Source organism: Bifidobacterium felsineum, assembly GCF_002802915.1.
In the GTDB taxonomy this organism is placed as follows: domain Bacteria; phylum Actinomycetota; class Actinomycetes; order Actinomycetales; family Bifidobacteriaceae; genus Bifidobacterium; species Bifidobacterium felsineum.
The window spans coordinates 1-57,671 of sequence record NZ_PEBJ01000007.1 but is presented as its reverse complement, the minus strand read 5'-3'; the positions used below and the strand labels follow the sequence as shown (position 1 = coordinate 57,671).

Genomic DNA, 57,671 nt, shown 5'->3' with positions numbered 1-57,671 from the left:
TTGTTCGTGGATGCTGTAGTCTCCAATCCGCCATACTCCCAAAACTGGGAGCCGCCGGCACCGGGCGAAGATGTGCGCTTCGAGTATGGGCTTGCGCCCAAGTCCAAGGCTGATTACGCCTTCCTGCTGCATGACCTCTACCATTTGCGCGATGATGGCATGATGTGCATCGTTTTGCCGCACGGTGTGCTCTTCCGCGGCGGCGAAGAAGGTGCGATTCGTGAGAACCTTATTGAACACCACCATATCCAAGCCATCATCGGTCTGCCGGCAAACATCTTCTTCGGCACTGGCATCCCCACCATTGTGATGGTGCTGCGCAAGCATCGCGACGATGACCATGTGCTCATTGTGGATGCGTCCAAGGGCTTCGAGAAGGACGGCAAAAACAACAAGCTTCGCGCTTGCGATATTCGCCGCATTGTGGATGCGGTGACCGGTTCGAAAACAGTCGACAAGTTCAGCCGTCTCGTGAGTCTCGATGAGATTCGCGCGAACGATTACAACCTCAACATTCCGCGCTACGTGGATTCATCCGAACCGACTGAAAACTGGGATATCTATGCCACGATGTTCGGTGGCGTGCCGGTACAGGAAATCAACGCGCTCCACGATTTCTGGGATGTATTCCCGAGCCTCAAATCCCAGCTCTTTGACATGAAAGATGGTCATAGCGCTCGCGTGCATGCCGGCTCCGTGAAAGACACGGTATACGGCAATGCTGAAGTCAAAGCGTATGTTGAACGGTACAAGCAGCAATTCGCTGATTACCGTGACTTCCTCAACCAAGAGCTGATCAACAACTGCACGCAGGTGGATATTGCCAGTAAGCAGGAAGAACTCGCCAATGATTTGTTCCGTCGTCTGCATAATGTGCCGTTGGTGGATTCCTATGCCGCATATCAGGTGTTTGTTGACAGCTGGGAAACCATCTCCACCGATTTGGAAGTAATCCAGAGCGAAGGCCTAGATGCGGTCCGCAAAGTCGATGCCAACATGGTGCTCAAAAAGAAGAGCGGCAAAGACGTGGAAGTGCAGGAAGGCTGGAAAGGCCATGTGCTTCCATTTACTCTGGTACAAGAGAAGCTGTTGAGTGCGGACTTGGCTCAAATCGCTCGTCAAGAGCATCGCTTGACTGAGATTGGCCAGGAACTAAGCGATCTGCTGGAGAATGTTGACGAGGATGATAAAAGCTCGGATGCCATTACTGAAGACGGTGACGCATTCGTGCCTGCAGTGCTCAAGAAATCGGTAAAAGCTATCGGCAAGCATCCTGAAACCGATTTTGACCGTACATTAGTGGCGGCTCAGCACTTGTTTGATGAGGAAAAACAGATCAAGGGCGATATTAAGAAGTTGAATGTTGCGCTTGAAGATAAGACCAAGACCGTCATTGAAGGGCTTGATGCCGGTCAGGTTTCCGATTTGCTGAGCAGCAAATGGGTCGACCAACTGCAAAGCAAGCTCGAAGCACTGCCAACAGCCGTGTTGGACGAGTTGGTTGCCAAAGTCACTGCGCTAGATGAAAAGTATGCGACCACCTATGCCGACGTGTGCAGCCAGATTAAGACTGCCGAGAGCGAGCTGAGCTCCATGCTCGACCAGCTCGTTGGCGACGAGTTCGATATGGCCGGCATCGCTGAGCTCAAGAGCCTGCTGGGAGGTGAGTGAGATGACTGAATCTTCGAACAAACCTTCGATTCGTTTTGCTGGTTTTACTGACCCTTGGGAACAGCGTAAGTTGGGTGAACTCGTCATCATTGAGCGTGGCGGTTCTCCTCGTCCTATAGATGATTACATAACAGACGAGACGGGTGGACTTAACTGGGTCAAGATTGGTGATGCTCCGTCCCTTGGCCGATATATTACGCATACGGCCGAAAAGATAAAGCCATCGGGATTGAATAAAACTCGTCAGGTATATCCAGGAGATTTGGTTCTTTCCAATTCGATGAGTTTCGGCAAGCCCTACATAATGGCGATAGAAGGCTGCATTCATGATGGCTGGCTGCTTATTCGTGATGCATCGGAAAGATTTGATCCTAAGTATCTTTGTCATATGCTTGGTGCGCCGCAAATGCTGGAGCAGTATCGTATGCTTGCGTCTGGGAGTACGGTCAATAACCTCAATAAAGATCTTGTCGGCAATGCAATTGTTCTTGTACCGGGTAAACATGAGCAGAAGTTGATCGGAACGTGTCTTGATTCGCTCGATTCCCTCATCACCCTTCATCAGCGTAAGTATGACAAGCTCGTCGTGCTGAAGAAGTCGATGCTCGAACAGATGTTCCCTCAAGAGGGTGAGTCGGTTCCGAAGATTCGTTTTGCTGGTTTTACTGACCCTTGGGAACAGCGTAAGTTGGGTGAGATTGCTGTTCGCATTACTGATATGTCATCTGATAGTGATTTACCGCGAGTTGAATACGAAGACATAAGCGCGAACGTCGGAATCCTAAATAAAAATGTAAACCATCTTGGACATAACAAGTCTGGAATTGCATTTAAACCTGATGACATCTTGTATGGGAAGTTACGCCCGTATTTGCATAATTGGCTTTTTGCTGATTTTGCTGGAGTAGCGGTAGGGGATTTCTGGGTTTTAAGATCTACCGGCATTGATCCGACGTTCCTTTATCGAATCATCTGTGGCAAGCGTTTTGACTCTCTTGCAAATGTATCTGCTGGTTCTAAAATGCCGCGTGCTGATTGGTCTTTTGTCGGAAATTCCGAGTATGCAGTACCGAAGCAGATAAAAGAACAACAGACTATCGGCAGCTTTTTCTCGCGCCTCGATTCCCTCATCACCCTTCATCAGCGTAAGTTGGAATTGCTGAAAAACATCAAGAAATCACTGCTTGAACAGATGTTCGTCTGAGAGAAGACAATCATGAATACATTTGATGTGGCGAAGATTGCTTCATACCGGGAGAACAATCGGTTGGAGGCGAAAGCCGCGCGAGGTGGTTTGCCTCGTAGCATGTGGGAGACGTATTCAGCTTTTGCCAACACATATGGCGGCGTTATTCTGCTTGGCGTTGCGGAGCGCGAAGATAAAACCTTCGAGCCAGCGGGATTAAACCAATCCGAGGCCGAACATCTTCGCCAGGATTTCTGGAACACGGTAAGCAACCGCTCCAAAGTGAGTGCCGTGCTGCCTATCGAATCAGAAGTGGAACTCCTCGAATCAGATGGTGGAGTCATTCTAGCCATTCATGTGCCGCGTGCCCCTCGTGAAGAGCGCCCGGTATACATCAATAATGATCTTTATAACGGGACCTATCGCAGACGTGGTGAAGGTGACTATCGTTGCAGCCGGCAAGAGATTGTCTCTATGGTGCGTGATCAAACGCCGGATGGTGTGGACGGTAAAGTACTCGATGAGTTCTCTGCATCCGATCTCAATGCTGAGAGTATCCGCGCCTACCGCATGCGTTTTCAAACAGCGCATGCCCAGAGCGCATGGAATACCCTTGCGGTTGAACCATTTTTGCGAGCAGTAGGTGCTGCAGCGGTGAGCAGAGAAGATGGAAGACTTCATCCCACTCTTGCTGGCATGCTCATGTTCGGTAATGATTACGACATTCTGAGAGAATGCCCGAATTATTTTCTCGACTACCGTGAAGCGCTTGATACCTCAGTGCGTTGGACGGACCGTGTGCATTCCGGAGACGGGTTATGGTCCGGCAACGTTTTCGACTTCTTCTTCCAAGTGAGTCGCAAACTCACGTCAGTTCTCAAAGTGCCATTCGCGCTTGATGGCATTTTCCGAGTGGATGATACGCTCATGCATAAAGCCGTACGAGAAGCATTGGCGAACTGTCTATTCAACGCCGATTACTACGGTGTACGCGGCGTGGTAGTGCGTTGTGAGCCGACACGTCTTGTTTTTGAAAATCCGGGAGATATTCGAACCGGCGTCGAACAGATGCGATTAGGCGGTGTATCCGATCCGCGTAACGCTGGCGTTATGAGAATGTTCAGCCTCATTGATGTGGGAGAGCGCGCTGGTACTGGCGTTCCCGATGTGTTTAATACATGGGCCAAAGCTGGATTGCCAGAACCACAGATTGAAGAGTGCTTTGGCGACGCGGAGCGAACAATACTGTCATTAATGCTTGAACGTCAGCAAATATCGAATACCCAAGCTGATGACGGTATTGTCAGCGATATTGACAATAAATCTGACAATATTGACAATAAATCTGACAATAACGTCAGTGAAGCCGAGGCGCGTGGTTTAGGGGATAGCGAGCGAGATGTGCTTCGCTATGTTGCCACCCATCCGAATGCCACGCAAGAGGAAATTGGCGCCGCTGTAGGCATAGGCCGTACGGCAGTGGCCAATCACACCTCCTCACTGCAAAAACGTGGGTTGCTGAAACGCATTGGTTCCCGAAAAACCGGTCATTGGGAAGTTCTGGTGGGAGATCAACAATGATATTTGATGATGAATCCGTCTTTGAAGAGAATGTCATCACCGTGCTCAAACAGCATGGTTGGAAGGATGGCGTACTTAAGTACCCGACCGAGCATGATCTGCTGGAAAACTGGAAGAACATACTGTACCGCAACAATTGCGGTGTGGACCGATTGGGCCAGTACCCGCTCACCGATGGCGAAATGGCGCAAATCATCGAACAAATCGAAACATTGCGCACGCCACTGGCACTGAACTCATTCGTCAATGGTCGCACGGTCTCCATCACGCGAGACAACCAGGAAGACAAGGCTCATTTCGGCAAGGAAGTCAGCCTATATATCTACGACCGTCAGGAGATTGCAGGAGGCAAAAGCACCTATCAAATAGCACAGCAGCCAGTGTATGCGGCGAAGAACAGCATGGTGCATGCCCGCCGAGGCGATCTGGTGCTGCTGATCAACGGCATACCACTGATCCATATCGAATTGAAGAAAAGCGGCATACCGGTCAGCCAGGCCTCCAATCAAATCGAAAAGTATGCGCACGAAGGCGTATTCACTGGCTTATTCCGACTAGTGCAGGTTTTCGTGGCCATGAACCCGGACGATGCCGTGTACTTCGCCAATCCCGGAGTCGACAAATTCAACCCCACCTATTACTTCCATTGGGCCGACTGGAACAATGAGCCCATCTGCGGCGGCAATCATCCCGGCAATGACGAATGGAAGACCTTCTGCGCCAAACTGCTCTCCATACCAATGGCACATCAGTTGATTGGCTTCTACACGGTCGCCGATTCAGCAGACGGATGCCTGAAAGTTCTGCGCAGCTACCAGTACTATGCGGCTTCCGCCATCTCCGATGCCGTACGCAAATGTGATTGGGAAGTCCGCCCATCCGTTCCGGGCCGCCCGGGCGGTTACGTATGGCACACCACCGGTTCCGGCAAAACCATGACCAGCTTTAAATCGGCCCAACTTATCGCCGATTCCAAAGATGCCGACAAAGTCGTGTTCCTTATGGATCGTATCGAACTCGGCACACAGTCGCTTAAGGAATACCAATCCTTCGCAGACAGCAAAGACGATGTGCAAGGCACTGAAAACACTGGTGTATTGCGAGACAAACTCGCCAGCACTGATCCCAAAGATACGCTAATTGTCACCTCCATTCAGAAGATGAGCAACATCAAACTCGGTGAATACGGCGTTACCCAAGCCGAACTTGATCGCTTTGCTGCCAAACGAATCGTATTCATCGTGGATGAATGCCATCGCTCCACGTTCGGCGACATGTTGCAAGACATCCGCCGCGCATTCCCGAACGCACTGTTCTTCGGATTCACCGGCACACCGATTCTGGGCGAAAACAAGAAGAAGCATTCCACCACCGCAATGGTGTTCGGCGGATGCCTGCACCGCTATAGCATCGCTGACGGTATCCGCGACCATAATGTGCTCGGTTTCGACCCGTACATGGTCACCACCTACAAGGATTCTGACGTGCGTCTCGCCGTGGCGTTGCAGCAAGCCAAAGCTTCAAGCGTGGAAGATGCGCTCGGTGACTCTGCTAAGGCCAAGGTATACGAGCATTACATGGACAAGTCGCAGATTCCGATGGGCTCTGAGGTCGATGCTGATGGTAACCGTGGTGCCAGCATTGAAGGATTCCTCGGCCGTGAACAGTACGGTATCGGAACCGAACATGAAGGCATGGTAGTCAAGGACATTCTCGAACAATTCCCAGTGCTCAGCCACGGCAGGAAATTCCATGCGATGCTTGCCACCAGTTCTATACCGGAGGCTATCAGCTACTACCGGCTGTTCAAGGAGCAGGCACCTGAGATGCATGTAACCGCGCTGTTCGACCCTAACATCGACAACAATGCCGGTGCCACCATGAAAGGCGACGCGCTCGCCGAAATCATGACCGATTACAACGCCGCATACGGTAAGCATTTCGGCATCGTAGATTGGCCGGCAATGAAGAAGGACATTTCTTCGAGACTCTCACATAAAGCACCTTATGGCAGCATCGACTCGAACCGGGAGCAGCGTCTTGATCTGCTGATTGTGGTCGATCAAATGCTTACCGGCTTCGACTCCAAATGGGTGAACACGCTGTATCTGGATAAAGTCATCGAATACGAGAGCATTATTCAGGCGTTCAGCCGTACCAACCGACTATTTGGGCCGGATAAGCCATTCGGCACGATTCGCTACTACCGTAAGCCGCACACCATGCGCGAGAACATCAAAGCCGCGGTCAAGCTATATTCGGGGGACCGGCCGCTTGATTTGTTCGTGCAGAAGCTGCCAGAGAATGTTCGGGCGATGGATGAACGATTTGCGGACATCCAAGAGGTATTTACCTCTTCCGGTGTGAGCGATTTGGCCCAACTGCCGGAGTCCGTTGAAGCGAAACGTAAGTTCGCCAAGGAATTCGTGGAACTGAACAAGGCGTTGGAAGCAGCCAAAGTGCAGGGCTTCACTTGGGATCATCCAACATTCGAATGCGTCGATGAGGATGGCGTAGCTACCACCGTGCAGCCGGCGATTGATGAACGTTCTTACCTGATTCTTGCTCAGCGCTATAAGGAATTGTTCGACGATGATGATCCCGACGATCAGGGCAACGACAATACCGAAGCGCCGTATGACTTGGAAGGCTATCTCACTGAGATTGATACTGGCCTGATCGATACCGATTACATGAATGCCAACTTCGTGAAATGGTTGAAGGCGTTGCAAGAGCAAAGCCCCGAGTTGCAATCCGCATCCGAGGAACTGCATCGTTCCTTTGCTGCACTTTCGGTGGAGGAACAGCGCTTGGCCGAACTGTTCCTGCACGATGTGGAACGTGGCGATGTGACCGTTGAAGAAGGCATGTCGTTGCGCGATTACATCACCCGGTATGCGCGCAGGGAAAAAGACGAACAAATCGACAAGCTTGTTGACGCTGTGGGCGTTGATAAGTCCCTGTTGGAGGAATTGACCGCCAAACTGTTGAATGAGGCGAATATCAACGAGTTTGGAAGATTCGATGCGTTGAAAGCTTCCGTTGATGCGGTTCGGGCTCAAACATACTTCGAGAAACGCATGCATAAGCCCTTGGGCCGGTTCAGAGTGAACATTCTGGTCTCCAAATTGCTAAAGGACTTTATTCTCAAAGGCGGTTATGACATCGATTCGGATGAGACAGACGATGATGTAGCCGTGCGCTGATAGCCTTGCTTGCAGCTGATATGTAAGCTTTGCGGAGCTTCTCTGAGCTTATTAAGGAGTGATTCATGCCTGAAAACAATGAACATCTGGCACTGTGGGGTGGCCGTTTCACCTCAGGTCCGTCCCCAGAGCTGGCCCGACTGAGCAAGTCCACCCAGTTCGATTGGCGACTGGCCGACGACGACATCGCCGGTTCCCGTGCCCACGCCCGTGCGCTCGGCCGTGCAGGTCTCCTGACCGCCGACGAACTGCAGCGTATGGAAGACTCACTCGACACCTTGCAGCGTCACGTGGATGATGGCTCCTTCGCTCCGATCGAAGACGATGAAGACGAAGCCACTGCGCTTGAGCGTGGCCTGATCGATATCGCCGGCGACGAGCTTGGCGGCAAGCTTCGCGCCGGCCGTTCCCGCAACGACCAGATCGCCTGCCTGATCCGCATGTGGCTGCGCCGCCACTCCCGCGTGATCGCCGGGCTGCTGCTCGACCTTGTCAACGCGCTGATCGAACAGTCCGAAAAGGCCGGCCGCACAGTGATGCCGGGCCGCACCCACATGCAACACGCCCAGCCGGTGTTGCTGGCTCACCAGCTCATGGCCCACGCCTGGCCTCTGATGCGCGATGTGCAGCGCCTCATCGACTGGGACAAGCGCATCAACGCCTCCCCGTACGGTTCCGGCGCACTGGCCGGCAACACGCTCGGCCTCGACCCGGAAGCCGTGGCCCGTGAGCTCGGCTTTTCCCGCGTAACCGACAACTCCATCGACGGCACCGCCTCCCGCGACCTCGTGGCCGAGTTCGCCTTCGTCGCCGCCATGACCGGCGTGGACATCTCCCGCCTGTCCGAGGAAATCATCATCTGGAACACCCAGGAATTCGCATTCGTCAAGCTCGATGACGGCTACTCCACCGGCTCCTCCATCATGCCGCAGAAGAAGAACCCGGATATCGCCGAGCTCGCTCGTGGCAAGTCCGGCCGCCTCATCGGCGACCTGACCGGTTTGCTCGCCACACTGAAGGGCCTGCCGACCGCCTACGCCCGCGACCTGCAGGAAGACAAGGAAGCCGTCTTCGACCAGGTGGACACCCTCGAAGTGCTGCTGCCCGCCTTCACCGGCATGGTCAAGACCATGCACTTCGACGCCGAACGTCTGGAGGAAGAGGCTCCGACCGGCTTCGCACTGGCCACCGACATCGCCGAATGGCTGGTCAAGAACGGTGTGCCGTTCCGCCACGCCCACGAGCTTTCCGGCGCATGCGTCAAGATCGCCGAAGGCCGCGGCCAGGAACTTTGGGATCTGACCGATCAGGACTTCATCGACACCTTCGCCGCATTCCTGCCAGCCGAAAAGGCTCCGGGTGTGCGCGAAGTGCTCTCCAGCCACGGTTCCGTGGACTCCCGCAACGGCAAGGGCGGCACCGCCTACGGCCGTGTACGTGAGCAGATCGTGGACGCCAAGGCACAGGTCGAAGAGCTGAAGCTCTTCCCGGCCTCCACGTCCGACGGCTCCGCATACAAGGCACCCGGCACGTTCTAATCGTTTGATTATTTGCCAATAACAATCCGGCTCCTCGCAGACCAGCGGGGAGCCGTTTTGTATGCCTACTTGTCACATGCCGCACCTACACTGAGTAACCGTAACGAACGGGAGCCGCAAGGCTGAGAGGAAGCGCCAGCTTCGACCGGGGAACTTGACGCGGGTCATGCCGCCGTAAGGAATCGTTGATTCAAGATTTGTTGGGTTCTCCGCAGTTCGTGCATATAACTAAGCCGTGTGCGGCTTGTGGTGTAGCCAATGCGCCATCAGTCATGCACGGTCGCATGACTGGGTTCATGAATGGGCGCACCACTTAAGGTACGGTTCGTTTCGTGCGCCCTTTTTTAGTATTGGGAAGGGATGCGAATGCAGGTCAACGGAGAGCAGGTCAAGCTCGAAACGCCAGTCAGTGTGGCGGACTATCTGGAAGCCCACGGTTTCCGTGCCGAACGTGTGGCCATCGAACTCAACGGGGAGATTATCCCGCGCGAAAAGCGTGGCGATACCATGCTCGACGACCAGTGCGTCATGGAAATCGTTCAGTTCGTGCAGGGCGGCTGAGCGCCAGCGTCATACACAATGGCATCTTTGTTCCGCCAAGATGCTGTCAATTACATGTAACTACCCTCAGTCTCGCTCTCGCGAGACAGTTCCCCTGACAAGGGGAGCCAAGATGAGGCGAAAGGAAATCTCATCATGAACATCAATCCAGTTACCGAAGCATCCGTTGAGGCGACGCCGTTGCCGCCACAACCCAAGGTCGTCAACCCGGTAGGCACCGCAGCGCCGATGCTGCCAGTGGAAGACAAGCCGTTGAACCTCGGCGGCTACGAATTCCAGTCCCGATTCATTTTGGGCTCCGGTCGCTACGACCTGAACCTCATCAAGGCCACCGTGGAGCACGCCGGCACGCAAATCGTCACCATGGCACTGCGCCGCGCGCAGACCACTGAAAACAGTGTGCTCGATTACATTCCTGAGGGCATTACTTTGCTGCCGAACACTTCCGGCGCCCGCAACGCCGAAGAAGCCGTGCGCATCGCACGTCTGGCTCGCGAAGTCTGCCACACCGATTTCGTCAAAGTCGAAATCGAGCATGAGACCAAATACCTCTTGCCGGATAACGCCGAAACCATTCGAGCCACCGAAATGCTGGCCAAGGAAGGTTTCGTGGTCATGCCGTACATGTTCCCTGATCCAATCGCGGCACGTCAGCTTGAAGAAGCCGGTGCCGCGGCTGTGATGCCGCTGGGCTCGCTGATCGGCTCCAACATGGGTCTGCGCATGCGTGACTTCATTGAGATCATCATCGCCAACGCCCATGTTCCGGTCATCATCGACGCCGGCATTGGCCGTCCAAGCCAGGCTTGCGATGCGATGGAAATGGGCGCCGACGCCGTCATGGCCTACACCGCGGTGGCGTCTGCCGGCAACATTCCACTGATGGCCGAGGCATTCAAAAACGCCATCAACGCCGGCCGTGCGGCTTACCTCTCCGGTCTCGGCAAAGTGACCGAAGGCCAGGCCGTGCCCTCCAGCCCCACCACCGGATACCTGCACTGACATGGCATTAACTGACGAACAAGTGGAGCGCTATGCTCGCCATCTGATTTTGAAGGGTGTAGGCGTCAAAGGCCAGAAGCGTCTGCTGGCCTCCAGCGTGCTCATCGTCGGTGCCGGCGGTCTCGGCTCGCCAGCGGCACTCTACCTAGCTGCCGCCGGTGTAGGACGTATCGGTTTGGTCGACGGTGATGTAGTTGATTTGAGCAACCTGCAACGTCAGATCATTCATACCACCGAATCAGTCGGCACACCCAAAGTCGAATCGGCTGCGACATCCATTCGCGCGCTGAACCCGGATGTACAGATCGACACATACTACGAGCTTGTTGATGCCAGTAATATCAGTTCGCTTATCGAGCCATATGATCTGGTGATTGACGCGACAGATAATTTCGCGGCGAAATTCCTCATCAACGACGCTTGCGTGCTGGCGAACAAGCCATACATCCATGCGGGCGTAGTCGGATTCGCCGGTCAAGTCATGACTGTCGTGCCCGGCGAAGGACCATGCTATCGCTGCATTTTCCGCGATATGCCAGCGGCGGGGGAAATCCCGACCTGCAAGGAAGCCGGCGTACTCGGTTCGGTGGTAGGCATTATCGGCAGCATTGAAGCCACTGAAGCCGCCAAACTCATCGTCGGCGTGGGCGAGCCGCTAATTGGCCGCATGCTTACCGTCGATGCGCTGACGATGAACATCCGCCGCGTGCCGTTGCCCAAGCATGTGCCTGATTGCCCGGTCTGCGGCGATCATCCAACCATCACCGCCATCGATCCGGCCAACTACATCCAGCCGGCCTGCGCCATCTAGACGCATGTCTCGGCAAACGTACGCTGAGTAATCCTCAGCGTACGTTTGCCGAGACAAATAGAGGAATAGGGGGAACCGTATATGCCAATCGCGTTGCATAATCATCCGGAAGCAGACACCGAGGAACCGGCGTTCGGCCATATCACACCAGCCGAGTTCGCGGCACTTGATCCGGCAACGGTCACGTTACTGGATCTGCGAGAACCCGCGGATGTGGAAGCCCATCCGATTGAGGGCGCCATCAATGCGCCGCTCGATCCATTGGCCCACGTGCTCAAGAACGTGCCGAAAGACCGTAAAGTCATCGTGTACTGCGCCGAAGGCTGGTGGAGTGAGGAAGTCGCCGAAATCCTTGCCGATCGAGGCTATGAGGTGGCCAGCCTTGACGGTGGATTCCGTGCCTATCAACAGTATTTGGCGGCTCAAAGCGCGTAAGTCGAGCGCATGGTTCCGCTCATAATCATCCGAGCGAATGAGGCCGGGCGTTCTACGCTTGTCCTACAATCGGCAACGAAGATAAGTACTGGCCGAACAATTCCGAGGAGCCCGATACCGTGGGACGTCTGCTCACTCGTACGCAGATTCAACAACTGGTTGCCAAGCACGGCAGCGAAATCATCGAACATCACCATATGGAGATTGAGCGCTGCTGCTATCAGCACGGCAACGTCACCACCTTCGTGCATTCGATTCGCGTGGCATGCCTCGCTGTATGGATGGCCGATCGTGCGCACCTATGGCGTCATGTGCATATCAAATCCCTGATTCGTGCGGCACTGCTGCATGACTATTTCCTCTACGACTGGCATGACTGGGATAACGGCACCCACCGCTGGCATGGTTTCACCCACGGGCATGCCGCGCTGGTCAATGCGCTCAAGGACTTCAAACTCAACGCCATCGAACGAGACAGCATCGAAAAGCACATGTTCCCGATGACGCCGATTCCACCGCGCTATATCGAAGGCTATCTCGTCACCCTGGCGGATAAGATCTCCGCCACCCGCGAGACACTCTCGATGGGCCGATTCCATAAGAAGGCGCTACCGGCCAAGCCGCTGCGTGCCGAGCTGCAATCGAGCCGTCAGCGGCCGGAAATTACGCAGGGCAGGTAACCGCCAATGATGCTGTTTCTTGAATACCTGTTCCTCTGGTTCATTTTCTACAGTTTCGCCGGATGGGTCTATGAATCGATTCTGGTCTCCTGCCAACAGCATCGCTGGGTGAATCGCGGATTCCTGAATGGTCCGCTCTGCCCGATCTATGGCACGGGCGCAGTGGCCGGTGTAGTGATTCTCGGCCAGATTCATAATCCGGTCGTCTTGTTCTTTCTGGCGATGATTGGCGCTTCAGTACTTGAATACTTCACTTCATGGGCTATGGAGCAGTTGTTCCACGCGCGATGGTGGGATTACTCGCATTTCCGATTCAATCTCAATGGTCGCATCTGCCTGCTCGGTGCCGTGGTATTCGGCATCGGGGGAGTGCTGATCGTCGATGTGATCCAACCTCAGGTTGCGCGAGTGACCGACATGATTCCGCTGCAGATCATCCATGTGCTATTCATCGTGCTGATGGCGCTGACCATTGCCGACACCATCGTCACTGTGTGCGGCATCGTCAACTTCGAGCAGAGCCTCGAACAGTTCAAGATCGCCATGGCCAAGTACGGCGACGCCGTGCGAGAGAAAGTGGGCGACGCGGTATCCGGGGCCACCGATATGGCCAGCGGTATGGTCGGCGGTGCGGCTGCCGGACTTGCGGCCAAAGCCACCGACGCACTCAGCGGCGCTTCCGACAAATTCGGCGGTGTGCAGTCCGCAGTGGGCCAGAAGGTCGGCGAGTCCTGGCAGAACGGCAGGGAGATGTCTTCCGAATTCATGCTTCGTATCAAGGATGCAGCCGATTCGGTGTTCAACCGTCAGCAGCGCCGTATGATCGCATCCTTCCCAAGACTGAAGACCACCTCCAACAACGATACGTTGCAACAGCTGCGTGAGACTCTTGAAAAGCTGTACCGTCGGGGCCGATGAACGCGAAAACCCGCTTAGGCGGTACTGTCGGTGTGTTCTGCGAGACTTATAGACGCTTGAAAACAGAATTAAGCATCGTTCATCAGACAATTCGATAGGGAGAAGCTACACGCTATGGCTCACGTCACCGACTTCAAGGAAGCGGGTTTCAACACCCTGCTTGAGGAACTGGAATGGCGCGGGTTGATTTCCCAGTCCACGGACCGGGATCGACTCGCAGCGGCATTGAACGGCGAGCCGATCACCTATTACTGTGGCTTCGACCCGACCGCCGCATCGCTGCACATCGGCAACCTTGTTCAGCTTATCAATATGCGTCACATGCAGCTTGCGGGCCACCATCCGATTGCATTGGTCGGCGGCGCCACCGGCTTGATCGGTGATCCGCGCCAGTCCGGCGAACGCACGCTCAATCCGAAGGACGTTGTGGCCGGCTGGGCCGAGCGTCTGAAGAACCAGATCGGTGGCATTCTGGAAACCGAAGGCGCCAATCCGGTGCGCTTCGTATCCAATTACGACTGGACCGCGCAGATGAGCGTCATCGACTTCCTGCGCGATGTCGGCAAGAACTTCCGCCTCGGCACCATGCTCGCCAAGGATACGGTGGCACGCCGCCTGAACTCCGAGGAAGGCATCTCCTTCACCGAATTCAGCTACCAGGTGCTGCAGGGCAACGACTTCCTTCACCTGTTCGACGAATACCACTGCACACTTGAGCTCGGCGGCTCCGACCAGTGGGGCAACCTAACCTCCGGCCTTGACCTGATTCACAAGGTGCGCGGAGTGGATGTGAACGTGTTCACCAGCCCGATCATCACCGATGCACAGGGCAAGAAGTTCGGCAAGTCCGAGGGCAACGCAGTGTGGCTGGACGCCACGATGCTGAGCCCCTACAAGTTCTACCAGTTCTGGATCAACCGTCCGGACGTGGAGATGGAGAGCCTGCTGAAGGCGTTCACCTTCCTACCCAAGGCTGAAATCGAGCGTCTGGTGGAAGAATCCAAGACCAACCCGGGCAAGCGCGAGGCGCAGAAGGCGCTGGCTTGGGAAGTCACCAGCTTTGTGCATGGCGAAGCCGCAACCCAGGCCGCCATTGATGCTTCCGGCGCATTGTTCGGCCGTGGCGGCAATCTTGAGGATATTGACGAGGAAACGCTTGAATCCGTTCTGGATGGCTTCAAAGTCGTCGACGAGAACGGCGAGCACGTGTTCCCGGTGGCCAAGCCCGGTGATCGAGTGATTGACGCCGCCCAGGCGGCCGGCCTGTTCAAGTCCGGTTCGGAGGCCCGTCGTGCCATCAAGTCCGGTGGCGTGTATCTCAACAACAACCGTATCGAGGATGAGGAGCAGGTGCTGGGCGAGGGTGATTTCCTTGCTGGCCGTTTTGCGCTCATTCGTCGTGGCAAGAAGGCGCTCGGCGCCGTGGAAAACCGTTAAGTATAGGGATTAAGGAAAAGATAGATGGCAGAAGGTAACGAGCGTTCCGGCAAGTCCTACGGCGGTCATAAGGGCTATGGCGACCGTCGCCCTTCCAACCGTGGTGGCAAGGGTTTCAAGCCGCGCGGTAAGGGTGGTTTCAAGCCTCGTCGTGACGGCGAAGGTTTCAAGCCGCGTCATCGCGACAATGGTGAGGGCTTCGCACCTCGCCGTGATGGCGAAGGTGAGAACAGCCGCGGCGGCTTCCACAAGTCCTATGGCAAGTCCGGCGGCTTCCATAAGGGTGGATTCCGTAAGGACGGCGAACACGGCGGCTTCCGCCGTGACGGCTTCCACAAGGGCGGTCCGCGCCGCGATGGTGGTTTCAAGCCTCGTCGTGACGGCGAAGCGGGAGAGAACCCGCGCTACCAGCACAATGACGGCGATCGTCGTGATTTCCATCGCGATGGCGACCGTCGCAACTTCCGCCGTGATGGCGAGCGTGGTGGCTTCCGCCGCGACAACGATCGTCGTGATTTCCATCGTGACGGCGACCGCCGTAACTTCCGCCGCGACGATGACCGCCGCGACAACCGCGGTTTCAACCGTGATGGCGAGCGCCGTGATTTCCATCGCGACAACCGTGATAACCGTGGTGGTTTCCGCCGCGACAACGATCGCAAGGGCTTCCGCCGCGATGATCGTCGTGATGGCGAGCGTCGTGAATTCAACGCCGAGGAGAAGCGCGAATACCGCGAGAATAAACGCAGCGAATACATGAGCCGTCCGCGCCGCAACTCCGACGGCACGATGAGCTTCCCCTCCCAGAACCCGTACACCGCTCGTCGCCCTGATGAGCCGCGCATGCCGAAGGGCATGGAATGGTCCATGCTGTCCAAGGATGAACGCGAACGTCTTCGCGGCCTGTCCAAGGAGCACGCCGAGAACATCGGTCTGCATATTCTGGCCGCCTACGCACTGGAGGAGAAGGATCCGGAGCTCGCTCTCGAGCATGCCAAATGGGTGGCCCGCCAGGCATCCCGCATCGACTTCGCCCGTGAGACGCTGGCCTTCGTGGCCTACCGTCAGGGCAACTACAAGCTTGCTCTGCGTGAGTTCCGCACCGCATACCGCATGAACGGCTTCCAGGACTACCTTCCATTCATCGCTGACTGCGAACGTGGCGTGGGCAACCCGAAGAAGGCCGTGGAAATCGCCCAGTCCGAGGAAGGCAAGCAGCTGCACGGTGCCCCCAAGGTGGAGATGTTCCTGGTGTACGCCGGCGCTTTGGGTGACTTGGAACTGTGGGACAAGGCCATCGAAGTGGTGCACACTGTAGGCCGTTCCCAAGGTCTGCCGGGCGAATACCGCATGCGTGCCGTTCAGGCGGAACAGTACTTCCTCGAGGAAGCCGGTCGCAATGGCGAAGCCGAGAAGCTGGATAAAGTGCTGGATCGTCTGGAAGACCAGTATGCCGACGAGGACTTCGACGAAAACAGCGATGATGTGGTCATCGACCATGACCTCGCTGATCTGACCGACGATTCCGAAGTGCTTGAGCAGTTGGGAATCGATCCTTCCGATGCCCAATACGCTCCGGAACCTGAGCCGGAAGAAGAGGAATCCGAAACCGACAAGGATTCCGCTGATGACGAGGTTGAAGCCGAATCCGATGATTCCGACGACAAATCCGAAGAGACTGAAGACTCTGAGGACTCTGAAGACGCCGAGGATGAGGCCGATACCCCTGCCGAGCAGCCGGAATCCATCGAATCCGACGAAACTCCCGAGGAGTGACGGAGCCCAGCATGACCCGATTCCTCAAAGGGACCAGTCGCAGCCTAGCCGAGACCTATCAGCTTGCGTTGCTTGATCTCGATGGCGTGGTGTATCGCGGCAAGAATCCAGTCGAATACGCAGCCGACTCCATTCAGGCTGCGGAACACGCTGGCATGACCATCGAATACACCACCAACAATTCCTCTCGATTCCAGCATGTGGTGGCCGACCAGCTCAAGGGCTTCGGCCTCAATGTGGAGCCTTGGCAGGTGATTACCTCCTCGGTGGTCGCCGCGCGCATGGTGGCCAAGGCTCTGCCGGCCGGCGCCCGCGTTCAGGTACTGGGAGCGGAACATCTGCGTGAGGAAGTCAAGCGCAATGGGCTGACCATTGTGGACGGCCCTACCGACCATCCACAAGCCGTCATCCAGGGCTGGTACCCGCAGATGACCTGGCAGATGATGGCGGATGCCGCCTTTGCGGTGGAAGCCGGAGCCACATACTTCGTGACCAACCGAGATCTGACCATTCCGCGCGAGCTGGGCATCGCACCCGGCTGTGGTTCGATGATCAAGGCGGTAATCGCCGCCACCGGTGTCGAGCCAGTGGCTTCGGCCGGCAAGCCGGAAGCCTACATGTACGATGAGGCTCGCGAACTGAACGCCGCCGAAGGCCATGATCTGGTCCCCAAGGAATCTTCCATCGCCATTGGCGACCGTCTTGATACGGATATCGAGGCCGGCAACCGTGGCGGCTACGATTCGCTGGCCGTGCTGACCGGCGTCACCAATCCTACGGAACTGATGCTCGCACCGGCACATCTGCGGCCGACATTCATCGCCAAGGATTTGCGCGAACTGGCCAACGTGCAGCCTGAACCGGTCCGTGCCGAAGACGGCACGTGGGAATGCCGCAAAGCCAGCGCCTGGTTTGAGAACGGAGCAGTGCAGGTCAGCGATTCCAGCAGCATGGACGCCTTGCGCGCCGCCGTATGCGCGGCATGGGAGGCCGCTGATAAGGGCGCCCACCTCGATGCAAGCACCGTTCCGGCATTTACGCTGTAAGGCCTTGCGATGACGGACAATACGGACAACGCATCGGAGCATACGCACCTTGCCGAACGCTTCCCGCAGCTCGCCGATCTCGACTCAAAAGACAATGACGGCAAGCTGCAGGCGTTCAGAGATGTGTTGTCCGCCCTGCAACATGAGCTCGACGAAAACCGCCAGTAGTCGGTCAAAAACCGGTAATGGCCGACTACGGAATTCTTACGGTCTACGTTCTTCCGGCATTCGTATTCATCCATCCCGAGGAATCATATGTCCCAACAGCAGCTTGACCCTTCCACGCCACTTGACCGGCTCGACATGATGCTGGTGGCTGCGGGGCTGGTGGAATCACGTGCCAAAGCGCAGCGCCTGATCAAAGCCGGGCATGTGCGAGTCGATGGACAGACCATCACCAAGCCGTCATACATGGTCAAGGCCGCACATAGCGAACTCGCCGTGGACAAAGGCGACGATTATGTATCGCGCGGAGCCTACAAGCTGCTTGGCGCATTCGAGATGTTCGCCGAACAAGGGCTTACCGGGCCTCAGGGGCTGCGTTGTCTGGATATCGGCGCTTCCACGGGAGGATTCACTGATGTGCTGCTACGCAGGGGAGCGGATCAGGTAATCGCTTTGGATGTTGGCCACGGTCAGCTCGACCCCCGTATCGCAAACGATTCGCGAGTCATCGAGATGAGCGGCGTCAATATCCGCGAAGTCGAAGCAGAAGATTTGCCGTGGTCGCCGCAGATGATCGTATCCGATGTATCGTTCATCTCGCTCACATATGTGATTCCGGTCATCGAACGCATCAGCGAACCAGGCGCGCAGATCGTGCTGTTGGTCAAACCGCAGTTCGAGGTCGGCAGAGCCGGCCTGGGCAAGAACGGCATCGTTGAAGATCCATCCTTGCGCGAGCAGGCGCTCGATCGCGTGGTGAACTGCGCGAACCAACACGATCTGGAAGTCCGCGCCACCGCCGATAGCCCCATTGAGGGGACACACGGCAACGCCGAATATCTGCTCTATGCCGTACGCAAGTGAACACGGCGACAGGCACCCTTCAACAACATCACGTTGGAGGTCGTGTCCGTGCCCAATGCGGTGGAGCATATGGCATGTTCCACGGCGCTGCCTTCCCTCAGGGAAGCGGAATCCGCCTTTATGGTGCGGCAGATGAGTTTGCATGCGGATACTTCCGAGGCTTTGATCAATGTGACGCGACTTTGCGCCTGATAATCAGGCATGCCGAAACGGGAAAACATCGTACTGTGCAATGGTTGGGTGAAGATCACGCGCCCATCGATATCATTGCCATGCAGTACGCCATGCATAGAGAGATTATCGGCGATGATGTGGTGCGCATTGCGCAGCGCTCCCGTGATGTTCATATCGCCCGAACATCGAATATTTCCATCGGTATTCACGCTTCCGGTCATCTCGATGCTTTCGCATATGATGTCGCCTTTGACTTCAAGTGTGCCGCGGCCGCTTATGCGTCTTACGTGGATTCTTCCGGAACACCGAACGATGCCATTATCAATGATCAGGCTGTCACCTTGAATTTTCGGGGCTTCAAGGGTGCCCTCCACCATAACGGTTCTGAACCTCACACCGTTTGCGAATGTGGCATCATCTTCCACGTTGATGAGGTCGTAGATGCCACTTTGAACCATTGAGCAATCCGCAGAATGCTCGGTCATCGTAAACCCCCTCCTTCTTTGGGTATCGTGATTCAGCCTAAGCGCCGAACGCTTGGTTTGAGCCACGATGTTCGCAGAGTAGGGGGGGATGGGGGTGATTCTTCGGGTGGGATCAGCCTTGAATGAAATGATCGATCTGATCCTGCTTGCCCATGATGATGAGCTCGTCATTGCGATGCATCACCAGTTCGCGTGACCCGTATTGGAATTCCTTGCCCGGGGCCTTGATGCCCACTACCGTCACGCCGTACTTGTCGTGCACCTGCACGTCTTCGATGGAGCGGCCCACGGCATACAGCGGCGTGTGAATCTTGACGACCGTGTACGGGCCATCGATTTCGATGTAATCCAGATAGTTGCCGGCCACCAGATGGCCTACGCGCTTGCCGGCGTCGGTTTCCGCGTTGATGATATGACGGGCGCCGATACGCTGCAGAATACGCGCATGCTCCTGGGAGACGGATTTGGCCCATAGGTCGGAGATGCCGGCGTCCAACAGGTTGCCGGTGATGATTACCGAGGATTCGATGCTGTCGCCGATGGCGACGACTGCGGTATCGAACTGGGAGGCATCGATTTGCTCGATGGCCATCACATCGGTCATATCAGCCTGAATCGTGGGCAGATGAGCGGACCAGCGGGCCACGATTTCAGGGTTCTTGTCCACCGCGAGCACATCCTGTCCCATGGCGTCAAGCGTGGAGGCCACCGAGCCGCCGAATCGTCCGAGGCCGATGACCAATACGCTTTTGCTGCCGCTTGATTTGGATGCCATGGTGAACCTCCTGAAACGTGTTATGAACCTAAGAATAATAAGACGAGCGAATCAGCCGACGATGATGTTTTCCTGCGGATAGCGAATGGGCTCCGGCGCCATCGGCCTGCTAATCGAATAGGCGATGGTCAGCGGGCCGAGACGGCCGACAATCATTTCGGCTGCGAGAATGAACAGGCATGCAGGATTGCCGGCATTTGCCACACCGACGGAATAGCCGCCGAGTGAGAATGCGGAGCAGGCTTCAAACATGGCGTCCACGAAATTGCAGCCGGTCACGAACATGAGCGATACCGCGCCCACGAACACTAGGAAGAAGCAGGCGGTGGTCACCGAAACGGCGGTCATCTGGATACGCCGGGGGAGACGACGGTGGAACGCCGTCACATCGCGATGCCCGGTGAAGGATGCGGCGCAGATCAATACGATCACGGCGAATGTGGTGACGCGGATGCCGCCTGCGGTGGAAGACGATCCCGCGCCGATGAACATCAGCATGCTCATGAACGCCTTGGTCTCATTGGAGACTTCCGGCACCCAGGAAATATCGAATCCAGCCGAACGCGGCATTACGGCGGCGGAGAGTGCACGGCGTAGTTTCATGCTGGGGTCATCGGCCGGGAACAGGGCGGTGTTGCCCCATTCGACCAGCAGGAACCAGACCAGGGAGGCGAGCACCAGCAGGCCGGTGGTGGTCAGCGTGAGCTTGGTGTGCAACGTCCAACGCTTCGGATGCAGCCGTTTGCGGGCGCATTGCACCACATTCAGCACCACCGGGAAGCCGAGCGTGCCGACGAATGCGCTGAGCAGAATCGGCAGACCCACACCCCAACGGTTGATATGCAGGCCCGTGGCGTCCGGTGTGAAACCGGTGTTGTTATAGGCGGAGACGGCGTAGAACAGGGCCTGCCAGAGCGTGCGGCCGATCTGACCGCGATTCACGCGGAACAGTTCCGGCAGCAGCAGGGCGAATGTCAGACTTTCGGCTATGGCGAACGTGGCGAACACCACCGAAAGCACGCTTTTGATTTCGGAAAGCTTCGTGGTGCCCAGCTCGCTGGCGGTGAGCATGCGCTGGGAGACCTTGAGGCGGCGGGAGGCGCCAAGCGCCACCATGGAGGCGAACGTCATCACGCCGAGGCCGCCGAATTGAATGGAGAAGAGGATCACCACCTGGCCGAACATCGACCAGTATTGTGCGGTGTTCACCACCGGGATGCCGCAGGTCGACAGGGCGGAGACGGCGGTGAAGAACGCCGCCGGGAAATTGGTGAACACCCAGTCATGCGTGGAGAACGGCAACAGCAGCAACAATGTGACGATTACGATCAATACGAGGAAATACAGGATGGAGAGTCGCCCTGGGTGGCTGAGGAGCCTGTCGGTAAGGCCGATGCGGCGAATGCGGCGTGCGGAACGTGCCTCTCGCTTGACCTGGGCTTTGCTCTTGCTGTTCGGTTCATCGTTGGAGAACCACCAGGATAACCCTGTTGAATCCTGCTTGTTGAGGAAGGATTCATCGAAGTCGTTGGACATGGTTTCCGTTACTTCCTCAAACTGTCGTATGCTCCGGTCCGTCCGCAAAGCACGGACGATGTCATTGTATGCCGTTGCTCTACGATAATCGACTCCATGGAAGTTCAAGTGCCACGGATTGCGTGCGATTGGGCCTGGATTATGTTCGATGGCTTGATTGGCGGTTAGGATGGTCACTAGTGCAGTCGATCATCGGCGACATCGCCATACTGTGAAGGAGGACGTCATGGCCAAACGTAATGCGGTAATAGTGACGCATACCAGGCTCAGGCAGTCCGGAACCGTAGTGTCCGAGGCGGTGAGCCAACTGCGCGTGGCGGGCTTCGAAGTCACGATCATCGACAACACCGAGGCACCTGATTTCGGCGTGCAGCCGCCGGCCGTCCCCGACGATACGGAAATCGTCGTGGTGCTGGGCGGCGACGGTACGATTCTGCGCGCCGCCGAGCTGGTGCATTGCACGCAGGTGCCGATTCTCGGCGTCAACATGGGGCATGTGGGTTTCCTGGCTGAATTCGAGAGTTTCCAGATCGATGAGGCGATTCGCCGGGTGGCCGAGCATGACTACAACATCGACGAACGCATGATCGCGCATGTGGATGTGTGGCTGCCGGGCGCCACCGAGCCCATCGAGGATTGGGCGTTGAACGACATCACATTGGAGCGTGCGGACCGTGGCAAGATGGTCGAGCTCTCCATTCGCGTGGACGATGTGGAAATGAACTCGTTCGGTGCGGACGGCGTGATCGTCTCCACACCCACCGGTTCCACCGCATACGCCTTCTCCGCAGGAGGCCCTGTGATATGGCCGAATGTCAAGGCTCTGCAGCTGATTCCGCTGGCGGCTCATGCCTTGTTCGCAAGGCCGTTGATCATCGGTTCGGGATCGACCTTCTCCATCGATATCCTGGATGAATCCATGTCCGAAGGATGGATCTGCTGTGATGGGCGCAGGCAACGTGCGCTGCCGCAAGGAACGCGTGTTATTGTGCGTGAATCCCGCGATACGCTGCGTCTAGCTCGACTCTCCGGTGTGCCCTTCACCAACCGATTGGTATCCAAATTCGACCTTCCCGTGGTCGGGTGGCGCGAACACGCCAGGGCCGAGGCCGCCGGTCAATCGCACGCCCATCAGGAGCAGCCGGATACGATGCACACGGCAGCGGTGCCTGGAGATGCCAAAGACTCTGAAGTCGCAGGCCATGCCGGAGAGGTGAACAGCTGATGCTCGAAGAGCTGGATATCCGCAATCTAGGCCCGATTCATGAGGCGCAGATTACGCCGGCTCCCGGCATGACCGCGATCACCGGCGAAACCGGTGCCGGCAAATCCATGCTGCTTTCGGCATTGAATCTGATTTCCGGCGGCCCCGCCGATGCCGGACGCGTCACCGCAGGCGCTGACGAAGCCTGGGCGCAAGGCATCTTCGCCGTCACCGATAATGCCCCGGCTGCCGGAATCGCCCATGAAGCGGGCGTCGATGCCGAAGACGGCGAGCTGTTCCTCTCACGTACCGTCAAAGCGGCCGGTCGTTCCCGTGCCGTATTGGGCGGCAAAAGCGTGCCGAAATCAGTGCTTGCCGGCGTCGCCGGCGAACTGGTGACCATTCACGGGCAAACCGAGCAGTTGAAAATCGCCTCGACATCGCGCCAACGCGAATTCCTGGACCATGCGGCGGGCAACGAGCAGGAGCTGGACGCCTACCGTGAAGCCTGGCGTGCACTCACCGCATTGGATGAACGGTTGCAGCGACTGCGCTCGCAGGAATCCTCCGCACGCCAGCGCGCCGATTACCTTCGCGAATCAGTCGACCACATCAACGAGGTGAATCCACAGCCCGGGGAAGACGAAGAGCTGAAAGCCAAGCGCGATCGCATCGAGAACGCGGCGGACATCGCTGAAGGAGTCTCCCGCGCGCTCGCGGCCCTGGACTCCTCCCAAATGGAATTCGACGCGTCCTCGGACGGTGCCGGTGCCTCCGATTTGTTGTTGCAGGCGTCGCAGGCGTTGCGCGGTATCCACGCATCCGGGGATTTCGGCGAACTCGCCGACCGTCTCGAATCGTTGAACGCCGAACTGCAGGACGTGGTGTTCGCGCTGTCCGGCCACTTGGACGAAGACTTCGGCGATGCCGACCTGGATACATTGAATGCGCGCATCCATGAGCTTGGCGAACTGACCCGCCGTTGGGGACCCACGTTGGAGGACGTCATCGCCTGGCGAGACAAAGCGGCGTTTGAAATCGAAGACTTGGACGCTTCGCCTGAAAAGCTTTCGGAATTGGAAGCCGAACGTGATGTGCTGCATGGCAAAGCCGAAGAAGCCGCGGCCGCGTTGAGTGCGGTGCGCGTTGAAGCGGCGAAGCGTCTTGCCGGGCGAGTGACCGCCGAATTGGAATCATTGGCCATGGCTGGGGCCTCATTGGAGATTCGTGTGGCGCCGCGCCATGGTGACAGCGCTTTGGATGCCAACGGCGGTGATGATATCGCGTTCCTGTTCACCCCCTATGAAGGTTCACCGCAGCTGGCCATGGGCAAAAGCGCCTCCGGCGGTGAGCTGAGCCGATTGATGCTTGCTCTGGAATTGTCGGCGGCGGATATGCATGCCGGCGAGTCCGATAGGTCTTCCGGATCAGGTGCCGTTTCCGACATGACGTTCATCTTCGATGAGGTCGATGCCGGAGTCGGAGGCAAGGCCGCGGTCGAGTTGGGCAAACGATTGGCGCGCTTGGCTCGCACCTCCCAGGTGATTGTGGTGACGCATCTGGCGCAGGTCGCCTCTTGGGCAGACAGCCAGTTTGTAGTCACCAAGATTCCGCCGGACGCCGACGATGATGCCGTGGGCGTGGTGACCACCGTGGACGAGGTCACCGACGATGCGCGCGTGCATGAAATCGCACGCATGCTCTCCGGTTCCGAATCCGAAGCATCCCTCGACCACGCCCGCGAATTGCTCAAGGAGTCGGTGCTGTGATCTATATAGGCTCCCTCTGATGAGGGAGCTGTCAGCGAAGCTGACTGAGGGAGAGACAGTATTTGAGGAGATAAACACGTATGAAATCGCAGAAAGCCGCTATCTTCGATCTTGACGGTACCCTGCTTGATTCGATGGGCGTCTGGAATCAGATCGACATCGATTTCCTTGGCCGCCGCGGTATCGCTGTGCCTGCCGATTACATAATCACCGTGGCATCGATGCAGTTCCGAGAAATCGCCGAATACACCATCGATAGATTCCATTTGCCGGATACGCCTGAACAACTGATGGCCGAATGGGATGAAATGGCTCGTGTTGCCTATGGCACCACGGTCCAAGCCAAGCCGGGGGCGGTGGAGTATCTGCGCGAACTGAAAGGTTCCGGCGTGCGTCTCGCCGTGGCCACTACATTGATGCCGCAGCTGCGTACTGCGGCGCTTGACCATCTGCGCATGAGCGAATTCTTCGATGCGATTGTCTCGGTCGATGATGCCGGGGGAGTGGGCAAATCCAAGCCGGATGTGTATCTGCTGGCCGCAAGCCGTCTCGGAGCGAAGCCGGAGAACTGCACAGTATTTGAGGATTTGCTGGTGGCGATTCGCTCCGCCAAGTCGGCCGGCATGCAGGCCTGGGCCATGTATGACGATTCCTCGGCCTCCGATTGGCCTGAAATCACGCGCGTTGCCGATGGTACGCTCTATGACTTCCGTGATGCGCCACGCCTGTAGCATTTGATTGCTGAAAACAACAAGCCGTCAACATCGATGAAATACGATGCTGACGGCTTTATTCGTGTGAGGGAACCGCTAGAAAATCGACTGCAGATCCGCGCTGCGATTTGACTTGAACCGCTGACGCTCCAACTCCTCACCTTCCTGACGCTCCACCTTTTCAGAGGCGATGCGCTCCAGCAGCGTGGCAGTCGGTGCGCGGTAGACGACTTCGTCATAGACGTGGCCGTCGCGCTCCACAACCTCGGCCTTGCGGCCAACCTCCTTGAATCCAAGGGACTCATACATATGACGGGCACGCAGGTTGAACGACCAGACCTTGACGGTGATGGTTTTTGCCTTGAGCTGTTCGGCGGCGAGCTGGATGCCGAGTTTCATGGCCTGGTTGCCATAGCCAAGGCCTTGGAAATACGGGCCGATGAGGATACCCATCGTGGCGTCGCGATCCGGATCCTCGCAATCCCAGGCAGCGATGTGACCAATGGGCATGCCGCCTGGATCCAACACGGTCCGACCGAATCGGTGCTCGTCGTCGGTGTCGCTCCATCCGTGGAACTGGGCGTCCACCCGTTCCCGCGGAAGGGCGTCAGTGGTGACTCGGCATCCGTCCGCAACGGATGCGTCATTCCACCAGGCTTCAAGGTATGGGTAATCATTTGGCTCTGTAGCGCGCAAGGTAACAACGTTGTTTGGCATAGCAAGCCCCTTTCCGTTGCCATTGTAGGCATATTGGATGTTTCGACTCGTAGACGGGAAGTGCTCCTGCGGCATTGTTTATCAAGTGTTCACACATTGCCACGTAGGGGATGTTCATACCACCAGACTGCGCTGTTGTACTGTTATGCAACACACCTTGACAGTTGGCAATAACAGTTATACTGTGTTGCATAACAGCTAAACAGCTGCGAGCGCTATAACGAAAACAATCGAAAGGGGCATAGGTGAAACTGATCATCTCATCCGTGTCCGGTGAACCCATTTACGAGCAAATCAAGAACCAAATCCGTGCGAGTGTGCTGAACGGCGAACTCCAAGCAGGGGAGGCGTTGCCTTCCTTAAGAAAGCTGGCCAAGGAACTGCGCATCTCCGTGCTCACCGTCACCAGGGCGTACAACGAGCTGGCCGATGAGGGCGTGGTGCAGAACATCCAAGGCAAAGGCACGTTCGTGATGGACAAAGGCAATGAGCTGATGCGCAATCAACTCGAGTCCCAAGCCCGCGAGAGCCTCGCCGAGGCCGTCCGTGCGGCCAAGGCCGCCGATATCCCGCTTGCCGATTTGGAAACGATGCTCACCGAGGAATACCAGAAACTTCCTTCCTAGGCTCCCCTTGTCAGGGGAGCTGTCGTGCGAAGCATGACTGAGGGGTAGTTACATGGATGGCATGCATTGGTTATTGCTCGTCATCCGATGAAAGACAAGGCATTGCTATGACCATTGATCAATCGCCGATGGCGCTGTCCATCACCGGCGCAACCAAGCATTACGATTCCGGCTTCACGCTGGACGACATCACCTTCGACCTGCCGGTTGGCTACATCATGGGCCTCATCGGCCCGAATGGTGCCGGCAAATCCACGCTGATCAAGCTGATTCTTAATATGATCCACCGCGATGCCGGCGAAATCCGTGTGCTGGGCCTCGACAATATCGCCGATGAGGAAACCGTCAAGGAGAACCTCGGCGTGGTCTTCGACTCCAGCTATTTCATCGAAACGTGGACGGTGAACAAAGTCGAGCGGGCCATGGCGCCAATGTACCTCGCATGGGACCATGCCGCTTTCGACGGCTACCTCACACGCTTCGGCCTGGACCGCAAGAAGCGTGTGAAGGAGCTTTCCCGCGGCATGCAGATGAAGCTCATGCTCGCTGTGGCCCTGAGCCATGACGCCAAGCTGCTGGTGCTGGACGAGCCCACCAGCGGTCTCGACGTGCTCGCCCGCGACGAGCTCATGGACATCCTCCAGAACTACATCGCGGACGGTGAAAGCAGCGTACTTTTCTCCACACATATCACCGCCGACCTCGAGCGGGCCGCCGACTTCATCACCTACATCACGCGCGGCAAGCTCTACTTCACCGGTCCCAAGGATGAATTCGAAGAATCCTTCCGACTGGTCAAAGGCGGGCCGGATGATTTGGCGCCTGACGTCAAGGGCGTCGCGGTCGGCATCCACCGCTATGAGACCGGCTTCGACGCGCTCGTGCGTACCGAGGACCTTGACAAGCTCGAGGGACTCAAGGCTGAGGAGGGGAGACGCTGGGCGCCGCTCGCCGCCGAACCCGCTTCCATTGACGACATCATCCGTCTGACCAACGTGGATGGCGCTGTACATGCGATGGAGGTGGCATGATGACCGGAGTATTGCGTGCCTTCATGCTGGACGTGCGGCGTATTACTTCACAGGGTGTGTTCTCGATACTGGTTCTGCTCATAGGGTTTCCTGCGGCGATAATACTGCTCGGAAGCATCTCGGGCGGTGTCAGCTATATGCCCGGAGCCGCTATCGGTGGTGTCTCCGCGATGCTTGCCTTGCTGCCGCTCAACGCATTCACCTTTGAACAGCAAGGGCAGAATAATTGGATGAACGGCGTCATTCCGGTTCGTCGTATTCATCAGGTGATTGGCCGGTATCTCGTGGTCAGCGCATGCATGCTGGCACTGGCGTTGGAAGTTGCGGTTTGCGTCGGCGCTGGCATGTTATTTGAATCCGGAACGATTCAGTTTTCTGGGCTGATAATATCTGTGCTGGCTGCGGTTGTGATGTATGCGCTGCTCGAATCGGTGCTGCTTCCACTGTGCTACCGGTTCACTTATCAGAAGGCGTTGCTGACGATGATGCTCATCTGCATTGGGCTCGGTGCGGCGATAGCCGCTGTGTTCGCACTGCTCGCCAAACTGGCTCCTGCTGCGATTGACGCGCTCATCTCATGGGCGGTGTCGTTGACCGAGACGATGTCGGGCGCAGGCATGATTTGGCTGGCTTTGGGCGGAGTGGTTCTGGCAGCGGTCGCTGCAGCGGTCTCGCTCGCCGTATCGCTGCACATCTATCTCGCTAAGGAGTTCTGATGGTATCCGCATTGAGCAAGCGTATTCACCTGCATGCCGAGCGTATCGCTGTCCGTATGGATTTCGCTGCCCTCACCGGCAATTCCGCGGTGATGAACGTTATCGCATTCCTGGCCCCATTGGTATTTACCGCGTTCACCTGGCAATCGGGGCCAGATGAATCAGGTCTGCCGCTCACGGTTATGGCATATCTGACCGTTATGTACTGGGTCGCTTCTATCGCCGTATTGTTCCAATTCAACAGTGACAATCAGCTGGCCTCAGCTCGGATGATTGGTGTGATGCCGGTATCCCGCCGTACGCAAGTCAATATGCGCTACTGCTCCGCGAGTCTGCTGTTCCTGATTTGCTTTGCGGAACTCGGCATCGAAATCGCACTGTCCAGATTATGGTTCGGCATCGGCTTGAGCGCGCTTGTCACGGTCATGCCGCTCGCCATGGCCGCTTTCGTGGTGTTGGCTGCCATAGTGATTCCGGTGTTCTACTCCTGTGGTGATTTCGTCAAGGCTTATTCGAGGTTGTTCACCGGCGCGATCACCGTGTTCTTCGCTGTACAGATCATCCTGTTGTTATTGCCTGACGGTCTGCGCTCGCAGGTGCTGTCCACGTCCATTACAGTGTCGCCAATCGGTTGGGTTGTGATAGGAGTCATCGCCATCGTGTCCCTTATCGTCTCCTACCGCATGTCCCTGCGTATCTGGAGCACCAAGGAACTGTGATTCTGCATAGGACGCAAAGCGACGTTGAAGAGTCCGACACCTTCCTTGAAAAGGTGTCGGACTCTCCAACGTTTATGCGGTTTTCAATCGATACGATTGTTTAGGGCTCCTTGCCGGTTGCGTGCGTTCGATGATGCCCTTGTCAAGCATTTTGCGCAATTGATAGGTGACGGTTGATCGTGGAGCTCCAGTGGCTTTCACCAGTTCGGGCGTTTGCGCGACGCCGCGCTCCATTAACAGTTGAATCAGGGTTTCTTCCAATGTCGATTCGCCGTTAGCGGTAAGTGGCTCGGAACGGATGCCAAGAATACGCGCATAGGCTTCGTTTAATCCGGGAATGTCTTTTGCATATCGGTTGTACATCTCCTGATTGGATAATTCGGTACCGTGAATGGTGCTTTGCGGGAAAGGAATGATTTTTGGCCGGGATGTGGTTGCCGATTCCCTGTGAGATGAACCTTGCTGGGAGCTGTAATCGACATCAGGGCGATCCGACCACTTCGCATACCTTGGGTCCCTGCGACTGTCCGGCAGCTTTGAGGTGTCCGACGAGCGGAAAGTGACGCAGAACGTGTTCAACGTGCTGTAGATTTCAGGCTCGCCATTGCCGTTGTCCTGCAGGAGGCGATTGATGAGGCTGTAGCCAGTGCCGCGGTTCTCCGCTACCATACCGCCGTGAAATGGGGTGCACTCCAGTAGTTTGGCAAGTGTCTGGTTGCGTGTGGATGTTGCTCCTGGGCTACTGATGGATTGCAAGGTCACATCGCCATAAAGTCCGCCCGGATTGAGTATTTCCAGCCTATCCTTATACATATTGACCTGAATTTGCCCTCCCTGTGCCATTGGAGAGTAATCGCGGTGCATGATGGCGTTGACCACGGCTTCGCGCACCGCGTCTTCGGGGTACTCGTAGGTGTCTTTGCGGAATGGACCATCCAATACGCCGCCGATGCGCATGTTCTTTTGCACCGCGTTCAATACATTGTCGAGAATTTCTGGAATCGGACCGTCAAAAGAGCAGTTGTCGATGAACTTCACTCCACCTGCGAAGACTTTGTCGTATCCCGGATAGCAAGTGAACGTGATATTCACTCGTGGCATGAATTGCTGAGGATAATTGCCGGCAACCAGCAGACCTGCCACGGTCGGCCGAAGCGTACCAGTGCCATCGGGCTCAGCTATTCCCAGTGATTGCATGGCTTCCTCGTTGGAGAGATTGCCGAAGATGCGTGGGCTTTGCTTTCGGCGCGTAGTGAGAATGGACTGCAGCAAATCGGGCAGGAGATCGCCTATGGTGGCATCTTCCACCAATGCTCGATCATGCGTGGGCTGTGCGCGGTTTTCCAATAGTCGGTCGATTTCATAATGACTGAGCTTGCGGTCGCCGTCCCAAATACGGATGAACGAGCCGCTGTACCGTCCTCGAGTGCGAACATAACAAGGTTTGTCGAGCGGATCAGCTTCATCGATAACCGCAATAACAACAGTGGAATCACGATACGTGGCTATATCAATGAGCGGTTGCAGGGGAGGAGTGATTTTATCCCTGCACATTTGCGCCAGTGCTTCGGCAATGGGCTTTGCTTGGAATCCTTGCGCAGGAGCGAAATTGTTATGTTCTGAAACACCAAGAATTATGATGCCGCCGGTGCCGTTGGCAAATGCGGAAACGGTTTCGGCTAAGGAGACGGGTAAACCTCCCACGGCCTCCTTGATTTCAATGGATTGCGTATCCGATTGTGCTGAACGCAGCGGATTCAGTAGATCGTCAATCTCATCTTCCGTCCACATGCGTGCCTCCATCATCGAATACTTGTGCATACCAATACCATCATATCAAACATCGCAAACAACTTAATATGTTTGATATGATGATGGCGTACATATCGGATTACCGGGCATAATACGATTGAGGGGAGTCCGGCGACATGCCTGGACTCCCCTCAATTGACTTCGTTAAGAAAGCTAAGTTTCACCTCACAGCGCTTCGGCGGCGTTGGCCACGAAACGTTCCATGCCGTCAATCGGCACGACCGTGTTGAAACGCACCTTGGCATGCTCTAGTCCGCGCAATGCCGCCGGGGCGGTGGTGCCGGTTTCTCGGGCCAGCACATCCATGCATTCGAAATCGGTGCCAGTGGCGTCGAAGCCCAGGGCCTCGTTCACCACGCGCGGGAACTTGTACGGGCTCGCGGTGGACAGAATCACGCGCGGGGTCAGTGGATCGCGCGGCATCTGCTGGGCCACGAAGTACGCGCAGGCGGTGTGCGGATCAATCACATAGTGGTTCTTGTTCCAGCAGTCGGCGATCATCTCGCGCACCTGATCCTCATTGGCCCAGCCGCAGCCGAACAGCTGGCGGATCTTGGCGAGCAGCTCCTCCGGAATCTCATAGGTGCCCCACTTGTTGAGATCGTTCATCAGCATCGCGATCAGGCGGGTGTCACCCTCGGAGAAGTAGTAGAGCATACGCTCCAAATTCGAGGAGATGAGAATATCCATCGAGGGGGAGATGGTCTGGAAGAACGGGCGCTGACGGTTGTAGGTGCCGGTGGTCAGGAAGTCAAACAGCACATTGTTCTTGTCGGAGGCCACCACCAAGTGCTTGACCGGCAGGCCGAGCAGCTTGGCGTAGTAGCCGGCGAGAATATCGCCGAAGTTGCCGGTCGGCACCACGAATTCGACCTCATCGCCGACATTGATCACCTGGTCGGCGAGCAGCTGCGCATATGCGGAGAAGTAGTAGACCACCTGCGGCACCAAGCGTCCCACATTGATGGAATTGGCTGAGGAAAGCACCACATGCGAATCCTTGGCGAGGCGCTCGGCCAGAATCTTGTCGCCGAAGATGCGTTTGACCGCGGACTGGGCGTCATCGAAGTTGCCTTCCACGGCTGCCACGTTTACGTTCGCGCCGATCTGCGTGGTCATCTGCAGTTCCTGTACCTGGCTCACCTTGCTTTCCGGGTAGAAGACGGTGATCGCGGTGCCCGGAGCGTCGGCGAAGCCGGCCAGCGCGGCCTTGCCGGTGTCGCCGGAGGTGGCCGTGAGAATCATGATCTTCTCATTCGGGTCACCGTCGGACGGCGTGGTGTGCGCCATGAAACGCGGCAGAATCTGCAGGGCCACGTCCTTGAACGCGGAGGTCGGTCCGTTGAACAGCTCGAGGATGTAATCCTCGCCCAGCGGCTTCAACGGGGTGATGCGTTCGTCGGACCACTGGGAGCCATAGGCGTCAGCGATGCACTGGGCGAGCTCCTCGGCGGTGAAGTCCGGCAGCAGTGCGCCGAGCACGTCGGAAGCGATCTCCTGATAGGTCTTGCCGGCCAAGTCGGCGATATCCACCTTGGTCTGGCCCAGGGAATCGGAGACGAACAGGCCGCCGTCATCGGCGATGCCCTTGCGGATCGCCTGCTTGGCGGTCAGCGAATCGGTGGTGCTGCGAGTGGAATGGAAGGTGGTAGCCACGATAATCCTTTGAATCTTGGAGCCAGAAAAGGTTTGAAAATCCTCTTTAGTCTACCTTGCGCTATGGGCAGTAGGCGGTTCCATCTCGTTTCCCAGGCTGCCGATCGAGCCGTCCATATGGTTGCGATGAACCGTGAAACACGTCCATGTGGTGAGACGTAACGCGGCTGCGTGAAACAGTCCCGCTACAAAAGTTCAATACAGTGCAACACGAACGGCAAACCAGTCGTTATCCACACCTTAAGGAGCACAGATGACCGCTTCATCCCATGCACAAACCGCAACCGACGCTTTCAACGCTCCCATCAGCGCTGCAGATCCGGAAATCGCCGAGCTGCTTGATTCCGAACTCCGCCGCCAGCAGGGTGGCCTCGAAATGATCGCCTCCGAAAACTTCGTGCCGCGCGCGGTATTGCAGTGCCAGGGCTCTGTGCTCACCAACAAGTACGCCGAAGGCTACCCGGGCCGCCGCTACTACGGTGGCTGCGAATTCGTAGACCAGATCGAAACCATCGCCCGCGAACGAGCCAAGAAGCTGTTCGGCGCCGAATACGCCAACGTGCAGCCCCACTCCGGCGCCCAGGCCAACGCCGCCGTCTACCAGGCGCTCGTCAAGCCCGGCGACACCGTGCTCGGCTTGGCTCTCGACCACGGCGGCCACCTGACCCACGGCATGAAGATCAACTTCTCCGGCAAGTTCTACCATGCCGAAGCCTACGGCGTGAACCCGGAGACCTTCCGCATCGACCCTGAGATCATCCGCCAGCGTGCACTTGAAGTGCACCCGGCCATGATCATCGGCGGCTGGTCCGCCTACCCGCGCATCGAGGACTTCAAGGCCATGAAGGAGATCGCCGACGAGGTCGGCGCCAAGTTCTGGGTCGACATGGCCCACTTCGCCGGTCTGGTGGCCGCCGGCCTGCACCCGAGCCCGGTGCCGTACGCCGATGTGGTTTCCTCCACCGCGCACAAGACGCTCGGCGGCCCGCGTTCCGGTTTCATCCTGGCCAAGCAGGAGTACGCCAAGAAGCTCAACTCCTCCGTGTTCCCCGGCCAGCAGGGCGGCCCGCTCATGCACGTGGTGGCCGGCAAGGCTGTGAGCTTCAAGGTGGCCGGCACCCCGGAGTTCAAGGACCGTATGCAGCGCACGCTCGACGGCGCCAAGATCCTCGCCGACCGTCTGATGGCCGACGACGTCAAGGCCAACGGCATCTCCGTGCTGACCGGCGGCACCGACGTGCACCTGGTAATGGTCGACCTGCGCAACTCCGAGATGGACGGCAAGCAGGGCGAGGACCTGCTCGCCCAATGCGGCATCACCATCAACCGCAACACCGTGCCGTTCGATCCGCGCCCGGCATCGGTCGCCTCCGGCCTGCGCATCGGTACTTCCGCGCTCGCCACCCGCGGTTTTGGACCGAAGGAATACGAGGAGGTCGCCGACATCATCGGCACCGCGCTCGCAGCCGGCCCGTCCGCTGATGTGGAGAGCCTCAAGGCCCGCGTGGACAAGCTCGTCGAGGACTTCCCGCTGTACCCGGACCTCGACCAGATTCACTGATCGACTCGCTGAGTCTGTGACTCAGCCGTGAAACTGACTGGCTCCCTGAAAAGGGAGCCTTTTCCATGCCTAAAACCGAGCCGAAACAAGCGATATGCCACATGGTGAGCTACCCTTGTCTGTTATGAGCGAAGCACTGAGTCCTGAAATATTCGATGCCGTGTGCGAGCAGGCCGATAAGGCCGCACGCGCACAGGAATCGCTTGCCAGGGCGAACACCGAGTCCAAGAATGATCTGCTGCTGGCCATCGCCGATGCGCTGGACGAACATGCCGGAGACATCGAGGCGGCCAACAGCCTCGACATGCTCGAAGCCAAGGAAAGCGGCATGGACGCAGGCAAGCTCGACCGTTTGCTGTTCGACGTGCCGCGTGTAGCCGCCGCTGCACAAGGCGTGCGCCACGTGGCCACATTGCCTGACCCGGTAGGGGAGATCGTTCGCGGATACAACCTGCCCAATGGTCTTCGACTGACCCAAACCCGTGTGCCACTGGGTGTCATCGGCATGATTTACGAGGCCCGTCCAAACGTCACCGTGGACGTGGCCAGCCTATGCCTGAAATCCGGCAACGCCGCTATATTGCGCGGCGGCCATGCGGCGGAGCGCACGAACGCCGCGACACTCGGTGTGATTGCCCCGGTACTTGAAGCTCACGGTTTCGATGCCGCGCTCGTGCAATCCGTCGATCAGTACGGCCGTGCGGGCGCAACCGCCATGATGGAGGCTCGCGGGCATATCGATGTGCTGGTGCCGCGTGGCGGCGCCGGCCTCATCCAAGCCGTCGTACGTAATTCCAAGGTTCCCGTCATTGAGACCGGTGCCGGCAACGTGCACATCTACATCGATAAATCCGGCGACCTTACCAAGGCGATCCCCATCATTTTGAACGCGAAAACCCAGCGCGTCGGCGTGTGCAATGCCGCCGAAAAACTGCTGATTCATAAGGATGTGGCAGCTGACTTCCTGCCGGCGATCGCTGCCGCGCTGGCACAGGCGAACGTCGTACTGCAGGCGGACGCGATTTCCTATGACATCATCCAGGGTGCCGCCATTGAGGGCATCGAGCTCAACCATGCCACCGCAGAGGATTGGGATACCGAATATCTGGCTCTCAAAATGGGCGTCAAGGTGGTGGACGGCCTTGATGAAGCCATCGCCCACATCAACCGGCACTCCACCGGGCACACGGAATCCATCATCGCCGAAGACTATGAGGCCATCGAAACGTTCACCAAGCGTATAGACTCTGCTGTAGTGATGGTCAACGCCTCCACGCGATTCACCGACGGCGGTGTGTTCGGCTTCGGCGCCGAACTGGGCATCTCCACGCAGAAGATGCACGCCCGAGGGCCGATGGGATTGCGTGAAATGACCACGACCAAATGGATTGGATACGGAACAGGACAGGTACGCGCATGAGCGAAAATGTTGAGACCAACACCGCAGAGCCTCAAGACCCGAAAATCGGGCTCAAAATCGCCGCTGAACGTTTGAGCATCGTCCGTTACGTATTCCTTGTTCAGATCGAAGACGGCATCGCCTCCGCCGCGCAACGCGCCTCCCTGGAATACGCCGACGCCGTGCTCATTGGCTGGCCGGAGACCGATTCCCCGGAAGTCGTGGACCTGACCGACGCCCAGCTGAAGGTCGTGCGCGAACATATGGAGCTGATGGAAAGCTATATTTCCAAGTTCAGCCAGATGGAGCACGATGGCGATATCGACGGCATGACCGATACGCTGATCCGCATCACCGAACGCGTGGCCGAAGTGCGCCGCCTGTATCAGCCGGAATTCCCGCTGCCCACCTTCGCGGAAATCCGCCGCGTGGTGCAGGACGAGTGGGACGAGGACATGGGCAAAATCGACCCCCAGGAAAGCGATCCCACGGCCGACGAGATTGAACATGAGACCGAGACCGCAGACGGCCAGGCCGCCGAAGCCAACGAAAGCGGTCAGGCATGAGCGCTAGCGAACCCACGGAACTCGCGGCCGTAGCACAGGAGGAAACAGGTCGCCGCATGTCCGACCTATCCGGTCAGGCCGGCGTGAACGGACACGGCAAAGGTCGGCTCTCCGCACGCGGCAACTGGCATACGCGCCTGCGCATCGGCATTATGGGTGGCACGTTCGACCCTATTCACAACGGGCACTTGGTCGCGGCCTCCGAAGTCGCGTGGGTGTATGACCTGGATGAAGTGATCTTCGTGCCCACCGGCCGGCCGGTATTCAAGCTGGACAAGCATGTCACCAACGCGGAGGACCGTTATCTGATGACGGTGATCGCCACGGCGTCAAACCCCAAGTTCACGGTCTCCCGTGTGGACATCGACCGCCCGGGCGTCACCTACACCATCGATACGCTGAAGGATATTCGCGCCCAACACCCGGACGCCGAACTGTTCTTCATCACCGGTGCGGACGCCGTGGCGGAGATCATGCAGTGGAAAGACGCCGAGAAGATGTGGGATCTGGCCCACTTCGTGGCCGTCACCCGCCCCGGTTACTCCTCTCCGGAAGGCGTGAAGCTGCCGGAGGGCAAAGTCGACACATTGGAGATTCCCGCATTGGCCATCTCCTCCACGGATGTGCGCCGCCGCGCGCATCAGAACGAGCCGGTGTGGTATCTGGTCCCAGACGGTGTGGTGCAATACATCGGCAAGCATGGTTTATACCGGTGATATACCGGTGATGGATTAATGCCGGCCGCCGTCAGGCCAGACCCATCGTGATTTTCAACGTCATTACCCGTGTCGCCGCTTGAGTGACTTTGGCGGCGAAGGCGGGATCGGCATCCGCCCGTGCGGACAATCCGTCCAGGATTGGCTCCACATAGTCGGTTTCGCCAACGCAGGCAAGATCACCTCCGGCATCCACCAGCTTGACGCCCAAGTCGGCGGGACTGTAGTTGCTGAGTGCCGCCGCCGACATCGAATCCGAAATCACCACACCGTTGTAGTTGAGGTCGTGGCGAATATGCCCGTCGATCATCGTTGATGAGAACACCGCAGGATCATTGGGATCGATTGCCTGATATGTGGCCAATGCCATCATCACCATTGCCGGATTCGCCTGACGGATGACGGAATCGAATGCGTTGACCTCAGGGCCATCCAGCGTGGTGGTGGTATCGATGATGCCATCAGTGGTGAAATCGGTGTTGCCGCTCACCGATCCCAATCCCGGATAATGTTTGATTGCGGATTCGATGTTGGCGCCGCGCATTCCCCGAACGAACGCCATGCCGTGATTGGCGTTGCCGGCGGAATCCAATCCAAAGTCTCGTGCCAGCGCGCCGATCGGCGCATTGGATGTGCGGTTCACCGTAACCGTGCCCAACACAGGGGCGAGGTCGACATTGATGCCCGCGGACGCCAATTGTGATCCCCAGACGGATGCCGACTGCTGCAACTGGTCCTCCGTCATGGTTCCTTGCTCCACGGCGGAGGGCATCTGATCGAAACCGGGTCCGCTGAGATGCTGGACATAGCCGCCCTCCTGGTCGGTGGCCACGATGAGTTTGTTTTCAGCTGCCGCGTATCCCTGCAATCGATCCACTGCGGAACGCACCGAAGCCGTTCCAGCGTTCCAATTGCCGATGATAAGTACCGATCCCACATGACGGTCGGCGATTAGCGACGCCAATGAACTGGGATCGGTTTCGGGCGTCAATGGCGCCATCACCAGTTGCCCGACCCGAGTGCGCATATCCATGGCCTGAACCATGCGACGAGCTTTGCCGGCAGGGGAAAGATCCGCTTTGGGCACCTGCCCGCGCTCCAATTGCCGTGGAACATCATTCCCGGTGGAGTATGCCGAAGCATGATTATTGTGGCTTGTCTTGGCGAACCAACCGCTGCACCATCCGTAAAGGGCCGAGACCACAACCGCCAGCACGCATGCCATTGCAAGCATCGCCACAACCCAATGCGGGATCTTACGTGTGCGTTGCGGGGAATGAGATGATTGCGATGCGCGATGATTCATACTGCCCAGCATAGGCGGTACTTGTCAGACTGTTGCCAGCTGGCATCCAGCATGATGTGCTCAGCGCATAACGCCCGTTCGCGGCCTGTCTGTACGCTGGAAGGCATGTCTTTTAATGATCCTTTCTCCGTGTTCTTCGGCAATGGCGGCGGCAATGATCGTGCGCGCAACCAGTCGAACAACGATGATCCGATTATTCTCAACGTCGAGGCCGATGGGGACGGCCCCGCTCCCGGCGGCAATACGAGCGGTTCAGGCGCTGGCAATGGGCGCCCTCCGTTCGGCGGCCCTGCCCGTCCGCGCCTGACGCGAAATGTTTCCGCCTCGCACAACAATCGCGGCACCAAGATCATGCTTGGCATCGTGCTGGCGCTGGTTATTGTTGTCAGCCTGTTCTTCGCGCTGTCCCGCTTCATCACCGATTTGATGTGGTACGGCCAGCTCGGCTTCCAATCCGTGGTCTGGGTGCAGCTCGGCGTCAAAGTCGGCCTATGGGTGGCCTACGCACTGCTCATGGCCCTGACTGGTTTCCTTGCTGCCTGGCTGGCCATCCGCGCCCGCCCGGATTCGGCGGACGGCTCCACCATCCGCATCAACGGAGCCGTGGTGGAAGTCGGTAAATCCTTCAGCTCCAAAACCGCGCGCCGCGTGGCGGTGGTGATCTCGCTGATTGTCGGCGCGATTTTCGGTGCCCAGTTCAACGCGAACTGGAGCGAGATCCTGCTTATGTTCCATGCGCAGAGCTTCGGCGTCAACGATCCGCAATTCGGCCTCGATAATGGCTTCTACGTGTTCGTGCTTCCCGGCCTGAAGCTGGTGCTGGCCGCCGTATCCATGCTGCTCGGCGTGGGCCTGGTGTTCTCGCTCATTACCCATGTGCTGATGGGCGGTATTCGCGTCACCATGCCGGTGAACGGCCGCGGACTGTTCTCCATCACCAAGCGCGCCCGTCGTCAGCTTGGCATCTGGCTGATCTTTAACATGCTTGCCTGGGCTGTGCGTCAGGCGTTCAGCGTATTCGACCAGCTCACCGTGCAGGGCTCCCGCATCACCGGTGCCTCCTACACCGCGGTACATGCGAATATCCCGGTCACCATCATCATGGCTGTAATCACCGCAATTCTTGGCGTGGTGCTCGGCGTCTGGCTGATGCAGTCGCATGCGTTGGAAGGCCCTGCTTCCCTTGGCGTACGCGCTTCCGCCGCATTGAAGGCATGGCGTGTGCCGGTGATTTCCATCGCCGCCACCGTGGTTGTGGCCATGGTGCTCACCATTGCATGGCCGGCATTGCTGCAGCGTTTCCGCGTGAACCCGAACGCGCAGGAAATGGAATCCACCTACATCCAGCGCAACATCGACGCCACCCGTGCCGCTTACGGGCTCGATAAGCTCAAGACCGAAAACTACAAGGTCACCAACAAGGGTGAGCAGGGCGCGCTCGCCAAGGAGGCGGACACCACCGCTCAGATCCGTCTGCTGGATCCGCAGGTCGTAAGCCCCACGTTCAAGCAGCTACAGCAATCCAAGCAGTACTACACCTTCGCGGACACGCTCGCCGTTGACAAATACGATGTGGATGGCGTCTCCCAAGACACGGTGATCGCCGCCCGTGAGCTCGATTTGGACGGCAACGACAACCGCAACTGGGTGAACGACCACACCGTGTACACCCACGGTTACGGCGTGGTGGCCGCCTACGGCAACAAGGTCACCGCCGACGGCCAGCCGGAATTCTTCGAATCCGGCATCCCGACCCAAGGCAAGCTCACCGAATCCCAGAAGTACGAGCCACGCATCTACTTCTCCCCGAACACCACCGAATACTCCATCGTCGGTGCTCCAAGTGGCACCCAGCCATGGGAGTTCGATTACCCGACCGGCTCCGAAGGCGCGTTGACCACGTTCAAGGGCAACGGCGGCCCTTTGGTGGGCAATCTGCTGTCCCGACTGCTGTATGCGATTCGATTCGGTTCCGATCAGATCCTGTTCTCCGACCGTGTGACCTCCGCATCGCAGATTCTCTACGATCGCTCCCCGAAGGAGCGCGTGGCCAAAGTGGCGCCATATCTGACGCTCGATGGCCGCGTCTACCCGGCAGTGGTCGATGGCCGCGTCAAGTGGATTGTGGACGGCTACACCACCTCCGACGCCTACCCGTACTCGCAGATGACCAACCTCGGCACCGCCACCCAGGATTCCACCACGGTCTCCTCCTCGACGGTCTCCTCGTTGGGCTCACAGCAGGCCAACTACATCCGCAACTCGGTCAAGGCCACCGTCGACGCCTATGACGGTTCCGTGGACCTGTACGTGTGGGACACCTCCGACCCGGTGATCAAGGCATGGGAACAGATCTTCCCGGGCCAGTACCACCAGTTGAGCGAGATTTCCGGCGACCTGATGAGCCACATGCGCTACCCGGAAAGCCTGTTCAAGGTGCAGCGCGAACTGCTCTCCAAGTACCATGTGACCTCCGCCAGCCAGTACTACTCCGGTGAGGATTTCTGGCAGACGCCGGTGGACCCCACCGAATCCCAGGCCCAGCAGGACCAGGACATCCTCCAGCCGCCGTACTATCTGACGCTGCAAACCGGCGGCACCAAGGAACCGGTGTTCTCGCTGACCTCCACCTACATTCCGGCAGGTCAGTCCACCCGTGAAATCCTGACCGGATTCCTTTCGGTGGATTCCGACGCCGGCAACCAGAAAGGCAAGATCGGCCCGAACTACGGCACCATCCGACTGCAGGAACTGCCGAAGGATTCCAACGTGCCGGGCCCGGGCCAGGCGCAAAACAACTTCAACGCCAACGCCGATGTGTCCAAGGAACTGAACCTGTTGCAATCCGGCGACACCAAGGTGGTGCGAGGCAACCTGTTGACCCTGCCGCTCGGCGGCGGTCTGGTCTACGTGCAGCCGGTGTACGTGAAGTCTTCGGGCGCCACATCCTTCCCGCTGCTGAAGAAGACCCTGGTGGCCTTCGGCGATCAGGTCGGTTTCGCGGATACCCTCGATGAGGCGCTTGACCAGGTGTTCGGTGGCGATTCCGGCGCGAATGCCGGTGATGCCGAGAACGCCAACGATTCGAATGCTTCAAGCTCGTCCAGCAATGCGACCGGTTCGGACAAATCCGACAACCAGACAGGTTCCGACCAGACCGGTTCCGACCAGACCGGGCAGAGTAATAGCTCCCAATCGTCTGGTCAGGCCTCCTCCGGCACGCAGTCCAACGCCTCGCGCAGCCCTGAGCTCCAGCAGGCGCTGAATGATGCTTCCCAAGCCATGAAGGACAGCCAGGACGCCATGAAGAATGGCGACTGGACCGCCTACGGCGAGGCTCAAAAGAAGCTCGAAGACGCCATCAACAAGGCCATCGAGCTCGACAAGTAACAATTGACTAGCATTCGGCGCTGGTGAACAGTTTATGCTGTGCGCCAGCGCCGAATGCTATTGTCTACAACCATGCCATATACCTTCCGCGCCGCGGCCGCCTCCGACCTCACAGCCATCACCGACATCTATAATGCTTCCGTCATCGCGGGCGGAGCCACTGCTGATTTGACTCCAAGAACGTTTGAGCAACGTCAGGCTTGGGTGGACTCGCACAAGCCGCCGTATGGCGTATTCGTGGTCGAATCATCCGAAAAGCCCGGGCAGGCCATCGGTTTTGGCGCACTGTCCGTGTTCTATGATCGCGCCGGATACGATGGCGTCACCGATCTTGCCTACTACATCGACCCCGCATGGCAAGGCAAAGGCGTGGGCACCTTCATGCTCCAGCATTTGCTGGATGAAGCCCGTGCCCGCCATATGCGCAAGGCGTGCGGCATCATCTTCGCCGACAATGCCGGTTCCATTGCATTGATGCACCGCTTCGGATTCACTCAATTCGGCTTGATGCCGGCTGCCGCCACTGATTCCACCGGAACCATGCGCGATATGTCGTACTGGTATTTGGATCTGTAATTGTGCCGAAAGGGTTGCCGAAGGGGTCAGGGTACAATCTTCCAAGTTGATAAGGCTGTGAAGGAGAAACATGGCATCGGATTTTTGGCTGATTGCAGGACTGGGCAACCCGGGTAAGAAATATGAAGGCACGCGCCACAACATGGGCTTCATGGTGGCGGATGTGCTGGCCGAACGTTGGACGGTGAACTTCGCCGATCACAAGGGTCTGGCCATGCTGGGCAAAAGCACGATGAATCTCGACGGCCGCACGGTGAAGTTCTTCCTCGCCAAACCTTTGACCTACATGAACGAGTCCGGCAATGCCGTGGCCTCCATCGCCGCCTATTACCAAATTGAGCCGGACCATATCGTTGTGATCCACGATGACATGGACTTGGAATTCGGCCGTATCAAGGTCAAGGCCGGCGGTTCCGCCGGTGGGCATAACGGCATTAAATCCATCGACCGCTCTCTGGGCACACCGAAATACGCGCGCGTTCGCATGGGCGTCGGCCATGCCAAGCGTGGCCCCAACGCACACGACAACACGGTGAACTGGGTGCTTGGCGGATTCGGGCCAGACCAGCGCAAGCAGCTGCCGGACTTCCTGGCCGATGGTGCCGACGCCGCCGAAGACATCATTTTCAAGGGGCTCGCCAAGACCCAGGAGAAGTTCAATGGCCGCTGACGCCGCAAAATCCGCCGACGCGTCCGCCATCACCGCAGCGGCGAACGGGCAGCCCATTAATGGTTCCCTCGCCGGCGTATTAAGCGAGCTGACCCACGATCCAAATTTTCAGTCTCTTGCGGCCGGTGAGATCGAGCCCAGCGAAAACGCCGCTGATCCCTCGCTACTGGTCGGCATGCCGGAAGGTCTGCGCCCGGCATTGGTGGCTGCAATCGGACAAGGTGTCAACGGCAAGCCCGGCAGGCCGGTGGTCATGGTGGTGGCCTCCGGTCGCGAAGCCGAGGAGACCGTGGGAGCACTGCGCTCCTGGTATGACGGCGACCCGAACGACATCGCCCAATTGGAGGCATGGGAAACGCTGCCGCATGAGCGACTGAGTCCGCGCGCGGACACGGTGGCCAGCCGTATGGCCGTATTCCGCCGTTTGAAGCACCCGAATCAGAACAATCCGATGTTCGGCCCCATCCGCATTCTCGTGATGCCGATTCGCTCGCTAATTCAGCCGGTGGTCAAAGGCCTCGGCGACGTGGAACCATTGGTATTCACGGTAGGGGAGGAGCTCGCTCTCGACGAGGCCGCCAAGCGACTCATCGAGAACGCCTACACGCGCGTGGATTTGGTCATGGACCGCGGCGAATTCGCGGTCCGCGGCGGCATACTCGACGTTTTCCCGCCTACAGCGCCCCACCCTGTACGCATCGAATTCTTTGGCGACGAGATCGACACCATCAAGGAATTCCACGCTTCCGACCAGCGCACCTATGGCAAGGGCCTCAATACCATTTGGGCCACCGCATGCCGTGAACTGCAATTGACCGACGCGGTGCGTGAACGCGCCAAAGCATTGATCGGTTCGATTCCCAACGCCGAAGACATGCTCGAATCCATCGCCAACGCCATTCCGGTCGAGGGCATGGAATCCCTGATGCCCGCGCTCGTGGACCATCTCGAACCCGTAAGTTCGATGCTGCCCAAGCACGCAGTCATCGTGCTGAGCGACCCTGAAAAGCTGCGCCGCTCCGCTGAAGACCTGGCTAAGACCGCCAACGAATTCCTGGCAGCCAGCTGGCATGTGGCCGCATCCGGCCACGGCGCCGGCGCACCCATCAGCTTCGACGAGGCCAGCTTCCTTGACTATTCGGAAACCATCAGTTCGCTTGAATACTCCGAACATGATGTGATTCGTCTGACCAGCTTCGGCGTGGACGCCACCCTGCCCGGCCATGTGCAGCTTGACGCACAGAATCCGGCGGAATTCCGCGGCAATGAAACCAAAGCTGCACAAGGCATCGAAGGACTGATCGACGCCGGATTCCAGGTCACCATCACCGCTGCCGCAGCCGGCACCTTGGCCAGGCTCAAACGCGCGATCAACACCACCGGTATCACCACGTTCGATTGCATCCGTTCGCAGGCCATCGATGGTTTCGTCGACAAGGCCGCCAAAATCGCATTGCTCACCGAGCGTGATCTGACCGGCCGCACCTCGGCTGTGGCGGTGGCCAAAACACCGAAACGCCGCCGCAAGGCCATCGATTTGGTGGAACTCAAGAAGGGCGATTACGTGGTGCATGAGCAGCACGGCATCGGCCGATTCGTGGAAATGCGTCAGCGTACCATCGGCACCGGCGCGAACCGCACCACCCGCGAATACCTGGTCATCGAATACGCGCCCTCCAAGCGAGGCGCGCCAGCGGATAAGCTGTTCATTCCCACCGACCAGCTCGATCAGGTCAGCAAATACATCGGTGCCGAAGCCCCGAAGCTCAACAAGCTCGGCGGTTCCGACTGGGCGGCGACCAAGGCTAAGGCCCGCAAGCATGTGCACGAAATCGCCGACGATCTGATCAAGCTCTACTCAGCCCGCCAGCGCGCGAAAGGCTTCGCGTTCAGCCCGGACACCCCGTGGCAGAAGGAGCTGGAGGATGCGTTCCCCTACCAGGAGACCGCCGACCAGCTCACCACGATCGACGAAGTCAAGGCGGATATGGAGAAGCCGGTGCCGATGGACCGTCTGATCTGCGGCGACGTGGGCTTCGGCAAAACCGAAATCGCCGTGCGTGCCGCCTTCAAAGCCGTGCAGGATGGCAAGCAGGTGGCCGTGCTCGTGCCCACCACACTGCTCGTGCAGCAGCATTATGAGACGTTCACCGAACGCTTCGAAGGCTTCCCGGTGGATGTGGCGGCCATGAGCCGATTCCAGACCACCAAGGAAATCAACGACACCATCGAGGGGCTCGCCGCCGGCTCGGTGGATGTGGGCATCGGCACGCACAAGCTGCTGAACCCGAAAATCAAATTCAAGGACCTGGGTCTCGTCATCATCGATGAGGAGCAGCGTTTCGGCGTGGAACATAAGGAAACGCTGAAAGCCCTGAGAACCAATGTGGATGTGCTCTCCCTCTCCGCAACGCCTATCCCGCGCACGCTCGAAATGGCGGTGACCGGCATCCGCGAAATGTCGACGCTGGCCACGCCGCCTGAGGACCGACTGCCGGTGCTCACCTATGTGGGAGCCTACGAGGACGCGCAGGTCACCGCGGCCGTGCGTCGTGAACTCCTGCGCGGCGGCCAGGTGTTCTACGTGCACAACCGCGTGCAGGACATTTCCCATATCGCCGACAAGATCCACACGCTTGTACCCGAAGCGCGCGTGGGCATCGCACACGGCAAGATGGGGGAGAAGCAGCTCGACCAGATCATCCGCGACTTCTGGCACCGTGACATCGACGTGCTCGTATGCACCACGATCATCGAAACCGGCCTTGATATCTCCAATGCCAATACGCTGATCGTGGACCATGCCGACCGGTTCGGTCTGTCCCAATTGCATCAGCTGCGTGGCCGCGTGGGCCGTGGCCGAGAACGCGCATACGCCTACTTCCTGTACGATCCGACCAAGCCGATGACCGAACAGTCACACGACCGACTCGCCACCATCGCGCAAAACACCGCATTGGGCTCCGGATTCGACGTGGCCATGAAGGACCTGGAATTGCGCGGCACCGGCAACCTGCTGGGCGACGAACAGTCCGGCCACATCGAAGGCGTGGGCTTCGACCTCTACGTGCGCATGGTCTCCGAAGCCGTGGAGAAATACAAGGAGCCCGAAGAGACTGTCGAACCGATTTCCGTGTCCGTCGACCTACCCATCGAAGCGTCCATCCCTGTGGACTACATCGACTCCGACAAACTGCGTCTGGAGGCATACCGCAAGCTCGCCTCCGCGCGCAACGAGAACGACCTCAAGGATCTTCAGGAGGAACTCACCGACCGCTACGGCAAGCCTCCGGTGGAATTCGAGACCCTGTTCGACGTGGCACGCTTGAAGTTCAAAGCCAGGAAGCTTGGCGTTTCGGAAATCCTCGCGCAGTCCAACCGCGTGCGCATCGGCCGCATCGATCCGCCCGAATCCATCCAGATGCGCATGGCGAGGATCTACAAGGGCGCCCAATACCGCCCGGTCACCCATCAGCTGCTGATTCCGGCGCCATTTAACGGTTCGCTCGGTCAGGGTCCGATGAGCTCCGACCAAATCGTTCTATGGACCAACCAGTTGCTGGACGATTTAGCATGGAGGCTACGACGATGAATTATCGGAACACGGCAACGCTTGCCGGTTATGAAATCCCGCGCTTGGGCATGGGCACGATGGCGCTCGCGATTGAAGGCCGGCCAGCCGATCGCGATGAGGCCATCGCAACGATTCACAAGGCCCTCGATCTTGGCGTGCGGTACCTCGACACCGCCTGGTCGTATTACTTGCCGAGCAAACCGGGCACCGGAGAGCCGCAGGACATGGGCTATGGCGAGTATCTGGTCCGCGATGCGCTCGCAAGCTGGAACGGCCCGAAGGACGAGGTGCTTGTGGCCACCAAAACCGGTTGGCTGCGCACGCTCGACGAACAAGGCCACTATGGCTGGCAGGCCGACGCCCGCCCGGAAACGATGATCGCCAACGCCAAGGAATCCGCCCGCCGCCTCGGTGTCGATACGCTCGACTTGCTGTACTCGCACTGCAACGATCCGCAAGTGCCTTATGAGGAGCAGATGGAAGCGCTGAAGCAGCTGGTTGATGAAGGCGTCGCCAAGGCGGTCGGCATCTCCCGCATCGGCAATGAGGACATCGAAACCGCGCACAGAATCCTCGGCAGCCGATTGGTGGCCGTCCAAAACCAGTTCTCCCCGGTGCATCGTGACCCGGAACACACGATGGAGACCTGCGAGAGGCTCGGCTTGGCATTCGTCTGCTGGTCGCCGCTCGGCGGATTCCTCGACCCCTTCAACGAGCATCTGTTCGACCGATTCCGCGAAATCGCCAAGGCTCATGACTGCTCGTATCAGCGGGTCACGCTTGCCTGGGAGCTCGCGCAATACCCTCAGCTGTTCACGATTCCTTCCGCCCGCAATCCACGGGAGATCGAGGATTCATTCCAAGCTGTGAGACTGATGCTCAGCAATAGCGAGCTCGACTATCTCAATGAGACGCAAGCCGAGTGATCACACCGTGTGGTGCCAAGCCGGCGAAAAGCGGGCCGTCCGAGTAGTTCGCCGCAAGCCGATGAATAATGTGAGCGCTCACACTATTTTTGGGCGTGTCGTTCACAACGTCCACAAATCGCACTAGTCTTATGACTGTCATTAGATACACAACCGTTTTAAGGAGTAGTTGTGGCAGCAATTGAAAGCGTGTACGCGCGTCAGATTCTCGATTCCCGTGGCAACCCGACCGTTGAGGTCATCCTCGACACCGAAGACGGTGCTGAGGGCCGTGGTCTGGTTCCGTCCGGTGCTTCCACCGGTGAGGCCGAGGCTTGGGAGCGTCGCGATGGCGATAAGTCCGTCTACGGCGGCAAGGGCGTTCTGAACGCTGTCAAGGCCGTGAACGAGGTCATCGCTCCGAAGATCATCGGCATGGATGCCTCCGAGCAGCGTGCTCTCGATGACCTGATGATCGAGCTCGACGGCACCCCGAACAAGGGCAAGCTGGGCGCCAACGCCATCCTGGGCGTCTCCCTGGCCGCTCTGTACGCTTCCGCCGAGTCCGCCGGCGAACCGCTGTACCGCTACATCGGCGGCACCAACGGCCACATCCTGCCGGTCCCGAACATGAACATCATGAACGGTGGCGCTCACGCTGACTTCGCCACCGACATTCAGGAGTACATGATCTCCCCGTACGGCTTCGACACCTACTCCGAGGCTCTGCGCGCCGGCGTTGAGGTCTACCACACCCTGAAGAACGTCCTGAAGAAGGAAGGCCTGAACACCGGCCTTGGCGACGAGGGCGGCTTCGCTCCGAAGATGAAGTCCAACGAGGACTCCCTGAAGTACATCATGGACGCCATCTCCGCAGCCGGCTACGAGCCTGGCAAGCAGATCGGCATTTGCCTGGATGTCGCTTCCTCCGAGTTCTACAACAAGGAGACCGGCAAGTACCACTTCGATGGTGAGGATCGCGAGTCCGCTTACATGCTCGACTACTACGAGAACCTCATCAACGAGTACCCGATCGTCTCCATCGAGGATCCGTTCAACGAGGAAGGCTGGGAAGACTGGGCTGAGATCACCAAGCGTCTCGGCGACCGTCTGCAGTTCGTCGGCGATGACCTCCTGGTCACCAACCCGGCTCGTCTGCGCAAGGCCATCGACATGGGCGCCGCCAACTCCCTGCTGGTCAAGCTGAACCAGATCGGTTCCGTTACCGAGACCCTCGACGCCATCGAGCTGGCCACCGAGAACGGCTACACCTCCATGGTTTCCCACCGTTCCGGCGAGACCCCGGACACCACCATCTCCGACCTGGCCGTTGCCAAGAACACTCGCCAGATCAAGACCGGTGCCCCGGCTCGTGGCGAGCGTATCGCCAAGTACAACCGCCTGCTCGAGATTGAGGAGGAGCTCGGCTCCACCGCTCAGTACGCCGGCTACAGCGCCTTCAAGGCCTGCAAGAAGTACCTGGCCAAGTGAATTGAAACGCCCGTAAAGGCGTGATATTCCACTGAAGCTCAATACCCGCTGCATTCGTCAAGTCGAATGTGGCGGGTATTTTCATGAAACATGAGCAAGTCATCCCGTGCCGAGACTGGCGGCAAAACCAAACCCACTAAGAAAAAGAGCGCCACGGGACCTATCGCCTTCTTCGTCTCCCTGTTCATCGTAGCATTGGGAACCATCCAACTGGTCTCCACCTTCCACACGTATGCATTGAATCTTGCCGAACTGAACGGCCTGAAACGTGAAGAGGCATCGCTGATAGCGAAAAAACAGGAGCTCGAGAACAACATCAAACGTTGGGATGACAAAGCCTATGTCACCGCGCAGGCGCGCGAACGTCTCGGATTCGTGTTCCCGGACGAACAGGCGGTCCGTGTGCTGCATCCGGAGGCCGTGACCGGCACGGAGACGCAATCCGGGGAATCCGGTTCCTCGCAGGACTCAAGCAAAAAAGTGCTGCCCTGGTATAGCGAGCTCGCATATTCCTTCAAGAAAGCCGACGAGCCTATAGACAGCAAGAATCAATCAAACAGCGATTCCAGCAGCTCCAATGGCTCTAGCAGCAATACAGACAGCAGCCAAAGCGGCAACCAGAACGACAATCAGAACACCACAGGGGAGGGAACCCAACAGTGACCATCGATATCGACGCCAAAGCGAAGTCCCTAGTTGATGCCGTAATGGCGCAGCCAGCCACCGACCAAGACATCGAATTGGTGCAGCGCCAGCTGGGTCGTTACCCCCGTGGCATGGTGGCCGTGGGCGCCCGATGCGTGTGCGGCCGCCCGCTGGCCGTGATCACCCGCCCGGTATTGCCCGGTGGCATTCCATTCCCGACCACCTGCTATCTGACCGGTCCCGAGGCCGTGAAGGCGGCCTCCCATGTGGAGGCGGCAGGCGTGATGCAGCAGTACAACGAAATGCTCGGTGAAGACGAGGAACTGAAGGCCGCTTACGCTGAGGCACATCAGCTGTATCTGGCATTCCGCCATGAGCTGGCCGCACGCCTGGGCGACAGCGAGGAGCATATCGAGGGTACGTCCGCAGGCGGCATGCCTGTACGCGTCAAGTGCCTGCACGCACTGCTGGCCCAGAGCCTGGTGATGGGCCCGGGAACCAATCCGATCGGCGACCTGGTGCTGGAACGCGTCAAAGACGAATTCAATCCCGCCGTTTGCCGTTGCACCGTGCTGTGAATACAGTGCTGTGAACACTGTGCTGTGAATACCGTGCTGTGAAATACGAGGAGAAGAACATGAGCAAGGATTCCGTAACCGTTGCCGGCATCGATTGCGGCACGAATTCCATCCGTCTGAAGGTGGCCCGCGTGGATGCCAATGGCATGCACGAAGTGGTGCCGCGCATCCTGAGGGTGATTCGACTCGGCCAGGACGTGGACAAGACGCATCGTTTCGCCGATGAGGCACTGGAACGCGCCTATGTGGCCGCCCGCGAATTCGCCGGCGTGCTTGCCGAGCATCCGGTGGATGGTCTGCGTTTCGTGGCCACTTCCGCCACTCGCGATGCGGAAAACCGTGAGGAATTCGAAGACGGGATCGAAAAGATTCTCGGCGTGCGCCCTGAGGTGATTCCCGGCACGGAAGAGGCCGATCTGAGCTTCCTCGGCGCCACTTCCGTGGTGAACCGTGATGATTTGGAGGCTCCGTATCTGGTGGTCGATCTGGGCGGCGGCTCCACGGAGCTGGTCATCGGCGGCGATGGCGCCACCGCGCCGACCACCCAGGTGCAGGGTGCGTTCTCGATGAACATCGGTTCGGTGCGTATGACCGAACGCCATCTGAAGAACGATCCACCCACCCAAGAGCAGATCGAAGAGGCCATCGCCGACATCGACGCACACATCGATGAGGCGTTCGAGCACGTGGACGCCGGCAAGGCGCGGACCATCATCGGCGTCTCCGGCACCGTGACCACGATGACCGCGCTGGCCATCGGTCTGAAGGAATACGACCACACCGTGGTCGACGGATACCGTCTGGGGCTCAAAGAAGCCTACGCGGTGGATGACAAGTTCCTGAAGATGACCCGCGCCGAACGCCGCGAATACAAGACCATCCATCCCGGCCGTATCGATGTGGTAGGCGGTGGTGCTGTGGTGTGGAACCGTGTGCTCGCCAAGGTGAGCGAGGCGGCCGAAAAGGACCACGGCACGCCCATTGATTCCTATGTGGCCAGCGAACACGGCCTCCTGGACGGCATCGTCCTCGACTACGGCCGCCGTTTGCTTGCCGCATAGCGGGCAGCTCCCTGACTAGGGGAGTCTATAGATGGGGTACAATAAACAAGTTGGTTTTTAGGGCCAACGCCTCCATGGCGAAATTGGTATACGCAGTCGACTTAAAATCGATCGCTTCGGCTTGCGGGTTCGAGTCCCGCTGGAGGCACTTTTTCGAAACATTCCCTCGTTACCCTGTTCCTCGTTGTGTTGAACGTTTGATGAAACGAGGGATTCTTATGGCCTCACGCTGGACCGCAGTCGATCGAGTCGAACAAGGCGCGCTGCCCACCATGCTTGCCCAAGCGGTCATCGCCGGCACCGCGCTCACCGTTGGGGCCATCGCCTGCTCCGGCTTCTACCTGAACATGATCGCCGACCCCAAAACCAATGCGCCGGTCATCGCCCTGGTGCCATGGATGGCGGCAACGGTATTGGTGGCCGTCGTCTTCACCTATGTGGTCGGCTTCGCGCTGCTTTGGTGCGCCGAATCGTTCACCATCCATCTCAAGGACGCGTTCAAACCATGGGGCTACGCCGTGGTGGGCCTTATCGGCTACGCCATCTGGGGCATGTTCGTGATGGGCTCCACGATGAATTCGCTTGACCAGTCCATCAACGGCGTGGTGCTTGCCAACTCCGATATCCTGGCGCTCACCGCGAATTACGCGGTATTCGGCTTCATCGCCTTCCTGCTCGCCCAAGCCTATGGCACCAAGCTGGCCACGAAGAAACCCGCGGCTTTTACCCTGCTCGCCATCCAGATAGTGCTGGCCGTTCTGGGTATTGTGGTGATGGTAATGATTTTCAGCCAGATCGCCGCCAAATAGGCAAGAAGGCAAGACTGAAGCGAGGAAGGAGCGAACGTGTTCAGCGTGCTCGATATGTTCACCATTGGAGTAGGCCCCTCATCTTCGCATACCGTGGGCCCTATGGCCGCCGCGCACGCGTTCGCCGCATCATTGCAGCAGGATCAGCTGATTGACCGCACGAACCGCGTGAAAGTCACGCTCTACGGTTCGCTCGCCCTCACCGGTATGGGCCACGGCACCGATCGCGCCGCAATGGCGGGCCTCGAAGGCAACATGCCGGCAACGGTAGACACCCAGCACATGCTGCATATCCGCGAGACCTGCGCGCTGGATAACACGCTGAACCTCGCCGGCGTCAAACGCATCCATTTCGAATACGATCGCGACGTGGCCTTCGAACTGTGGAAGCGCATGGCCGCGCACCCCAATGGCATGCGATTCCAGGCGTTCGACTCGGCAGGCTCATTGGTCAACGAACAGGTCTGGTATTCCATCGGCGGCGGATTCATCCGCCAGGGAACGCCGGATGATCTGATGATCGGCATTCATGATAAACCGCCGGCGGGCACCGCGTTCGCCGACGAAGACGAATCCTCATCCACCGATTTCGGCCCGGAAACGCCATATCCGTTCTCCTCATGCGCCGAACTGGTGGCGCTGTGTAAGGAACACCATATGAGCATCGCCGAACTCGTATGGGCCAATGAAACCGCATCCCGCTCGGCCATTCAGGTGCGTTCGACGATAGACAAGGTCTGGCGTGTGATGCGCGAATGCGTCACCAACGGTTGCACATCGAACGAAACCACGCTACCCGGCGGGCTTGATGTGCCTCGCCGTGCGCCGAAGATGTACCAGCGGCTGTCTTCGAACTCCGATCTGTTGCGCCGCGACCGCCGCCGCAAAGACGCTGTTCTGGAATCCTCCGATGCGGCATGGGTGGATCTGTTCGCGCTTGCCGTCTCCGAGGAGAACGCCGGGGGAGGGCGCATCGTCACCGCCCCCACCAATGGTTCGGCGGGCATCATTCCCGCAGTGCTGCATTACTACTGGCATTTCGTCGATGACGCCAATGAGCAGGGTATCGTGACCTTCCTGCTGACGGCCGGAGCCATCGGATACCTGTTCAAACGCAACGCCTCAATCTCCGGTGCCGAAGTCGGCTGCCAGGGCGAGGTGGGTTCTGCCTGCTCGATGGCTGCGGCAGGCCTTGCCGCGGTGATGGGCGGCACGCCTGAGCAAGTGGAGAACGCGGCGGAAATCGGCATCGAACACAATCTGGGACTGACCTGTGACCCGGTCGGTGGCCTGGTGCAGATTCCCTGCATCGAACGCAATGCGATGGCCGCCAACACCGCCATCAACGCCGTGCGCATGGCCATGCTCGGCGACGGCTCGCATATCGTGACCTTGGATCAGGCCATCGCCACGATGAAGCAGACCGGCGAAGACATGATGGCCAAATACAAGGAGACCTCCAAAGGCGGCCTCGCCGTCAACGTCGTCGAATGCTAGCGTCCTCGGCTCCCTCTGATGAGGGAGCTGTCGAGCGAAGCGAGACTGAGGGAGAGAAGCAAATCAGTCTGCGGGCGCAGCCCGTCCAATTCACGTATCGCACTGGGAGGAACGACTTTCGCCGCTGCACCAATGGTGATAATGTAGGGCGCATTGTGTCTGACAAGGAGGACGTATGGCAGAACAGATGCCTAAGGTGAACGCCGAATTCGGCGCCACGCCCGTTATCGAGTTCCCGACCGACGAGGCCCCCAAGGGCCTCAAGGTCATCGAGCTGACCGAGGGCGACGGCCCGATGGTCCGCCGTGGCGATACCGTCACCGTGAACTACCACGGCGTGGTGTGGGGCAAGGATACCCCGTTCGATTCCAGCTTCGACCGCCACCAGCCGGCCAGCTTCGGCATCGGCGTGGGCCAGGTCATCAAGGGTTGGGACCAGACCGTGCCGGGCCATAACGTGGGCTCCCGTCTGGTGGTCTCCATCCCGCCGGAATACGGCTACGGCTCCCGCGGCGTTCCGCAGGCCGGCATCGGCGGCGGCGACACCCTGGTCTTCGTTATCGACATCATTTCCACCCGCTGAGCATATTCAGCATGACGGAACGCCGGTGTCACAGCCGGCGTTTTTGCTATACATTCAGCATTGATCGTAAGTTCAGGAGGACAATATGGCTGAAGAGAAGGTCTACCTGCTGACGCAGGAAGCATACAACAAGATGAAGGAGGAGCTCGCCCACCGCGAAGGTGAGCTGCGCGAGGAGATCGCCCACAAGATCGCCGTGGCCCGCGCCGAGGGCGATCTTTCCGAGAACGGCGGCTACCAGGCCGCCCGTGAGGCCCAGAGCAAGAACGAGGGCCGCATCACCGAGCTCACCGTGAAGCTCCGTGACTCCAAGATCATCGAAAGCGCTCCGGAAGGCACCGTGGGCAATGGTTCCGTGGTCACCATCGAGCTCAATGGCAACGAGATGACCTACGTGCTCGGCAGCCGTGATATCGTTGCTGGCACTGATTACGACATCATGACCCCGGATTCCCCGATCGGCAAGGCTATCGAAGGCGCCAAGGTGGGCGACACCGTCACCTACACCGCTCCGAACGGCCGTGAGCTGTCCGTGGTGGTCAAGGCCTCCAAGCCCCTCGCCTGAGCCGGCTGACAGCCGCGCACAATCTGATGAATCCCCCTGATATTTCAGGGGGATTCTTTGTTGTAAATGCCATGAAGGCAACCGCATTGAGAGCAGGAAGTGTGATATTTTGCCACTGATGTATACAGAACTATCTTCTATTAAGAATAGTTTTGTATACAATGAGGCTATGGTCATCAGAACGAATCATACGTTGCTTACGCGGCAGGAAGCCGCTCGCCGGCTTGGAGTAAGTGAACGACGGGTCGATATGCTTCGCGTTTCAGGCCAGCTTGAAACATATTCATCGGGGAATGTTTTGTTGTTCACGGAGACCTCCGTGCGTCGGCAGGCACGATGGCAAGGCAAGGATGGCCGTCCGTATTCGCCGAACATGGCGTTTGCGGCATTGTATCTGCTCAGCGGCCTCGATATACCATGGTTGAATCGGCAGCAACGTTACAGGGTTAAGGGGTATCTGAAACACGCGGATGCTGAGAACCTGGTTCGCCTGACTAGGAGGCGTGCAACAACCATTGAGTATTGGTGCAGAGGCTCTAATCTAGATAAGGTCACGAATCTTATCCGGATCTCCGCCGCAACCGGTGAATTGGCGGATTTGTTCCGGCTCGCCGCTGTGGACACAGTGGAAGGCTACGTCACTGCCAGTGCCCTTGAGGGCATTGTACGGCAATGCCGGTTGAAGCAAGGAACGGAACCCGTTCGGGTGCGACTCCACGTCGCAAACTACCTTCCTGCCGGCGAAGGTCCGATGCCTCTTGGCGTCTGCGCGTCTGATTTGGCTGAATCCAATGACCCAAGGGAACGTCGTGCTGGGCTGGAAGCCTTCCAAACCCTGATCGACGAATATAACAGCAAGGAGGTGTGGACATGATTCCATCAGTCCGTATTCCCAACGCTGGTCATCCATGGAACGTCGTGTATGCGGTTGCTGCGGCAGATATCCCGGAATCATGGTTGCTCACAGGTGGTCTCATGGTCCAATTGCATGCCATTATGGGTGGATTGGATGTTCGGCCCACCACCGACGCTGACATACTTGCCGATCTTATGGCTGACCGTCGAGGCGTTGCTAGACTGCGGAATATCCTCGTTTCCCGTGGATTCGAGACGCAGCCGGGTACATTGACTGGATACGCGACCCGTATGAGCACGCCGGGCGGTGATGTGGTGGATTTGCTAGTTGCCGACCATTTACCCAAGTTCCTTGGAACTGACGCAACTATTGCGGGCATTCCCGTATTGTCTATGCCTGGCGGTGCGCAGGCCGTGGAACGCAGCATGCGGGTCCGCCTCATCGACGAGCGTAACAATGCCAATGTCGTGATTCGTATCCCGGATTTGCTTGGCGCATTGATTCTCAAAAGTGCTGCCTATAGCGCTGATCATGCCGGCTATGGTGATCGCCACCTCTACGATGCAGCTATGCTTGCATCCCTCATACCCGACCCCGATGCGGAGATCAAACGATTGCACAGCAGCACTGATCGTAAACGCATCAAGCTCCTGCATGACAGACTCACCGAGGAATCCCCCTACTGGAACAATCTTGATGAATTGCATCGACAAGACGGATTGGACACCATCGAGACACTTGCCACGTGGTGAGTGCAGTGAGTATAAGTGTTGCGCTGGTTTCCTGTTAACGTATGGGAAGCGTTCAGCATATTTTCGATTTGATGACGATATACCGGGCAATCGGTCTGCAACCCTATGTTGATCAATGGTGGGAAGAGACTATCTTGCATATGCTGAGGGTTGTAGGCCGAATTATGTGTCTAGGGAGCTGTCGGGATGGTGAAGCCGCTGCACGGCTGGGCCTTCTGTATCCGTAACCATCACTATGCATGCGCGCTGGCGAAGCAGCCGTGATATCGTTGCTGGCACTGATTACGACATCATGACCCCGGATTCCCCGATTGGCAAGGCTATCGAAGGCGCCAAGGTGGGCGACACCGTTACCTACACCGCTCCGAACGGCCGTGAGCTGTCCGTGGTGGTCAAGGCCTCCAAGCCCCTCGCCTGAGCCATCTGACAGCCGCACAAACGGCGTATAAAGCATATAATCCCTCTGGGCAATCTGAATTGCGCCCAGAGGGATTTTTGTTGAGATGTTCTAGTCTTGGCCGAAGAGCTCTAGGTACCGGCGGGCGGTGAGGCTTTTGACGGGGGAGTGGGCGAAGGCGCCTGAATCCCGGGTGATGATGAAGTCCATATCGTTGCGTTCGGCCACGGCGCGAATCAGTCCGTCCTCGAAATCCGGCTCGTCGGAGTATGCGGAATCGTGGCATTCCTCCTGCCCCACGGGCAGAACGTCCAACAGTACAAGAAAATTCCTGATGAGCTGCCTGCTCGCGGCTTCTCCGAGCGGCTTTCTGCACAGGTAATAGAAGTCCTTCAATGATCCGGACGTGGTGTAGCCGGTATCCTGCCCCGAGGCAATCCGCTTCACCAGCGCTGTGGCTTCTGCGTGCTCCGGACGATTCGCCACCGCGTAGTCGATGAGTACGTTGGTATCGAGTAGCAGCTTAGATTTCACGGTTCTCCAGTTCCTTGCGCATGTCGTCGTAGCTCATGGTGTCCAATTCGGTGCCGCGGGGCAGAGCGGCGATAATATCTTGTGATTCTTGGAAGGCGTGCAGCATTTCCTGCTTGCGTTTGCTGCCTGAGTCGCCGAACTCCGGAACGACTCCGGTGCTGGCGATGCTCTCCCAGAGATTTCGAATAAGCTCGTTTGGTGTGAGTCCGGCTTGCTTGATGTAGGCGTTGGCGACTGTTTTGGTGTTGGTGTCAACGCTGGCGGAAACGGTTGCAGTCGACATAACTTTTTCCTATCTACTATCAATACATTGATAGTAGATAGTATAGCTCAAGCTTGCTGATAGTACAGTGCGACGTAATTTCCCGGAAGATTTTAGGGTGGCCCCCTATGCGTGTCGAGGTGGGGTGAACGGGGGTGGGGTGTGCGG

51 protein-coding genes, 1 tRNA gene, 1 pseudogene and 1 riboswitch (1 of these 54 running past the window's edge) are annotated in these 57,671 nt (G+C 58.0%); of the genes and pseudogenes, 44 read left to right on the top strand and 9 right to left on the bottom strand.

Translation table 11 applies throughout. The annotated features are described in order from the left end of the window. From CSQ86_RS09490 to CSQ86_RS09420, 16 genes are all read left to right on the top strand, one after another. Positions 1–1,671 carry the 3' portion of a type I restriction-modification system subunit M gene (locus CSQ86_RS09490; protein ID WP_100494897.1) on the top strand. 891 nt of this gene lie to the left of the window's left edge, so the window shows 1,671 of its 2,562 coding nt (coding positions 892–2,562); the start codon falls outside the window, past its left edge; the stop codon is at positions 1,669–1,671. 1 nt (position 1,672) lies between these two features. Beyond that, entirely contained in the window at positions 1,673–2,875 is a 1,203-nt protein-coding gene (locus CSQ86_RS09485; RefSeq protein ID WP_100494896.1) for a restriction endonuclease subunit S, read from the top strand. A 12-nt stretch (positions 2,876–2,887) separates the two neighbouring features. After that, positions 2,888–4,438, top strand: coding sequence for an RNA-binding domain-containing protein (locus CSQ86_RS09480; RefSeq protein WP_100494895.1), 1,551 nt, complete (start codon positions 2,888–2,890; stop codon positions 4,436–4,438). After that, positions 4,435–7,644: a type I restriction endonuclease subunit R, EcoR124 family gene (locus CSQ86_RS09475; RefSeq protein WP_100494894.1), complete on the top strand. Its 3,210-nt coding sequence runs from the start codon at positions 4,435–4,437 to the stop codon at positions 7,642–7,644. The genes CSQ86_RS09480 and CSQ86_RS09475 overlap by 4 nt, the downstream gene beginning before the upstream one ends. Before the next feature lie 65 nt (positions 7,645–7,709). Beyond that, on the top strand, positions 7,710–9,182 hold the full coding sequence (gene argH, locus CSQ86_RS09470) for an argininosuccinate lyase (protein WP_100494893.1): 1,473 nt from the start codon (positions 7,710–7,712) through the stop codon (positions 9,180–9,182). Between the two features lie 97 nt (positions 9,183–9,279). Continuing rightward, a riboswitch (TPP riboswitch) is annotated at positions 9,280–9,381 on the top strand. Between the two features lie 167 nt (positions 9,382–9,548). Then, positions 9,549–9,743, top strand: a complete 195-nt coding sequence (gene thiS, locus CSQ86_RS09465) for a sulfur carrier protein ThiS (RefSeq protein ID WP_100494892.1) — start codon at positions 9,549–9,551, stop codon at positions 9,741–9,743. A gap of 132 nt (positions 9,744–9,875) precedes the next feature. Then, positions 9,876–10,745 carry a thiazole synthase gene (locus CSQ86_RS09460; RefSeq protein ID WP_100494891.1) on the top strand — a complete coding sequence of 290 codons (870 nt, stop codon included), beginning with the start codon at positions 9,876–9,878 and terminating at the stop codon, positions 10,743–10,745. A gap of 1 nt (position 10,746) precedes the next feature. Further along, the gene (thiF, locus tag CSQ86_RS09455; RefSeq protein ID WP_100494890.1) at positions 10,747–11,556 is read left to right on the top strand and encodes a thiazole biosynthesis adenylyltransferase ThiF; all 810 of its coding nucleotides are present in this window, start codon (positions 10,747–10,749) and stop codon (positions 11,554–11,556) included. 81 nt (positions 11,557–11,637) lie between these two features. Continuing rightward, on the top strand, positions 11,638–11,991 hold the full coding sequence (locus tag CSQ86_RS09450) for a rhodanese-like domain-containing protein (RefSeq protein WP_100494889.1): 354 nt from the start codon (positions 11,638–11,640) through the stop codon (positions 11,989–11,991). A 119-nt stretch (positions 11,992–12,110) separates the two neighbouring features. Further along, complete coding sequence (locus CSQ86_RS09445; RefSeq protein WP_100494888.1) at positions 12,111–12,671, top strand: HD domain-containing protein; 561 nt, start codon at positions 12,111–12,113, stop codon at positions 12,669–12,671. A gap of 6 nt (positions 12,672–12,677) precedes the next feature. Continuing rightward, a complete protein-coding gene (locus CSQ86_RS09440; protein WP_207761582.1) occupies positions 12,678–13,589 on the top strand; it encodes a putative ABC transporter permease in 912 nt (303 codons plus the stop codon). Positions 13,590–13,703: 114 nt separating this feature from the next. After that, entirely contained in the window at positions 13,704–15,026 is a 1,323-nt protein-coding gene (gene tyrS / locus CSQ86_RS09435; RefSeq protein ID WP_100494887.1) for a tyrosine--tRNA ligase, read from the top strand. A 24-nt stretch (positions 15,027–15,050) separates the two neighbouring features. After that, positions 15,051–16,802 (top strand): hypothetical protein, encoded by a 1,752-nt coding sequence (locus CSQ86_RS09430; protein WP_100494886.1) that lies wholly within the window; start codon positions 15,051–15,053, stop codon positions 16,800–16,802. Positions 16,803–16,813: 11 nt separating this feature from the next. After that, on the top strand, positions 16,814–17,848 hold the full coding sequence (locus tag CSQ86_RS09425) for an HAD-IIA family hydrolase (protein WP_100494885.1): 1,035 nt from the start codon (positions 16,814–16,816) through the stop codon (positions 17,846–17,848). 9 nt (positions 17,849–17,857) lie between these two features. After that, entirely contained in the window at positions 17,858–18,016 is a 159-nt protein-coding gene (locus tag CSQ86_RS09805; protein ID WP_165773838.1) for a hypothetical protein, read from the top strand. An 87-nt stretch (positions 18,017–18,103) separates the two neighbouring features. After that, the gene (locus CSQ86_RS09420; RefSeq protein ID WP_100494884.1) at positions 18,104–18,877 is read left to right on the top strand and encodes a TlyA family RNA methyltransferase; all 774 of its coding nucleotides are present in this window, start codon (positions 18,104–18,106) and stop codon (positions 18,875–18,877) included. On the opposite strand, the gene CSQ86_RS09415 is transcribed toward CSQ86_RS09420, so the two are convergent. From CSQ86_RS09415 to CSQ86_RS09405, 3 genes are read right to left on the bottom strand one after another with little or no spacing between them, the layout of a single operon-like run. Beyond that, positions 18,859–19,602, bottom strand: a complete 744-nt coding sequence (locus tag CSQ86_RS09415; RefSeq protein ID WP_243387807.1) for a bactofilin family protein — start codon at positions 19,600–19,602, stop codon at positions 18,859–18,861. The genes CSQ86_RS09420 and CSQ86_RS09415 overlap by 19 nt on opposite strands. 46 nt (positions 19,603–19,648) lie before the next feature. Further along, a complete protein-coding gene (locus tag CSQ86_RS09410) occupies positions 19,649–20,311 on the bottom strand; it encodes a potassium channel family protein (RefSeq protein WP_100494883.1) in 663 nt (220 codons plus the stop codon). 51 nt (positions 20,312–20,362) lie between these two features. After that, positions 20,363–21,847, bottom strand: a complete 1,485-nt coding sequence (locus CSQ86_RS09405) for a TrkH family potassium uptake protein (protein ID WP_100494882.1) — start codon at positions 21,845–21,847, stop codon at positions 20,363–20,365. 226 nt (positions 21,848–22,073) lie between these two features. On the opposite strand from CSQ86_RS09405, the gene CSQ86_RS09400 reads away from it, so the two are divergent. The 3 genes from CSQ86_RS09400 to CSQ86_RS09390 all read left to right on the top strand — a co-directional run bounded on the left by CSQ86_RS09400 (position 22,074) and on the right by CSQ86_RS09390 (position 25,551). Next, positions 22,074–23,072 (top strand): NAD kinase, encoded by a 999-nt coding sequence (locus tag CSQ86_RS09400; protein ID WP_243387806.1) that lies wholly within the window; start codon positions 22,074–22,076, stop codon positions 23,070–23,072. Then, on the top strand, positions 23,072–24,820 hold the full coding sequence (gene recN / locus CSQ86_RS09395; RefSeq protein ID WP_100494881.1) for a DNA repair protein RecN: 1,749 nt from the start codon (positions 23,072–23,074) through the stop codon (positions 24,818–24,820). Before CSQ86_RS09400 ends, recN begins: the two co-directional genes overlap by 1 nt. A gap of 80 nt (positions 24,821–24,900) precedes the next feature. Then, the gene (locus tag CSQ86_RS09390) at positions 24,901–25,551 is read left to right on the top strand and encodes an HAD family hydrolase (RefSeq protein WP_100494880.1); all 651 of its coding nucleotides are present in this window, start codon (positions 24,901–24,903) and stop codon (positions 25,549–25,551) included. A 78-nt stretch (positions 25,552–25,629) separates the two neighbouring features. Here CSQ86_RS09390 and CSQ86_RS09385 read toward each other — a convergent pair whose 3' ends face one another. Beyond that, positions 25,630–26,250 (bottom strand): GNAT family N-acetyltransferase, encoded by a 621-nt coding sequence (locus CSQ86_RS09385; protein WP_100494879.1) that lies wholly within the window; start codon positions 26,248–26,250, stop codon positions 25,630–25,632. Positions 26,251–26,495: 245 nt separating this feature from the next. Between CSQ86_RS09385 and CSQ86_RS09380 the strand changes: the two genes are divergently transcribed. The 4 genes from CSQ86_RS09380 to CSQ86_RS09365 all read left to right on the top strand — a co-directional run bounded on the left by CSQ86_RS09380 (position 26,496) and on the right by CSQ86_RS09365 (position 29,342). Continuing rightward, positions 26,496–26,876 (top strand): GntR family transcriptional regulator, encoded by a 381-nt coding sequence (locus tag CSQ86_RS09380; RefSeq protein WP_100494878.1) that lies wholly within the window; start codon positions 26,496–26,498, stop codon positions 26,874–26,876. Between the two features lie 101 nt (positions 26,877–26,977). Then, complete coding sequence (locus CSQ86_RS09375; RefSeq protein WP_423734814.1) at positions 26,978–27,907, top strand: ABC transporter ATP-binding protein; 930 nt, start codon at positions 26,978–26,980, stop codon at positions 27,905–27,907. Next, a complete protein-coding gene (locus tag CSQ86_RS09370; RefSeq protein WP_100494876.1) occupies positions 27,904–28,623 on the top strand; it encodes an ABC-2 transporter permease in 720 nt (239 codons plus the stop codon). Before CSQ86_RS09375 ends, CSQ86_RS09370 begins: the two co-directional genes overlap by 4 nt. Continuing rightward, positions 28,623–29,342, top strand: coding sequence for an ABC-2 transporter permease (locus CSQ86_RS09365; RefSeq protein ID WP_100494875.1), 720 nt, complete (start codon positions 28,623–28,625; stop codon positions 29,340–29,342). The genes CSQ86_RS09370 and CSQ86_RS09365 overlap by 1 nt, the downstream gene beginning before the upstream one ends. 72 nt (positions 29,343–29,414) lie before the next feature. Here CSQ86_RS09365 and CSQ86_RS09360 read toward each other — a convergent pair whose 3' ends face one another. After that, positions 29,415–31,133, bottom strand: a complete 1,719-nt coding sequence (locus tag CSQ86_RS09360; RefSeq protein ID WP_165773837.1) for an ATP-binding protein — start codon at positions 31,131–31,133, stop codon at positions 29,415–29,417. A 186-nt stretch (positions 31,134–31,319) separates the two neighbouring features. Then, complete coding sequence (gene thrC, locus CSQ86_RS09355; protein ID WP_100494873.1) at positions 31,320–32,810, bottom strand: threonine synthase; 1,491 nt, start codon at positions 32,808–32,810, stop codon at positions 31,320–31,322. 253 nt (positions 32,811–33,063) lie between these two features. Here thrC and glyA point away from each other — a divergent pair, with 253 nt between their 5' ends. From glyA to nadD, 4 genes are all read left to right on the top strand, one after another. Beyond that, positions 33,064–34,371, top strand: coding sequence for a serine hydroxymethyltransferase (gene glyA, locus CSQ86_RS09350; protein WP_100494872.1), 1,308 nt, complete (start codon positions 33,064–33,066; stop codon positions 34,369–34,371). 124 nt (positions 34,372–34,495) lie between these two features. Next, positions 34,496–35,791, top strand: a complete 1,296-nt coding sequence (locus tag CSQ86_RS09345; protein WP_100494871.1) for a glutamate-5-semialdehyde dehydrogenase — start codon at positions 34,496–34,498, stop codon at positions 35,789–35,791. After that, positions 35,788–36,336: a phosphoribosylglycinamide synthetase gene (locus CSQ86_RS09340; RefSeq protein WP_100494870.1), complete on the top strand. Its 549-nt coding sequence runs from the start codon at positions 35,788–35,790 to the stop codon at positions 36,334–36,336. The genes CSQ86_RS09345 and CSQ86_RS09340 overlap by 4 nt, the downstream gene beginning before the upstream one ends. Continuing rightward, on the top strand, positions 36,333–37,052 hold the full coding sequence (nadD, locus tag CSQ86_RS09335) for a nicotinate-nucleotide adenylyltransferase (RefSeq protein WP_100494869.1): 720 nt from the start codon (positions 36,333–36,335) through the stop codon (positions 37,050–37,052). Before CSQ86_RS09340 ends, nadD begins: the two co-directional genes overlap by 4 nt. A gap of 31 nt (positions 37,053–37,083) precedes the next feature. Here nadD and CSQ86_RS09330 read toward each other — a convergent pair whose 3' ends face one another. Further along, positions 37,084–38,286 carry a glycoside hydrolase family 3 N-terminal domain-containing protein gene (locus CSQ86_RS09330; RefSeq protein WP_100494868.1) on the bottom strand — a complete coding sequence of 401 codons (1,203 nt, stop codon included), beginning with the start codon at positions 38,284–38,286 and terminating at the stop codon, positions 37,084–37,086. 177 nt (positions 38,287–38,463) lie between these two features. Between CSQ86_RS09330 and CSQ86_RS09325 the strand changes: the two genes are divergently transcribed. From CSQ86_RS09325 to CSQ86_RS09245, 17 genes and pseudogenes are all read left to right on the top strand, one after another. After that, the gene (locus CSQ86_RS09325; RefSeq protein WP_100494867.1) at positions 38,464–41,748 is read left to right on the top strand and encodes a UPF0182 family membrane protein; all 3,285 of its coding nucleotides are present in this window, start codon (positions 38,464–38,466) and stop codon (positions 41,746–41,748) included. Positions 41,749–41,820: 72 nt separating this feature from the next. Then, complete coding sequence (locus tag CSQ86_RS09320; protein WP_100494866.1) at positions 41,821–42,324, top strand: GNAT family N-acetyltransferase; 504 nt, start codon at positions 41,821–41,823, stop codon at positions 42,322–42,324. A 70-nt stretch (positions 42,325–42,394) separates the two neighbouring features. After that, positions 42,395–42,994 carry an aminoacyl-tRNA hydrolase gene (pth, locus tag CSQ86_RS09315; protein ID WP_100494865.1) on the top strand — a complete coding sequence of 200 codons (600 nt, stop codon included), beginning with the start codon at positions 42,395–42,397 and terminating at the stop codon, positions 42,992–42,994. Beyond that, positions 42,984–46,586 carry a transcription-repair coupling factor gene (gene mfd / locus CSQ86_RS09310; RefSeq protein WP_100494864.1) on the top strand — a complete coding sequence of 1,201 codons (3,603 nt, stop codon included), beginning with the start codon at positions 42,984–42,986 and terminating at the stop codon, positions 46,584–46,586. Before pth ends, mfd begins: the two co-directional genes overlap by 11 nt. Next, positions 46,583–47,494, top strand: a complete 912-nt coding sequence (locus CSQ86_RS09305) for an aldo/keto reductase (RefSeq protein WP_100494863.1) — start codon at positions 46,583–46,585, stop codon at positions 47,492–47,494. The genes mfd and CSQ86_RS09305 overlap by 4 nt, the downstream gene beginning before the upstream one ends. Positions 47,495–47,665: 171 nt before the next feature. Then, positions 47,666–48,964 carry a phosphopyruvate hydratase gene (eno, locus tag CSQ86_RS09300; protein WP_100494862.1) on the top strand — a complete coding sequence of 433 codons (1,299 nt, stop codon included), beginning with the start codon at positions 47,666–47,668 and terminating at the stop codon, positions 48,962–48,964. Positions 48,965–49,054: 90 nt separating this feature from the next. Then, on the top strand, positions 49,055–49,627 hold the full coding sequence (locus CSQ86_RS09295; RefSeq protein WP_100494861.1) for an FtsB family cell division protein: 573 nt from the start codon (positions 49,055–49,057) through the stop codon (positions 49,625–49,627). After that, entirely contained in the window at positions 49,624–50,187 is a 564-nt protein-coding gene (locus CSQ86_RS09290) for a DUF501 domain-containing protein (RefSeq protein ID WP_100494860.1), read from the top strand. The genes CSQ86_RS09295 and CSQ86_RS09290 overlap by 4 nt, the downstream gene beginning before the upstream one ends. A gap of 59 nt (positions 50,188–50,246) precedes the next feature. Beyond that, positions 50,247–51,248, top strand: coding sequence for a Ppx/GppA phosphatase family protein (locus CSQ86_RS09285; protein WP_100494859.1), 1,002 nt, complete (start codon positions 50,247–50,249; stop codon positions 51,246–51,248). Positions 51,249–51,316: 68 nt separating this feature from the next. Further along, positions 51,317–51,396 (top strand) — tRNA-Leu (locus CSQ86_RS09280). A gap of 70 nt (positions 51,397–51,466) precedes the next feature. Beyond that, positions 51,467–52,057 (top strand): cadmium transporter, encoded by a 591-nt coding sequence (locus CSQ86_RS09275; RefSeq protein ID WP_100494858.1) that lies wholly within the window; start codon positions 51,467–51,469, stop codon positions 52,055–52,057. A gap of 36 nt (positions 52,058–52,093) precedes the next feature. Further along, positions 52,094–53,554, top strand: coding sequence for an L-serine ammonia-lyase (locus CSQ86_RS09270; RefSeq protein ID WP_100494857.1), 1,461 nt, complete (start codon positions 52,094–52,096; stop codon positions 53,552–53,554). 175 nt (positions 53,555–53,729) lie between these two features. After that, positions 53,730–54,137, top strand: a complete 408-nt coding sequence (locus CSQ86_RS09265) for an FKBP-type peptidyl-prolyl cis-trans isomerase (RefSeq protein ID WP_100494856.1) — start codon at positions 53,730–53,732, stop codon at positions 54,135–54,137. A gap of 85 nt (positions 54,138–54,222) precedes the next feature. Next, positions 54,223–54,702, top strand: a complete 480-nt coding sequence (locus CSQ86_RS09260; protein WP_100494855.1) for a GreA/GreB family elongation factor — start codon at positions 54,223–54,225, stop codon at positions 54,700–54,702. 169 nt (positions 54,703–54,871) lie between these two features. After that, positions 54,872–55,576 (top strand): hypothetical protein, encoded by a 705-nt coding sequence (locus CSQ86_RS09950; protein ID WP_243387804.1) that lies wholly within the window; start codon positions 54,872–54,874, stop codon positions 55,574–55,576. Beyond that, the gene (locus tag CSQ86_RS09945) at positions 55,573–56,310 is read left to right on the top strand and encodes a hypothetical protein (protein ID WP_243387809.1); all 738 of its coding nucleotides are present in this window, start codon (positions 55,573–55,575) and stop codon (positions 56,308–56,310) included. The genes CSQ86_RS09950 and CSQ86_RS09945 overlap by 4 nt, the downstream gene beginning before the upstream one ends. A 256-nt stretch (positions 56,311–56,566) precedes the next feature. Then, a pseudogene (locus CSQ86_RS09245) lies at positions 56,567–56,728 on the top strand (GreA/GreB family elongation factor); the annotation flags it as partial. A gap of 90 nt (positions 56,729–56,818) precedes the next feature. Here CSQ86_RS09245 and CSQ86_RS09240 read toward each other — a convergent pair. Both CSQ86_RS09240 and CSQ86_RS09235 read right to left on the bottom strand, forming a co-directional pair. Next, on the bottom strand, positions 56,819–57,241 hold the full coding sequence (locus CSQ86_RS09240; protein WP_207761581.1) for a type II toxin-antitoxin system VapC family toxin: 423 nt from the start codon (positions 57,239–57,241) through the stop codon (positions 56,819–56,821). Next, positions 57,231–57,524 carry a type II toxin-antitoxin system RelB/DinJ family antitoxin gene (locus CSQ86_RS09235; protein WP_100494854.1) on the bottom strand — a complete coding sequence of 98 codons (294 nt, stop codon included), beginning with the start codon at positions 57,522–57,524 and terminating at the stop codon, positions 57,231–57,233. Before CSQ86_RS09235 ends, CSQ86_RS09240 begins: the two co-directional genes overlap by 11 nt. Positions 57,525–57,671: the final 147 nt, after the last annotated feature.

Bases quoted from the DNA above. Each gene is read 5' to 3' on its own strand.
- CSQ86_RS09485 (WP_100494896.1), top strand. From the start codon at position 1,673: ATGACTGAATCTTCGAACAAACCTTCGATTCGTTTTGCTGGTTTTACT.
- CSQ86_RS09480 (WP_100494895.1), top strand. From the start codon at position 2,888: ATGAATACATTTGATGTGGCGAAGATTGCTTCATACCGGGAGAACAAT.
- CSQ86_RS09475 (WP_100494894.1), top strand. From the start codon at position 4,435: ATGATATTTGATGATGAATCCGTCTTTGAAGAGAATGTCATCACCGTG.
- argH (WP_100494893.1), top strand. From the start codon at position 7,710: ATGCCTGAAAACAATGAACATCTGGCACTGTGGGGTGGCCGTTTCACC.
- thiS (WP_100494892.1), top strand. From the start codon at position 9,549: ATGCAGGTCAACGGAGAGCAGGTCAAGCTCGAAACGCCAGTCAGTGTG.
- thiF (WP_100494890.1), top strand. From the start codon at position 10,747: ATGGCATTAACTGACGAACAAGTGGAGCGCTATGCTCGCCATCTGATT.
- CSQ86_RS09450 (WP_100494889.1), top strand. From the start codon at position 11,638: ATGCCAATCGCGTTGCATAATCATCCGGAAGCAGACACCGAGGAACCG.
- CSQ86_RS09440 (WP_207761582.1), top strand. From the start codon at position 12,678: ATGATGCTGTTTCTTGAATACCTGTTCCTCTGGTTCATTTTCTACAGT.
- tyrS (WP_100494887.1), top strand. From the start codon at position 13,704: ATGGCTCACGTCACCGACTTCAAGGAAGCGGGTTTCAACACCCTGCTT.
- CSQ86_RS09430 (WP_100494886.1), top strand. From the start codon at position 15,051: ATGGCAGAAGGTAACGAGCGTTCCGGCAAGTCCTACGGCGGTCATAAG.
- CSQ86_RS09425 (WP_100494885.1), top strand. From the start codon at position 16,814: ATGACCCGATTCCTCAAAGGGACCAGTCGCAGCCTAGCCGAGACCTAT.
- CSQ86_RS09805 (WP_165773838.1), top strand. From the start codon at position 17,858: ATGACGGACAATACGGACAACGCATCGGAGCATACGCACCTTGCCGAA.
- CSQ86_RS09420 (WP_100494884.1), top strand. From the start codon at position 18,104: ATGTCCCAACAGCAGCTTGACCCTTCCACGCCACTTGACCGGCTCGAC.
- CSQ86_RS09410 (WP_100494883.1), bottom strand. From the start codon at position 20,311: ATGGCATCCAAATCAAGCGGCAGCAAAAGCGTATTGGTCATCGGCCTC.
- CSQ86_RS09405 (WP_100494882.1), bottom strand. From the start codon at position 21,847: ATGTCCAACGACTTCGATGAATCCTTCCTCAACAAGCAGGATTCAACA.
- CSQ86_RS09400 (WP_243387806.1), top strand. From the start codon at position 22,074: ATGGCCAAACGTAATGCGGTAATAGTGACGCATACCAGGCTCAGGCAG.
- recN (WP_100494881.1), top strand. From the start codon at position 23,072: ATGCTCGAAGAGCTGGATATCCGCAATCTAGGCCCGATTCATGAGGCG.
- CSQ86_RS09390 (WP_100494880.1), top strand. From the start codon at position 24,901: ATGAAATCGCAGAAAGCCGCTATCTTCGATCTTGACGGTACCCTGCTT.
- CSQ86_RS09385 (WP_100494879.1), bottom strand. From the start codon at position 26,250: ATGCCAAACAACGTTGTTACCTTGCGCGCTACAGAGCCAAATGATTAC.
- CSQ86_RS09370 (WP_100494876.1), top strand. From the start codon at position 27,904: ATGATGACCGGAGTATTGCGTGCCTTCATGCTGGACGTGCGGCGTATT.
- CSQ86_RS09365 (WP_100494875.1), top strand. From the start codon at position 28,623: ATGGTATCCGCATTGAGCAAGCGTATTCACCTGCATGCCGAGCGTATC.
- CSQ86_RS09360 (WP_165773837.1), bottom strand. From the start codon at position 31,133: ATGTGGACGGAAGATGAGATTGACGATCTACTGAATCCGCTGCGTTCA.
- glyA (WP_100494872.1), top strand. From the start codon at position 33,064: ATGACCGCTTCATCCCATGCACAAACCGCAACCGACGCTTTCAACGCT.
- CSQ86_RS09345 (WP_100494871.1), top strand. From the start codon at position 34,496: ATGAGCGAAGCACTGAGTCCTGAAATATTCGATGCCGTGTGCGAGCAG.
- CSQ86_RS09340 (WP_100494870.1), top strand. From the start codon at position 35,788: ATGAGCGAAAATGTTGAGACCAACACCGCAGAGCCTCAAGACCCGAAA.
- nadD (WP_100494869.1), top strand. From the start codon at position 36,333: ATGAGCGCTAGCGAACCCACGGAACTCGCGGCCGTAGCACAGGAGGAA.
- CSQ86_RS09330 (WP_100494868.1), bottom strand. From the start codon at position 38,286: ATGCTTGCAATGGCATGCGTGCTGGCGGTTGTGGTCTCGGCCCTTTAC.
- CSQ86_RS09325 (WP_100494867.1), top strand. From the start codon at position 38,464: ATGTCTTTTAATGATCCTTTCTCCGTGTTCTTCGGCAATGGCGGCGGC.
- CSQ86_RS09320 (WP_100494866.1), top strand. From the start codon at position 41,821: ATGCCATATACCTTCCGCGCCGCGGCCGCCTCCGACCTCACAGCCATC.
- pth (WP_100494865.1), top strand. From the start codon at position 42,395: ATGGCATCGGATTTTTGGCTGATTGCAGGACTGGGCAACCCGGGTAAG.
- mfd (WP_100494864.1), top strand. From the start codon at position 42,984: ATGGCCGCTGACGCCGCAAAATCCGCCGACGCGTCCGCCATCACCGCA.
- CSQ86_RS09305 (WP_100494863.1), top strand. From the start codon at position 46,583: ATGAATTATCGGAACACGGCAACGCTTGCCGGTTATGAAATCCCGCGC.
- CSQ86_RS09295 (WP_100494861.1), top strand. From the start codon at position 49,055: ATGAGCAAGTCATCCCGTGCCGAGACTGGCGGCAAAACCAAACCCACT.
- CSQ86_RS09285 (WP_100494859.1), top strand. From the start codon at position 50,247: ATGAGCAAGGATTCCGTAACCGTTGCCGGCATCGATTGCGGCACGAAT.
- CSQ86_RS09275 (WP_100494858.1), top strand. From the start codon at position 51,467: ATGGCCTCACGCTGGACCGCAGTCGATCGAGTCGAACAAGGCGCGCTG.
- CSQ86_RS09265 (WP_100494856.1), top strand. From the start codon at position 53,730: ATGGCAGAACAGATGCCTAAGGTGAACGCCGAATTCGGCGCCACGCCC.
- CSQ86_RS09260 (WP_100494855.1), top strand. From the start codon at position 54,223: ATGGCTGAAGAGAAGGTCTACCTGCTGACGCAGGAAGCATACAACAAG.
- CSQ86_RS09950 (WP_243387804.1), top strand. From the start codon at position 54,872: ATGGTCATCAGAACGAATCATACGTTGCTTACGCGGCAGGAAGCCGCT.
- CSQ86_RS09945 (WP_243387809.1), top strand. From the start codon at position 55,573: ATGATTCCATCAGTCCGTATTCCCAACGCTGGTCATCCATGGAACGTC.
- CSQ86_RS09235 (WP_100494854.1), bottom strand. From the start codon at position 57,524: ATGTCGACTGCAACCGTTTCCGCCAGCGTTGACACCAACACCAAAACA.